Source organism: Streptomyces sp. NBC_00353 (assembly GCF_036108815.1).
In the GTDB taxonomy this organism is placed as follows: Bacteria; Actinomycetota; Actinomycetes; order Streptomycetales; family Streptomycetaceae; genus Streptomyces.
Map to the genome: position 1 here is coordinate 8377304 of NZ_CP107985.1, position 57671 is coordinate 8434974.

Genomic DNA, 57671 nt, shown 5'->3' on the forward strand with positions numbered 1-57671 from the left:
GGTCTGACACAGCTACCGGACCTGCTCGCGTCGTTCGAAGGTGCCGGACTGGCTGTCCGGCACAGCCAGCGCGGTGTCAGCGAGCCGCTGGCGCCGGCGGTGGACCTGGCCGCGTACCGCATCGTGCAGGAGGCCCTGACCAATGTGCACAAGCACGCGGGTGCGGACCATGCCCGATTGTTTCTGCATTACCGCCCCGAATGGCTGACCATCACCGTCGAGGACGACGGATGCGTCGGCCCGCACCACCATCGACCCCGCCAGGGGACCGGCCACGGGTTGATCGGGATGCGCGAGCGGGCTGCCATCGTCGGGGGCACGCTGAACGCGGGAGCCCGCCCGCAGGGCGGCTTCGCCGTGACTGCCGATCTGCCCCTGCGAGCCGCCACAGCAACGGGCGGACCGGCAGCGGACTGACCGCCGAGGAGAGATGGGTATGACGATCCGCGTACTGCTGGCCGATGACCAGGCCCTGCTTCGGGGCACCTTCCGGATGCTGTTCGATTCTGCGGACGACATGGAGACCGTGGGTGAGGCGTCCAACGGCTCCGAGGCAGTGGACCTGGCGCACGCGCAGCACCCCGATGTGCTCCTGATGGACATCCGCATGCCCGAGATGGACGGCCTCGCCGCGACGCGGCTGATCAGCGAGTCGGAGGACCTCGCGGGGGTCAAGGTCCTCATCCTGACCACCTTCGAGGACGACGAGTACGTCGCCGAGGCACTGCGTGCGGGTGCGAGCGGTTTTCTCGGCAAGGGCGCGCGGCCCGAGGAGCTTCTCGACGCCGTGCGCACGGTCGCCGGCGGGGAGGCACTGCTGTGCCCGTCGGCTGCCCGAGCGCTGATCACGCGATTTCTGATGCAGCCGGAAGCATGCCCGGCGGCCATGCACGAGCGGCTGGCCTGCCTGACGCCACGGGAACGCGATGTCCTGGCACTTGTCGCAATGGGGCTGTCGAACGACGAGATCGCCGATCGCCTGTTCATCAGCCCGCTGACCGCCAAGACCCACGTCAACCGGGCCATGACCAAGCTGGATGCCCGTGACCGTGCCCAGCTCGTGGTCATCGCCTACCAGTGCGGACTGGTGAGTCCGGCGATGGAGCCGAGCGGTCCGTCGACATCCGTGTAGTCGCCGGTACGGGTACGTGCGGCGTTCTGTCCCAGCCGTAGGCCGATGTACCCGGTACCGCGGACGTGGTACCCGGGAATCGCTGCACGGGGACGATGTGCGAGGGGCCGGTCACGGGCGAGAGTGAGGTGGTGAACGGAGGTTTCGCAATGATCGAAGCCCACTGCCTGACCAAGAGGTACGGCAGCAAGACGGCCGTCGAGGATTTGTCCTTCACGGTCCGCCCCGGCATCGTGACGGGGTTCCTGGGTCCCAACGGGGCCGGCAAATCCACCACCATGCGGCTGATCCTCGGCCTGGACGCCCCCACCGCCGGGCATGTCACCGTCAATGGCCGCCCGTATGCACTCCACGAAGCTCCCCTGCACGAGGTCGGGGCGATGCTGGAGGCCCGCGCCACCCACAGCGGCCGCACCGCTTACCACCACCTGCTGGCCCTGGCCGCCACGACGGGCATCCCCCGCCGGCGCGTGAACGAGGTCATCGACCTCGTCGGCCTGCGCGAGGTGGCCAACAAAAGGGCCGGCGGTTTCTCCCTGGGCATGGGCCAGCGCCTCGGCATCGCCAGCGCGCTTCTCGGCGACCCCGCCACTGTCATCCTCGACGAGCCGGTCAACGGCCTCGATCCGGAGGGCATCCGGTGGATCCGGAATCTTCTCAAGAGCCTGGCGGGGGAGGGGCGAACGGTGTTCGTCTCGTCGCATCTGATGAGTGAGATGGCGCTCACCGCCGAACACCTTGTCGTCATCGGCCGCGGCCGGCTCATCGCCGACACCTCGGTCGAGGAATTCACCCGCAGCGCGGCCCGCACCGTGGTGCGCGTGCGCTGCCCGGACATCGACCGCTTGAAAGGTCTGCTGGCGGGTCCGGACGTCACCATCACCACCTGCGCGCCTTACACCTTGGATGTTGTCGGCCTGACGAGTGACCAGATCGGCTGCACCGCTGCCGACCACGGGCTCACCCTTCTCGAACTCTCTCCCCAGCGGATCTCCCTGGAGGAGGCATTCATGGAACTGACCCGGGACGCGGTCGAGTACCGCTCCACCACCGCCGGCGAACCGGTCGCAGCGAGGAGCGCGTCATGACCACGATCCTCACGCGCCCGCTCGGCGCGACAGCGCGCCCCGGCAAGGTGACCCTGCTCCGGGTCCTCAGGTCCGAATGGATCAAGCTGCGCACCGTGCGCTCCACGTCGATCACCTTGCTGACCGCCGTGGCCGCGATGGTCGGGCTGGGCATGCTGGTCACTCACCTGCGGGCAGGCGACCTCAGCGCGCGGGAACTGGCGCACTTCAACGGAGCCGAGGTCAGCCTGAGCATGTACCGGCCCGCGCAGTTGGCCGTCGGTGTCCTCGGCGTCCTGATGTTCACGGGCGAGTACTCCACCGGAATGATCCGCGCCACCCTCACGGCCGTCCCCAGGCGGCTGCCCATGCTGGCGGCCAAGACAGCCGTCTTCACCGGCGCCGTCCTCATCCTGATGACCGCGGCCTCTTTCGCAGCGTTCTTCGGTGGCCAGGCCGTCCTGTCCTCCGCCCACGCTCACCTGTCCACGCAGCTCTCCGACCCCGGCGTCACCCGTGTGGTCTTCGGTACCGCCCTCTACCTCACCGTCGTCGGACTGTTCGGCGTCGCCCTGGGCGCCATCATCCGCAGCTCTGGGGGAGCCATTGCCGCACTGGTGGGCATCCTGCTCATCCTGCCCGGACTGGGAGCCCTGCTTCCGGCCGACTGGGCTCAGCACGTCAACCCCTACCTGCCCAGCAATGCCGGGCAAGCCATGCTCTCCGTCGTCCCCGATCCCGCGATGGCCCCCTGGACAGGTCTGTCGCTGTTCGCCGGATACGCAGCCGCCCTCCTGGGCATCGCCGCCTGGCTCCTCAAGCGACGAGACGCCTGACCGTCACCGCAGAAGTCGTTGCGGGACCCTGCGGCCTGACCGACCCGCTGCGGACGGAGTCCGCCCGCCGCATCCCCGGTCCATGGCCGAACCTCCGGGATCACCATGCCGCTGTTCCTCGCCGGGGCACGAGCCGGTAGCCGAACACCATCGGGCTCGTGCGCACATCGAAGGCGACCCTCGCCCCTCAGGAACAGCACCGAGAACAGACAACGTCCGCCGTGGACGTCACCGAGCGATACCAGGTTGACGCCCGCGCCTGAACCCCGTGGCCGCGCCGACCGCGCGGACCCTCCCAGCACGGAGAGGAACCATCATGTTCACCTCGCCCCAGGAATGCCGCACCATCCGTGAGCTGCTCGCCGGATACGCACTCAACGCCCTCGCGCCCGAGGAAGCCGCTCGGGTCAGCGCCCACCTGACCACCTGCCCCGCTTGCCGGGACGAGCACGACTGCCTCGCAGCGGTATCCGCACACCTGCCCCTGCTCCGCGACGCTCTGGCCCGGGACATCGGGCGACGGCAGCAGAGGTACGTGCCCGCCCCGGCCGAGAGCTGCGACACCTCACGCCAGCTGCTCCGCCGGCGTCGTCCGGCCCGCGCGATACTGGGCACGCCGCTCACGCTCACCCAGTTGCTGAGCAGGATGCGGGCGTCAGGCGAGCCGGTCGAGCGAGCAGGCAGAAACGCCCCCAGCCCCCGGGCAACGGCAGACGGGGCGGAAGGGCGGGCCACGCCCCAGTCTCTCCGCCCGGTGGTCACACCGTGGCCGGCCGCGTCCGGCTGAGGCAGAGGTGATCGACGCCCCCGCCCGGGCCGCGGGGAACAGCCGAGGCGGTGAGTGCCGCGGTGCCGGGTCCGAGCCGGGCCCAGGCGCCAGGCAGCACGAGCACGGCGACGAGCGAGGCCGGGGACGTTCCGTGGGGCCGCAGGGGTGGCCGTCGCCGTCTCCGGCCGGGGAAGTGTTCCGTACGGCCGACCCGCATACATGTTGCCCACCGCTCCTCTCTCGACGGGTACGGCGGACTGCCGTTCGGCTGCCTCCCGGTGGCGTGACCGCACAGCCGGCGGCTTGCTGGTCCCAGGGTCCCCCGGGAGAGGAAGCGAGCGCTCATGGCGACACAGAGGACGAAGGGGCAGGCGCTGCAGACTCCGCGGGCGGCAGGACTGGCCGGGGTCGTCTTCGCGGTGCTGCTCGCAGCCGCCATCATCCTGGTCCGGCTGGCGATCCCCGAAGGGGCCGACGCGGTCACGGTCCGAGGGTTCGACGACTCCTCACGCCGGAACGCGGTGAAGACGGCGCTCGCGCTCGTCCCCTTCGCCGGCATTTTCTTTCTGTGGTTCGTGGGCGTGCTGCGCGCGCACGTCGGGGAAGCGGAGGACAAGTTCGTCGCCACCGTCTTCCTGGGCAGCGGTCTGATCTTCGTGGCTTCGATGTTCGGGGCGGCCGCGGCCGCCGCGGGCGTGCTGTCCGTCGGGACCCCTTCCGGGAACGACCCGGGGCTGCCGTCCTGGGACTTCGGCCGCCACTTCGCGTACACGCTGCTGACGGACTACGCGATGCGGATGGCCGCGGTGTTCACGCTCACGACGTCGATCTTGGGGTACCGCCTCGGGATCTTCTCCCGGTGGCTCACCCTGCTGGGCCTCCTCGTCGCCCTGACGCTCCTTTTCGTGGCGGCCGCCATCGCCTGGTCCGAGCTGGTCTTCCCGCTCTGGTCACTGATCGTCAGCATCTACATTCTGGTGGTCGGCCGCGCCCCCGGGCCCGATGGAGCGAAGGCGGCCTGACCGCGGCTCCGGCCTCGCAGTTCCGGGCACGCTCACTCCTTCGGCTCGCCCGGACGAGCGCCGAACCCACCGGTCCTTCGATGCTGGCATGGGGGAGAAGACCCGCCGTCCGGGCGCCGCCGAGAAAGCGCGGACGGTGCCGGACCAGGCTGCCGGAAGGGGCGGAGCGTCCATGAGGCTTGTCGTCGATCTCAATAAATGTCAGGGATATGCGCAATGCGCGTTCCTCGCGCCCGATGTCTTCGCCATGCACGGCGAAGAGGCGCTCACCTACAACCCACGGGTCGACGAGGAGCAGCGCGAGAACGTGGCGCGCGCCGTCGCGGCGTGCCCCGTCCAGGCCATTCTGGCCGACGCGCTGGACGCACCGGGAGAGATGGCGGCCGCGCCGGGCGAGGAGGAGTCCCATGGCCGCTGACGCATTCTTGACGTGGCTCAGGCGCGAGGGCCGGATCGTGATCGTGGGCGCCTCGCTGGCCGGCCTGCGGGCGGCCGAGACGCTCCGCGACGAGGGCTTCGAGGGCTCCCTCACCATGATCGGTGACGAGCCGTACGAGCCGTACGACCGGCCGCCGCTCTCCAAGTCGGTGCTGCTGGGCAAGGCGTCGCCGGCCCATACCGAGCTGCCCCGGCGCCGACCGGTGGATGCGAAGTGGCGGCTCGGTGTGGCGGCGACCGGGCTGGACATGGCGGCCAAGCGGGTGCTGCTGGCCGACGGCGACGAGGTGGAGTACGACCGGCTGCTCATCGCGACCGGTGTACGGGCCAGGCCGTGGCCGCGCCAGGCGGAGGCCGAGCTGGACGGCGTCTTCGTCCTGCGGACGCGCGACGACGCGGCCGGGCTGCAGCGGCGGCTGATGGCCTCGCCCCGCAGGGTGTTCGTGATCGGCGCCGGCTTCACCGGCTCGGAGATCGCGTCCGCCTGCCGCGCGCGTGATCTCCCGGTCACCGTGGCGGAGCGCGCCGACGCGCCCCTGGTGGGTGCGCTGGGAGGGGTGGTCGGTGCGGTGGCCGCGGAGCTGCACCGCGAGAACGGGGTGGACCTGCGCACCGGCGTCATGGTCACCGGCCTCGAGGGCGACTCGGTGGGGCGGGTGCGCGCCGCTCATCTGTCCGACGGCAGCACCGTCGAGACGGACGTGGTGGTCGTCTCGCTCGGTGCGACCCGCAACACCGAATGGCTGGCCGGATCCGGGCTCGGCGCGGGACCCCGCGGGATCGCCTGCGACGCGGGATGCCGGGCCTTCGACTTCCGGGGCATCGTGACCGACGACGTCTTCGTCGCCGGTGATGTGGCGCGGTCCCCACATCCGCTCTTCGGCTACCAGTTCCTCTCCCTCGAACACTGGGGCAACGCCGTCACACAGGCCGAGGTGGCGGCGCACAACATGATCAGCTCCAGCACGGACCGCCGCCCGCACATGTGGGTACCGGCCTTCTGGTCGTCCCAGTTCGGGGTGAACATCAAGTCGGTCGGCGTCCCGTCCATGGGCGAGGAGATCCTCATTACGCAGGGGTCGCTCGCCGAGCGCCGCTTCACCGGTGCGTACGGCTATCAGGGCCGCGTCATCGGTGCGGTCACCTTCGACAATTCACGGTGGCTGCAGTTCTACCAGGGGCTGATCGAGACGGCCGCGCCGTTCCCGCCGGCGTTCCTGACCGTGGACCGCCGTCCCGAGGGCAGGCAGCCTGTCCCGGCCGACTTCCCGGACCCCTCGCTGCCCACCCACGGGCCGACCGTCACCCTCAGCGGATACTCGCCGGCCGACCGACGGCTGGTCTTCAAGCCGGCCCACCCCTGACCACCGGCGGGGCCCTACAGCCCGCTGCCCGAGGCCGGAACGGCCCCACCTGCTCCCACGCCCCAAGGACCCGCCATGACGCAAGCCCCGCTCCTGCGCCAGATCACCGATTACGCCAACCGTGCCGACCCGTATCCGCTGTACGCGGAACTCCGCAAGACCCCGGTGTTGCAGGAAGAGGACGGCGGCCCGTTCGTCATCAGCACGTACTGGGACATCCAGAGCCTGCTCCACGACCCGCGGATCAGTTCCGATGCCTCCAATCTCACCGCGCAACGCGACGAGTTGACCGAGCAGGAGGAGGAGACGGCTCTGCCGCCCAGCTTCCTGCGGCTCGACCCCCCGGAGCACGACCGGCTGCGTCGGATGACCAACCGCCCGTTCGGCCCGCCGCACAGCCCCCGACGTGTCCACGACATGCGTGGCGAGCTCGCCGGGATCGTCTCCGGCCTGATCGCCGGCTTCGGGGACACGGACCGGATCGATGTGGTCGACCAGTTCTCGTACCCCTTTCCCGTGACCGTGATCTGCCGGCTGCTGGGGGTGCCGCGGGAGGACGAGGCGCGCTTCCACTCGTGGGCGGACACGATCGCCGCCGGCCTGGACCCGGTGCCGGGCGACGACCCCACCGAGCGGAACCGCGTCACGCACGAGGCCAGGATGCAGCTGGGCATGTATCTGGCCGGGCTGGTCGAGGAGCGCCGCAAGACACCCGGTGACGACATGCTCTCCGAGCTGGCGACCAGTCATGGACCGGACGGCCCGATGACGACGATGGAGGTGCTCAGCACCGCTGCCCTGCTGCTGATCGCCGGCCACGAGACGACGGTCAACCTGATCACCAACGGGATGCTCACCCTGCTGCGCCACCCGGAGGTCCTGCAGCGGCTCCGGGACGACCCGCGCCTCGCCGTCAACATTGTCGAGGAACTGCTGCGTTACGAGCCGCCGGTGCAGTTGGTGCCGCAGCGCACGTGCATCGCGGACATCGAGGTCCGTGGGGTGACCATCCCCAAGGGCTCGTCGATCTGGCTCGTCCTGGCAGCCGGAAACCGGGACCCGGAGCGCTTCAAGGACCCCGAGCGGTTCGACCCGGACCGCCAGGACATCCAGCACCTCGGCTTCGGCAGTGGCATCCACAGTTGCTTCGGCGCACCGCTCGCCCGGCTGGAGGCGCAGCTCGCCCTGACCGAGCTGGCCCGCAGGCTCGACAACCCCCGTCTGGTGGAGGACCCGCCCCCCTACCGGCAGAACGCGGTCCTGCGCGGCCCCCGCCATCTGAACATCACGTTCGACGGCCTGCGCCCCCAGTAGGGCCGAATCGACGCGTCGACGGCGGTACACGGTGGGTCCTGGGAGTGAGCAGATCGCACCTACGTACGCTGCTTTTTGACGGTCCGTCATGAGACGGTACGGAGATGACGTCATCACCGGCACTCCACGGAAGGGCGGCCCTGGTCACCGGCGCCTCCCGGGGAATCGGCCTCGCCGCGGCGCAGGCCCTGGGCGAGGCGGGAGCGATGGTCTGCATCACCGCACGCGACCCCGCGGGAGTGGAGGTGGCCGTGGAACGGCTCGCGGCCACCGGCGTCACGGCGGTCGGCTGCGCCGGTTCGGTCGCGGATCCCGTGCACCTGGCGGCGTGTACGGATCTCGCTGTGCGGGAGTTCGGCCGGCTCGACATCCTCGTCAACAACGCAGGGACCAATACCCCGTTCGGCCCGTTGATGGAGGCCGAGCCCGAGGTCTGGCGCGATGCCTTTGCCGTGAACGTGGAGGCGCCGCTGCGCCTCATCCAGCTCGCCTGGCGGGCATGGATGCGCGAACACGGCGGCGCAGTCGTCAACATCTGCACCGAGGGCACACACGGCGTGGGGCCGCAGGTCGGCGCATACGGCACGAGCAAGGCGGCCCTGCTGCACCTGACCCGCCAGCTCGCCGGTGAGCTGGCGCCCGGCGTACGGGTGAACGCCGTCTCGCCGGGGCTGGTGCGCACCGAGATGGCGCGATTCGTGTGGGAGCGGGACGAGGAGAGGATCGCCCGGAGCCTGCCGCTGGCCCGGATCGGCGAGCCGGAGGACGTGGCGCGTGCGGTGCTGTGGCTGGTCTCCGACGAGGCGGACTGGGTCACCGGCACGGACCTGCTCGTCGACGGCGGAACGAGGGTGCGAGCGGCCGGCCGGGCCGGCTCCGGCGTGCCCACGGACGCCGTACGCGACGTTCTGGCGCGTACGAACCCGCGGAGCAGCACGTGGCCGCCGACACCGGCCGGCCCGGATGCGGAGTGGTGAAGCGCCGGCCCACGCTGCGCGGCGATGTGGTGGAGCCCGGCCGCAGGCGCGCGGACCGAAGGCGGACCTGTCGGGCGACATGCCGGTGGGGCACCCGAAGTCCGGCTACCCCAAAGGCTGTTGGAATCCCGGTCAGCCGGTGAAGCCGACGGTGATGGACGTGAACTGCCAGTCGCTCCGGGCGATGACCTCGTAGGTGTTCTCGATGTCGGTGTCGATCGCCTTGAGTCCGTACGCGTCGGGTGCGGGTGCGGCGGCGGGGGAGAGCGTGTCGTGAACACGGGTGACGAAAAGGGCTAGCCGCGTGGCTGTTCGTCCTTGTCGGCCGCGCTCTGACGGTGGGCCTGCCGGCCGTCCGTGATGCGGGCCTCGGCCCGCTCCCAGGTTCTGCGATCACCCGTGGGTGCATGGCGCCGCAGGTCCTGCGTTTCGCACAGCAGTTGGCGCAGGTCGGACAGGCCACCGGCCACCGCGCCCGCCGTACGGGCCTGCACCAGGACGTTGCCGAGCGCCGCGGCCTCGGCCGGGCCGGCCACCACGGGGAGCCCGCAGGCATCCGCCGTCAGCTGGCACAGCAGCTCGTTGTGGGCGCCGCCGCCGACGATGTGCACGGCCTCGACCGTACGGCCGGAAAGCCGCTGGGCGTCCATGAGCGCGCGGCGGTGGGCCAGGGCCAGGGAGTCCAGCACGCAGCGGGTGGTCTCGGCCGCGTCGCGCGGCGCAGGCTGGCCGGTGCGGCGGCAGGCCTCGGCGATCCGCTCCGGCATCCGGCCCGGCGCGATGAACTCCGGATCGCCCGCGTCCACGACGGAGCGAAGGGGAGCGGACTCGGCGGCGCGGCGCAGCAGTTCGCCCAGCTCGTACGTCCGGCCCTGCGACTCCCAGGCCCGCAGGCACTCCTGGAGCAGCCACAGGCCCATGATGTTGCGCAGGTAGCGGACGGTGCCGTCCACGCCCAGCTCGTTGGTGAAGTTGGCGCGGCGGCTGTCCTCGGTGAGGACGGGCGCATCCAGTTCGAGCCCGGCCAGCGACCACGTGCCGGTGGCGATGTACGCGAAGCGGTCGCCGCGCGCGGGCACCCCCGCCACGGCGGACGCGGTGTCGTGCGACCCGACGGCGGTCACGGGCACGGGCCCCTCGAGCCCCGTCTCGGCCAGCACCTCGGGCAGCAACTGCCCTGCCCGGTCGCCGGGCCGGCGCAGGGGCGCGAAGAGTGAGAGGTCGATCCCGAGGGTGTCGGCGACGGGCCGGGCCCAGTCGCGGGTGCGCGGGTCGATCAGCTGGGTGGTGGAGGCGTTGGTCAGCTCGGTGCCGACCTCTCCCGTCAGCCAGTACGAGACGAGGTCCGGGATCATCAGCAGCCTGCGGGCCGCGCCCAGCGCGGGTGTGCCCTGGGCGGCGACCAGTTGATAGACGGTGTTGAAGGGGAGGTACTGCAGCCCGGTGGCCGCGTACAGAGCGGTGGGCGGCAGCGCCCCGGCGACCTTCGCGGTGGCGCTCTCCGTACGGCCGTCCCGGTAGTGCACGGGGTTGCCGATGAGCGCGCCGTCCGCGTCGAGGAGGCCGTAGTCCACGGCCCAGGAATCGATACCCACGCTCGCCGGGGGGCCGCCCGCGAACCGGCCTGCGGCCCGCAGACCTTCGAGCACGCCGCGGTACAGGGCGAGGATGTCCCAGTGCAGGGTGGAGCCGACCCGTACGGGAGTGTTGGGGAAGCGGTGCACTTCCGTCAGGTCGAGCGTTCCGGCTCCCACCCGGCCCACCATGACGCGGCCGCTGGACGCGCCCAGGTCGACGGCGGCGAAGGGGCGGGGATCGGTCGGTGCCACGTCTTGTCAGTCCTTCGTGAGGGTTCGTACGAGCCGGGTTGTGGTGCGGGCGTCACGCCTGCCCGCACCACGGCGGAACGACTCTCCGCGGGCGGCGCGGGTGGTGACCCGTCGGCCTGCCGCGGTGCCGGGCGGCGGCGCGGCAGGGCGACCGCCCCGCAACACGCCGCACGCGCGAGCGCTACCGCAGGAACGCCGCCGCGACCCCCGCGTCGACCGGCACATGGAGCCCCGTCGTATGACTCAGGTCCCCGCCGGTCAGGGCGAACACGGCGTTGGCGACATGCTCAGGAAGCACCTCCCTCTTCAGCAGGGTCCGCTGGGCGTAGAACTCGCCCAGCTTCTCCTCCTCCACGCCGTACACGGCCGCCCGCTTCGCCCCCCAGCCGCCGGCGAAGATGCCGGAACCGCGCACCACCCCGTCGGGGTTGATGCCGTTGACCCGGATGCCGTGCTCGCCCAGCTCGGCGGCCAGCAGCCGGACCTGGTGGGCCTGGTCGGCCTTGGTCGCTCCGTACGCGATGTTGTTCGGGCCCGCGAACACGCCGTTCTTGGAGGCGATGTAGACGATGTCGCCGCCGATGCCCTGCGCGGTCATCACCCGCGCCGCCTCGCGGGAGACGAGGAAGGACCCGCGGGCCATGATGTCGTGCTGGAGGTCCCAGTCCTTCGCCGTGGTCTCCAGCAGCGGCTTGGAGATGGAGATCCCCGCGTTGTTGACCACCAGGTCGACGCCGCCGAAGGCGAGCGACGCGGCGGCGAAGGCGGCGGCGATCTGCTCCTCGGAAGTGACGTCCACGGTCACCGCGACCGCCTTGTCGGGCCCGCCCAGCTCCTCGGCCACCGCAGCAGCGCTGTCCGCGTCGAGGTCGGCGACCACGACGCACGCGCCCTCGGCGACCAGCCGGTGCGCGATGGCCTTGCCGATGCCGGACCCGGCCCCCGTCACCAGCGCGACCCGGGTCGCCAGCGGCTCGGGCGGCGGCATCCGGCGGAGCTTGGCCTCCTCCAGCTCCCAGTACTCGATGCGGAACTTCTCGGACTCCTCGATGGGCGCGTACGAGGAGACGGCCTCGGCCCCGCGCATCACGTTGATCGCATTGACGTAGAACTCGCCCGCCACACGCGCGGTCTGCTTGTCCTTGCCGAAACTGAACATGCCGACGCCCGGGACGAGGACGATGGCCGGGTCCGCGCCGCGCATGGCGGGGGAGTCGGCGTCGGCGTGCCGCTCGTAGTACGCGCGGTAGTCCTCGCGATAGGCGGCGTGCAGCTCCTTCAGCCGCGCGACCGCCTCATCCAGCGGGACGCCGGCCGGCAGGTCGAGGACCAGTGGACGGACCTTCGTCCGCAGGAAGTGGTCGGGGCAGGAGGTACCGAGCGCGGCGAGCCGCGGGTGCTCGGCGCGCGCCAGGAAGTCCAGTACGACATCGGAGTCGGTGAAGTGGCCCACCTGCGGGCGGTCGGTGGAGGCCAGACCACGGACGACGGGGGCGAGCGCGGCGGCGCGGGCCCGGCGCTCGGCTTCGGCCGGCGCCCCGTACCCGTCGAGTACCGACCCGAAGGGTTCTGCCCTGCCGCGCTCGGCGAGGTACGCCTCCGCGGTGCGGATGATGTGCAGGGAGTTGCTCTCGCACTCCTCGGAGGACGCGCCCCAGGCGGTGATGCCGTGGCCGCCGAGTACGCAGCCGATGGCCTCGGGGCGGGCGGCCATGACGGCCGCGATGTCCAGGCCGAGCTGGAAGCCGGGGCGGCGCCACGGCACCCACACGACCTGGTTGCCGAAGCACTCCTTGGTCAGCGCCTCGCCGTCCGCGGCGCAGGCGAGCGCGATACCGGAGTCGGGGTGGAGATGGTCGACGTGGGCGGCCTCGACGAGGCCGTGCATCGCGGTGTCGATGGACGGCGCGGCGCCCCCCTTGCCATGCAGGCAGTAGTCGAAGGCCGCGACCATCTCGTCCTCGCGGTCCACACCCGGGTACACCCCGGTCAGCGCGCGCAGCCGGTCCAGCCGCAGCGCGGCGAGCCCGTCGGCCCTGAGCGTGCCCAGGTCGCCGCCCGAACCTTTGACCCACATCAGCTCGATGTCGCCGCCGGTCACGGGATCGGTGGCGGTGCCCTTCGCGGAGGTGTTGCCGCCCGCGTAGTTGGTGTTGCGGGCATCCGCACCGAGTCGGTGGGATCGAGCGAGCAGCTCCGCCACGCGCTCGTGAGGTGCGTCTGTCATCACTTGCTTCCTTCGAGTTTCGTCATGGCTTCCTGCCGATGGGGGGCGGCGGGCTCGCATCGCCGGGCTGCGCCGCGCGCGGCGCTACGCCCCCCAGCCCGCCTGGGTGCCGCCGACCCGCTCGGCGACGATCTTCTCCGCCCAGCCGGAACGTCGGTACGCCGCGATCGGGTCCGGGTCGAGTTCCAGCTCCTCGCGCACCTCGGCCAGCAGTGGCCGGACATCCGTGTTGTACGCGTCCATCAGGACGGCGTTCGCCGCCAGCACGTCCCCGGAGCGCTGCGCAGCGCCGAGCGCCTCACCGTCCACGAGCAGCGCCTTCGCCGTCGCCTCCTGGACGTTCATCACGGAGCGGATGATGGCCGGGATCTTCGCCTCGATGTTGTGGCACTGGTCGAGCATGAAGGCCACGTCGGGTGTGAAGCCGCCGCCGCGGATCACCTCGTACATGATGCGGAACAGCTGGAAGGGGTCGGCCGCGCCGACCATCAGGTCGTCGTCCGCGTAGAAGCGGGAGTTGAAGTCGAACGCGCCGAGCCTCCCCTCGCGCAGCAGCAGCGCGACGATGAACTCGATGTTGGTGCCGGGCGCGTGGTGGCCGGTGTCCACCACGACCTGCGCCTTGGGGCCGAGCTTCAGGCAGTGCGCGTACGCGGTGCCCCAGTCGGGGACGTCGGTCGCGTAGAAGGCGGGCTCGAAGAGCTTGTACTCCAGCAGCATCCGCTGGTGCTCGCCCAGCCGCTCGTACACCGCGGCCAGGGCCTCGGCCAGCCGGTCCTGACGGGCCCGGATGTCGTCCTGGCCGGGGTAGTTGGTGCCGTCCGAGAACCACAGTTTGAGGTCGCGCGAGCCGGTCGCATCCATGATGTCGACGCACTCCAGCAGGTGCCCCAGGGCCTTGCGGCGGACGGCCGGGTCGGGGTTGGTGACCGAGCCCAGCTTGTAGTCGTCGTCCTGGAAGACGTTGGAGTTGATCGCGCCGAGCCGAAGTCCGAGCCCCTGCGCGTACTTGGCGAGGTCCGCGTAACCATCGGAGCCCTCGACCTTGTCCCAGGGGATGTGCAGGGCGACGGTCGGGGCGACGCCGGTGTGCTGGTGGACGCGCGCCGCGTCGTCCAGCTTCTCCCGCGGGGTGCGCGGCACCCCGGGCTGCGCGAACACCTTGAAGCGCGTGCCGGAATTGCCGTACGCCCATGACGGCGTCTCGATGGCCTGGGTCTTGAGGGCCGCCTTCACAGCGGATACGGCAGTCATGGATCAGCGCTCCCGGGGGCCGAGCAGATGGGTGAATCGTTTCATCGAGGTGAAGCTATGACCACCTAGCGGGCATGTCAAGGGATTGAGTCGGTTCAGAGGTTTCATGGGCTGACCCATTGACGGCGTGGGTGTTGCGCGTCTAGCTTCCGTGAAACTTAGTTGAAACCTTTCACGGCGCCTTCGAGGCGTACCTTCCACGGAGCATCCATGAACCAGCCCGACACGGGCCCGGCCCCCGTCCTGGCCCTGACGGACGTGTCCAAGTCCTTCGGTGCCGTACGGGCCCTGCAGGACGTCTCCCTGCAACTGCTCCCGGGCGAGGTCCACGCGCTCGCGGGGGAGAACGGTGCGGGCAAGTCTACGCTCATCAAGACGCTGGCCGGGGTGCACCGGCCGGACTCCGGCCAGGTGATGCTCGACGGGAAGCCGGTCGTCTTCAACGGCCCGGCCGACGCCCGCGACGCCGGCATCGCCGTCATCTACCAGGAGCCCACGCTCTTCCCCGACCTGTCGATCGCCGAGAACATCTTCATGGGCCGTCAGCCGCGCGCCTCACTCGGCCGGATCGACCGCAGGGCCGTGCGCGAGGCGACGGCCGCCCTGATGACCCGGCTCGGCGTCGACCTCGACCCGGAACGGCTCGCCCGTGGGCTGTCCATCGCCGACCAGCAGATCGTCGAGATCGCCAAGGCGCTCTCCTTCGACGCCCGCGTCCTGATCATGGACGAGCCCACCGCCGCCCTCACCGGCAGCGAGACCGCCCGTCTCTTCTCGGTCGTCAGGACGCTGCGCGCCTCCGGCGCCGCCGTTCTGTTCATCTCGCACCGCCTCGAGGAGATCTTCGGGCTCTGCCAGCGCGTGACGACGCTGCGGGACGGCCGCTGGGTCGCCTCCGAGCCCCTGGACGGTCTCACCGAGGACGACCTCGTACGCCGCATGGTCGGCCGCGACCTCGACGAGCTCTACCCCAAGCAGGCCACGACCGTCGGCGAGACCGCCCTGTCGGTGCGGCGGCTCACCCGTGAAGGTGTCTTCCGGGACGTCTCGTTCGAGGTGCGGCGCGGCGAGATCGTGGCGCTCGCCGGGCTGGTCGGCGCGGGCCGCTCCGAGGTCGTCCAGGCCGTCTTCGGCGTGGACAAGGCTGACGCGGGCGAGGTGTACGTGAACGGCACGCCGCTGCGGGCCGGTTCACCGACTGCCGCCATGGACGCCGGAGTTGCCCTCGTACCGGAGGACCGGCGCCAGCGCGGGCTCGTCATGGAGATGTCCATCGAGCGCAACATCGGCCTCACCGGGCTCGGCAGCCTGGGCAGCGGCGGCATGGTGCGCCGCACCCTGGAGCGCGGGCGGGCCGCCGACTGGGCGGTGAAGCTCCAGCTCAAGTACAACAAACTCTCCGACACGGTCGGGGTGCTGTCCGGCGGCAACCAGCAGAAGGTCGTCCTCGCCAAGTGGCTGGCCACCGACCCGGCCGTGCTCATCGTCGACGAGCCCACGCGCGGCATCGACGTCGGCACCAAGGCCGAGGTCCACCGGCTGCTGTCCTCGCTCGCCGCAGAAGGCCTCGCCGTGCTGATGGTCTCCTCCGACCTGCCCGAGGTGCTCGGCATGGCCGACCGCGTGCTGGTCATGCACGAGGGCCGACTGGTGGCGGAGATCCCCCGTGAGGAGGCCACCGAGGAGACGGTCATGGCCGCGGCCACGGGTCGCCCCACCGGCAAGGAGAAGGCGGCATGACAGTCGAGCCAGGCCTCAGCGGGCGCCCCCGACACGGCGGCTCGCACGACACACACGAAAGGACAGCGGCGTGACGGCCACCCTCGAATCTCCGCCGGCCGCGCCGGAGGCGGACCGCCGATCCGCGCGCTCGCTCATGGATCTGGTCCTCCGTGCCCGTGAGTTGAGCATCGGCGGCGCGCTCGTCGTGCTGATCCTCGGCACCTGGATATCCAACCCGTCCTTCCTGGACGACCAGGGCATCAAGGACCTGCTCCTCAACTCCTCGATCCTCGTCCTGCTCGCCGTCGGCCAGTCCGTCGTCGTCATCACCCGCAACATCGACCTGTCCGTCGGCTCCGTGGTCGGGCTCACCGCCTTCGCCTGCGGCAGCTTCGTCTCGGGCACGGACCACAGCGCGCTGACCGTCGTCCTGCTCGGCATCGGACTCGGCGTCCTGTGCGGCCTGGTCAGCGGGCTGCTGGTCAGCTTCGGCCGGGTCCCCGCGCTGGTCGTCACCCTCGGCATGCTCTACGTCATCCAGGGCATCGACCACGCCTGGGCGCACGGCGAACAGATCAACGCCGCCGACGTCCCCGACGACGTGCTCGGCCTCGGCAGCGGCAGTGTCCTCGGCATCCCGTATCTGCCGCTGATCTCCGCCGCCGTCCTGGTCGGCACCGCCTACTACCTGCGGACCTACCGCAGCGGCCGGGAGCTGTACGCGATCGGGTCCAACCCCGAGGCCGCCCGCCTGGCCGGTATCCCCATCCGCCGCCGCGTGCTCGCCGCGTACGCCTTCTCCGGCGCCGTCGCCGGTCTTGCCGGTGCGCTGTGGCTCGCCCGCTTCGGCACGGTCGTCGCCGACGCCGCGAACGGCTGGGAGCTGACCGTCGTCAGCTCGGTCGTCGTCGGCGGCATCGCCATCACCGGTGGCGTCGGCACGGTCTGGGGCGCGGCGCTCGGCGCGCTGCTGCTCACCACGATGGGCAGCGCCCTCGTCGTCCTGAAGGTTGACTCCTTCTGGCAGCAGGCCATCACCGGTGTGCTGCTGCTCGCGGCCATCACCACCGACCGCATCGTGAACCTGCGCACCACCAGCGCGCTGAGGAAGAGGAGCCGACGATGAACACCCTCGTCAAATACCTGCGCTGGGACACCGTCGTCGGCGTGCTCCTGATCGCCGTCTTCCTCGCCGGATCCGGTACGACGGAGGGCTTCGCGGACACCGCCAACCTCTCCGCCGCCCTCGACGACACCGCCGAAATCGCCCTGATCGCATTGCCGATGACCCTGCTCGTCGTCGCGGGACAGGTCGACCTCTCCGTGGCCTCCATGCTCGGACTCTCCAGTGCGCTCGCAGGCTCGCTGTGGGAGGCCGGCTGGACCTTCGAGACGATCGTGCCCCTGTGCCTGCTCGTCGGCGCGCTCGGCGGCCTCCTCAACGGGTGGCTCGTCACCCGTGTCGGGCTGCCCTCGCTCGCCGTCACCATCGGCACGCTCACTCTCTACCGGGGCCTGGCCTCCGTCGTCCTCGGGGACAAGGCGGTCGCCGACTTCCCCGAGACGTACTCCCGGTGGGCCACCTACACCCAGACCGTGCCCGGCACCTTCATCCCGTACCCCGTCGCCCTGTTCGGCGTCCTGGCCGTCATCACCGCCGTCGTCCTGCACTGCACGGCCTTCGGGAGGTCGCTGTACGCGATCGGCGCGCAGGAGGACGCGGCCTACTTCGCCGGCATCCGGGTCAAGCGCATCAAACTGGTGCTGTTCGTCCTCGCGGGCTTCGTGGCCTCCTTCGCCGGGATCGTCTTCACCCTGCGGTACGGCAGTGCCCGCGCCGACAACGGGGTCGGACTCGAACTGGTCGTCATCGCCTCGGTGCTGCTCGGCGGCGTCGACTTCGACGGCGGGCGGGGCACCCTCGGCGGCGCGGTCGCCGGTGTGCTGCTGATCGGCCTGCTGAACAACCTCCTCACCCTCAACGACGTGTCCAACGAGATCCAGGTCATCGTCACCGGCCTGCTGCTCGTGGCCTCCGTCCTCACCCCGCGGGTCGTCGCCGCCGTCTCCGAGCGCCGCCACCGGCGCGCCGCGACCGCCTCCGCCTAGCTCCCCTTCCCTCCCTCAACTCCTGCCCTCCGAAAGGGACACCACCATGTCTGCGCACTCCCGCACGCGCCGCCGTGCCATCCTCACCACCACCGCTGCGGCCTGTGTCCTCGCCGTCACGCTGGCCGGCTGCTCGGGCACCACCAAGAACGACACCAAGAACGAGGCGAAGGAGGCGGCGAGCAGCGCCGAGGCCGACCCGAACGCGCCGCTGAAGAAGGGCCTCAAGCTCGCCTTTCTGCCGAAGCAGATCAACAACCCGTACGAGAAGATCGTCGACGACGCGGGGATCGGCGCGGCCAAGGAGTTCGGCGGCTCGGGCAAGGAGGTCGGACCCTCCGACGCCAAGGCCTCCTCCCAGGTCTCGTACATCAACACCCTCATCCAGCAGCGCCAGGACGCGATCCTCATCGCCGCCAACGACCCCAACGCGGTGTGCGGCCCGCTCAAGCAGGCCATGAAGCAGGACATCAAGGTCGTCGCCTACGACTCCGACACCGCCAAGGACTGCCGTCAGCTGTTCATCAACCAGGCCAGCTCCGAGGAGATCGGCCGCAGCCAGGTCCAGCACCTCGCCAAGCAGCTCGACTACAAGGGCGAGATCGCGATCCTCTCGGCCACCCAGAACGCGACGAACCAGAACACCTGGATCGGGTTCATGAAGGACGAGCTGAAGAAGCCCGAGTACAAGGGCCTGAAGCTGGTCAAGGTCGCCTACGGGGACGACGACGACCAGAAGTCGTTCCAGGAGACCCAGGGTCTGCTCAAGGCCTACCCGAAGCTGAAGGGCATCATCTCGCCCACCACCGTCGGCATCGCCGCCGCCTCGCGCTACATCAGCGACTCCAGCTACAAGGGCAAGGTCGTCATCAACGGCCTGGGCACGCCGAACCAGATGCGCAAGTACGTCAAGGACGGCACGGTCGAGCAGTTCTCCCTGTGGGACCCCAAGAAGCTCGGCTACCTCGGCTCGTACGCGGCCGCCGCTCTCGCCTCGGGCCAGATCACCGGTGCGGAGGGCGAGAAGTTCAAGGCCGGTGACCTCGGCGAGTACACCATCGGCAAGGACGGCGAGGTCATCCTCGGCCCGCCGACCGTCTTCGACAAGAACAACATCGACGACTTCGACTTCTGAGGTCCGGGATCGCTCGATGCAGCGCGTCTGCTTTCTGCTGAAGGTCCGGCAGGAGCGGCTGGAGGAGTACCGCGAGCGTCACGCGGCCGTATGGCCCGAGATGCTCGCGGCGCTCTCCGCCGCCGGCTGGCACAACTACTCGCTCTTCCTCCGGGAGGACGGCCTGCTCGTCGGCTACCTGGAGACCGAGGACTTCGCGGCTGCGCAGGCCGCCATGGCTGGCACGGACGTCAACACCCGCTGGCAGGCGGACATGGCGGGCTTCTTCGAAGCCCTGGACGGCGCCAAGCCGGACGAGGCGATGAAGCCGCTCACCGAAGTCTTCCACCTCGATCGACCGCAATGACCCGGCACAGGAGGGTATCGACCGTGACCGCAAGGACTCCCGCCACCGCACGCAGGCCGAAGATCGGGCTCGTCGCGGGCGGACTCGGCGCCTACTGGCCCCAGTTCCCCGACCTCCTCCCGCAGCTGCGGCGCTCCGCCGACCGCGTCACCGAGCGGATGCGGGAGTTCGACGCGGACGTCGTGGACGTGGGCTTCATCTCCGACGCCCAGGAGGGGGCCGCCGCGGCCGAGAAGCTCAGGGCCGAGGGCTGCGACCTGATCGTCGGCTTCCTCACCACCTATATGACCGCCACCATGCTGGTGCCCATTGCCCAGCGCAGCGGCGCCCCCGTACTCCTCATCAACCTCCAGCCCACGGAGGCCATGGACCACGCGTCCTTCGACACGGGCGCCTGGCTCGCCTACTGCGGCGCCTGCCCGCTCCCCGAAATGGCCGGCGCCTTCGAGCGCGCGGGAGTTCCCTTCCGCTCCGTCTCGGGACACCTGGAGGACGAGCGCGCCTGGCAGCGCATCGGGCGGTGGATCCGGGCCGCGGGCGTACGGTCGGTGCTGCGCCATGGACGGCACGGGCTGATGGGTCACCTCTACCCGGGCATGTACGACGTGTCCACCGACCTGACCATGGTCGCCGGCAACCTGGGCGGCCACGTCGAGGTCCTGGAGTTCGACGACCTGCGGGTGCGTGTCGAGAAGGCCGGGGAAGAGGAGGTCGAGGCCAAACTCGCCGAGGTCGGCGCGGTGTTCGAGCTGGCCGAGTCCGTTGTCCAGGACGACCTGGTCTGGGCCGCGCGGGTGTCCGTCGGACTCGACCGGCTCGTCGAGGACTTCGACCTGGACTCCCTGGCGTACTACCACCGCGGCCTCGACGGCGAGATCCACGAGCGGCTGGGTGCGGGCATGATCCTCGGCTCCTCCCTGCTGACCGCGCGAGGCGTGCCCACCTGCGGCGAGTACGAACTGCGCACCTCGCTCGCCATGTTGGTCGCGGAGCGGCTGGGGGCGGGCGGTTCGTTCACCGAGCTGCAGGCGCTCAACTTCCGTGACGGCGTGGTGGAGATGGGCCACGACGGCCCGGGACACCTCGCCATCAGCGAGCGGAAGCCGCTGTTGCGGGGCCTGGGTGTCTACCACGGCAAGCGCGGCTGGGGCGTCTCGGTCGAGTTCGACGTCAAGCACGGCCCGGTCACCCTCGTCGGGCTGGGCCAGTCCCGTGACGGCCGCTACCGGCTGATCGCCTCCGAGGGCGAGGTCGTCGCAGGTCCGCTGCTCCAGATCGGCAACACCACGTCGAGGGTGGACTTCGGGGCCGATCCGGGGGAGTGGACCGACGCCTGGAGCGCGAGCGGAGTCGGCCACCACTGGGCGCTGGCCACCGGCCGGCTGCTGCCCGAACTCCGGGCGCTGGCGGACCTCGCCGGTCTGGAACTGGTGGAAGTCACCGGCCGATGACACCCACGCCAGGAAGGCGCGGAGCACTCCGCTCATAATGGACAAGTACGCGCCGCGGGCGGTGACCGTCACCCCAGGGGCACCCTGCCGCTCGCACGATGCCCTCCGAGGCACAGAGGCGGTGGCTGACACATGTGCGCACACGCCCGGCCCGGCGGACAGTCGCCGGGGCCGTCCACAGCGGGCCACTACGGCGAGGCGGTGTTCCGGCCCGAGCAGCCGGGGGAGGACGACCGTATCGACCTCGGCGCGCTCGCCTACGATGACACCACGATGGCCCGGCTGCGGAGCCTGGGGGTCGGGCCGGGCTGGAACTGCCTCGACGTAGGAGCCGGCACCGGCACCGTCGCCCGGCGGCTGTTGCACGAGGCGGGTGTCGCGACCGTGCTCGCGGTCGACCGCGACGTACGTTTCCTCACCGCCCACCCCTTCCCCGGGCTCGGTGTCCTGGAGGCGGACATCAGCGCCCCGGGTTTCGACCCCGGCCGATTCCAGCTGGTCCACGCCCGATTCGTCCTGATGCACCTGCCTTCACGGCACCGCCTGATCGCCGCACTGGGTGAACTCCTGGCTCCCGGCGGGGTGCTGGTCCTCAGCGACGCCGTCGACCTGACCACCGCGACTGCGCCCACGACGCCGTACACCCGGGTCGTGCAGGCCATGTGGCAAGGGCTGCGGGACACGATCGGCACCGACGTCTCCTGGGTCCCCGAGTATCCACATCTGCTCCGCGCCGCGGGGCTCGCCTCCGTCGCCGCCGAGATCCAGGTACCGCCCCTGGTCCCCGGGAGCCCCATCAGCCGCTTCTGGGCCCGCAGCTGGGACCGGGCGAGGGAGGCGATCCTGGCCACCGGACTGGTGGACGACGCGACGGTCGACGCGGCGATCCGGTATCTCGACTCGCCCGACTGCGCTGCGCTGTCGCCCGGAATGATCACGGCCTGGGGATGGAGACCCCAGGAAGCCGTGCCAGGAGCGCCTGACACCCGGCCGCAGAGCTGATCGGTCAGGCTTCCAGGTCGTCGGCGAAGTGCCGGAACCCGCGCCGGTCCTGGTGGATGCTCCACAGAGTCTGTGCGAGCGTGGCCGGGTCCTTCCTCGGATGTCCGGGGATGATCGCGCCGGGGATGATGAGCTGCGCGACGTGGATGCCGTCGTCGGCCAGGGCGTCGTGCAGCATCTGGCCGTAGGCTCTCTCGGCGGCGAAGGCGACCGAGGTGCCGGCACGGTCGGGGTGAGGGACCGCGGCGGTGCCGCCGTTGACGAAGAGGATGGTGCCGCGGCCGAGGGCGCGCATGTCGGGCAGCACCTGGTGCACGGCGGCGACGGGGCCGTAGACGGAGAACTCGATCGGGCCCACGAGGTCGGAGGGAGTGGTCTCCAGGACCGGCCGCATGAAGTCCTTGTGCGGGACCGGGCTGTACTGCAGGACCTCGATCGGGCCCAGGGTCGCGGTCGCGGCGTCCAGGGCTGCCGCGAGGGCACTCGGATCGCGTACGTCGGCGGCGAAACCTCGCGCCGTCACGCCCTCGCCGGCCAGTCCGGCGGCGAGGGCGTCGGCCCGGCCCTGGTCGCGGGAGATGAGTGCTGCCTCGAAGCCCTCACGGCCGAACCGCCGTGCGGCGGCCGCTCCGAGGCCGGGGCCTGCTCCGATGATGGCCATGGTGGTCATGACTTCCTCCTTGGCGTGCGCCGATCAGGAACAGCGGCGCCGGGATGATTCCGAGGCAGCCGTACGCAGGGGAGCACGCCGGCCGCTCGACGCACGTGTCCGACGCGGCGGCCGTACTCCTCTTCGATGACGCGGGCGCTCCGTGCGTATGTCTTGCCCACGCTGCTGCGTCAGGGGCGAAGCAGAGCCTTGACGGCGCGGCGCTCGTCCATCGCACGGTGGCCACCGGCCACCTGGTCGAGCGGGAGAGTGAGGTAGAAGACCTTCATGTCGGGCAGGAAGCGGCGCAGCGGCGTCGGCCCGCCACACAGAGCGACGTGCGAGCGGAACAACTGCTCGCCGTCGATCGGCACGCCGTCGGGACGTCGACGAAGCCGAGGTTGTCGGCCGGGCAGAAGGAGCGCAGCGCCCGCTGCATCGACTCGGGGGTGCCGACGCACTCCAGCGCGAGCGGTGTCCGGCAATCACAGGACCACCCTCAGAGGCTCAGCACGATCGCGGACGCTATGCCGCCGAGGAACAGAGCGAAGGCGCCTTCGCGCCAGCCGCCCTTCCCCCAGCGGAAGGGGCGGTCCAGGGCGAGCCTCCCGGGGCCGATGGCCGCGATGCCGAGCGCGACGACCGCGATGCACAGGTTGTACTCCATGCCGCCATCCTGAGCCCACAGACCGTGTGCCGCAGTAACGGTCGCCATGGCGTTGATCATCACACCGATCACGGCAGCCGCTGCCAGTGGCGTGAACAGTCCCAGAGCCAGTCCGAGGCCCCCCAGGAACTCGGATCCACCGCCGATGACGGCGTAGACCTTCCCCGGGCGGTAACCCGTCGCGGCGAGCCATGCACCCGTGGCGGTGAGGCCGTCGCCACCGAACAGGCCGAAGAGCTTCTGGGCGCCGTGCCCTGCCATGAGCAGGCCGAACGTCACCCTGATAAGAAGCAGACCGCAGTCGGCGGCGGACACTGCGGGCCGCGCCGAAGCGGAGGCGGGTTCGGGGGAGGCGCGAAGTTGTTCAGCGATGTACTTCACCGGGGGCTCTTCTCTGCTCCGAGGTCCCGCGGCGGTGCCGACCGACCACCGAGGAAACAGCAGGGCGGTTGTCTGGTCACCATGGCGCCTTCAAGGGCATGCCATGCGTGGCGGACCGTGACACAGCCGCAGGACCACCGCCGGCGTTCTCGCATCGGGCCGGTCAGGCCGCCGGTCGTTGTCGTTATGAACTGAGTGACATCGGCTTGTTGTCTTCCATCATTACGCCCTTTCGCCTCCCGTGCCGAGCCGGTTCGGATGCCTGGCCCGGGGGAGGGCGGCGACCAGCACGGGGTAGTCGGCCTGCCAGGTCTCCGCTCACAGGCAGCAGACCCTCGTTGCGCACCGGATCGAGTGGTGAGCCGACGCGCGGCCGTTCACCAGGCCGGGGTCGGGAGGTCGTCTCCCGCGGCCGGCGGCTGCTCGCCCGCGTGCCCTCCGCAGAGGGTGGGGCAGCCGCAGAACACCGAGACAGGACGCAACTGGTGCGTTCTTCATGCCGATACGGTGGAAGTTTTCCTCACCCCACCCGGCGCGAGGCTTCAGTTCGCGTATAACTCTGGTGATTCCGACGACATGACAGGTGGTTCCGGGCGGCGGTCAGGCGCGAGCCGGCCCCGTCGCGCCAGGCCGTCGCCGGTCCGGCTCCGACTCCGACTCCACGAGAGGACAGTTGATGGATGTGGAGAAGCGCCTGCGGGACGAGAACCCGGGCGATGGCTTCGGTCGTGGGACGGCCGGGGTGAGTAGACGGCGGTTCCTCGGATACGTCGTGGCGGGATCGACGCTCACCGTCGCCGCCCAGCTGGGCGAGGTGGTGCTGGCGCCGTCGCGGGCCGCCGCCGTGGTGCCCTCGGTGCCGGGGCCGTCCGAGGTCTACGACCTCAACGACATGCTGACCCACGCCGCACTGCCCACGTCGAATCTGATCACTATCCGGATCGGTTCCGACGGCACGGCCTCCTTCGCCCTGCCGCGGGCGGAGGTCGGGCAGGGCATCACCACGTCCTCCGCGATGCTGATCGCCGAGGAGCTGGACCTCCCGCTGGAGAAGATATCGGTGACGCTGGCCGACGCCCGGCCGGAGCTGCTGTTCAACCAGCTCACCGGCGGCTCGAACACCACCATCTCCACCTTCACCCCGATCCGGGTGGCCGCGGCCGTGGCACGGGGGCAGTTGCTGAAGGCCGCGGCTCTGGAGCTGGGTGAAGCGATCGGCTCCCTCACGGTGAAGGCCGGCGTCATCACCTCCCCGGCCGGGGCGAGCATCACGTACGGCGAGCTGGCGGTGAAGGCGGCCGTCCTCGCGGACGCCCAGGTCGAGGTCACGCTCAAGGAGCCCTCGCAGTTCAAGGTCATCGGAACGTCGCAGCGGCGCATCGACGCCCTGGCGGCGGTGACGGGCCGCAAGAAGTTCGCGATGGACGTGCAGGTGCCCGGCGCCCTGCCCACGATGGTGTGCAGGCCGCCGACGATCAACGGCACGGTCCGCTCGGTGGAGAACCTGGACGAGGTCCGGGCCATGCCGGGCATCACCGACGTCGCGCGGATCTCCACCGGCGTCGCCGTCCGCGGCCGCACGTTCGGGCAGTGCATCGACGCGGTCCGCGCCCTGAAGGTCACCTGGGCGCCCGGTACCGCCGAGGGAACCTCGGACACGACTGTCCTCAAGGAACTGCGGGCAGCCGAACTTCCCCTTGTCGTACCGCCGCTGCCCCTTCTCACCAAGGCGGTCGACGCACGGTTCACCTTCCACTTCGCCAGCAACGGCGCCCTGGAGACCAACTGCGCCGTCGCGGACGTACGAGCGGACTCCGCCGAGATCTGGGCGAGCCTGAAGTCACCGATCGCCGCACAGGAAGAGATCGCCCTCCAGCTCGGTCTGCCGCCCACCGCCGTCAAGGTCCATGTCACGGAGGGCGGTGGCTCGTTCGGTCGCAAGCTCTTCCACGACGCCGCCCGCGAGGCCGCCGAGATCTCCCGGGCCATGGGCAAGCCGGTGAGGCTGATGTGGCACCGGACCGACGACTTCCGCCAGGGTCGCACGCATCCGATGTCCACCTCGCGGGTGCGGGCCACGTACACGCTCGGGCAGGTCCTGACGTACGAGCAGCGGCACACGTCCGTGGCCACCGACTTCGGCCATGGCCTGGGCGAGATCATCACCTCGGAGGCGGCCCAACTGCCGGTCGGTGACCTGACGTTCTCCGAGACAATTTTCGCTCTGACGCAGCAGAGTCCGTACCACTTCGGGGTCACCACCCAGCTCCTCGCCGAGACCCGCAAGGGCTTCAACACCGGCTCCATGCGGAACATCTACTCGCCCAACGTCCGTTGCGCGCAGGAGCTCGTCGTGGATGAGCTGGCGAAACGGACGGGGAAGGACGCCCACGCGTTCCGGCGTCAGTTCCTCAAGGACGAGCGGGCCAGGGCAGTCCTCGACAAGGTCGCAGAGGTGGGCCGGTGGGGCCGGTCCATGCCTGCCGGCACCGGGCAGGGGATCGCGGTGCACCCCGAGTACCACGGCTTCGTCGCTGTCCTCGCGGAGATCGACTGCCGGCCGGAGACGACCGGGCGGAAGGTCCGTGACGCCTACACGGGCCCTCGTGTCACCAAGGTCGTCTGCGCCGTCGACGTCGGCCTCGCCGTCAACCCGCGCGGCCTGGAGGCGCAGATGATGGGCGGCATCATCGACGGCATCGCCATCACCCTCACCGCGGGCCTCCACCTCCAGAACGGGCATTTCCTGGAGGGGAGTTGGGACAACTACTTCTACACCCGGCAGTGGAACACCCCGCCCGAGCTGGAGATCGTCGTCATGCCACCGACCACCGGCAAGCCCGGTGGTGCGGGGGAGCTGGCGGTGGCCGGCGCGATGGCGGCCGTCGCCTGCGCCTACGGCCGGGCCACCGGCACCATGCCCACCACCTTCCCCATCAACCACGGCGAGCCCCTCGGCTTCGAGCCGCTGCCCACCACCCCGCCGATCCCTGCCTCGCCCACCGACGGCCTCGACCGCACCTTTTAGAAGACCAGGAGCTCCCGTGCCGCAACACACCTTCATCCTCAACGGCAAACCGGTGACCGTGGACATCGAGGACGACGTCCGGCTGCTCTGGGTGCTTCGCGACGTCCTGGGCGTCACCGGACCGAAGTACGGCTGCGGGCTCGGCGTCTGCCAGGCGTGCACCAGCCACATCAACGGCAAGGCGTTCAACCCCTGCAGCGTCCCGGTCAAGGATGTCGGTCCCGACGACGAGGTGACCACGATCGAGGGCCTGCCCGCCACCGTCGGCCGGGACCTGCACCCGATGCAGGAGGCATGGCTGGAGTACGACGTGGCGCAGTGCGGCTACTGCCAGCCCGGCCAGATCATGACCGCCGTCGCCAAGGTCCGGCGCGCCCGGGAGGAGGGACGCGAGATCGACGAAGCCGACCTCGACGAGATACGCAACATCTGCCGCTGCGGCACCTACAACCGCATCCGTGAGGCCATCACCGCAGGCGCGGAGAAGTTCTGAACCGATTGCGGTAGCAGGAAGAAGGGGCGGGCGCCCAGCTGGGTGGAGAACCGATGGCGGGTGGCCGTTGCCCGCTCGGTGGCTCCGGGGCTCGCGGGGACGAGCGCTGTCCCCCGGTGGCTACTCCCCGGTGCGCCCGTCCAACGACTCCCGGAGGAGGTCGGCGTGCCCGTTGTGGCGTGCGTATTCCTCGACCAGATGGACCAGGATCCATCGCAGGCTGGGTGCGCGACCGTCGGGCCAGGTGCGCCGGGCCAGTCGCTCCAGGCCGCCGTCGGCCAGCGCCTGCGTGACCAGGGTGCGGGAGCGGGCCACGGTGTCCTGCCAGAGCGTATGAAGCTGTTCGGGGGTGTCCTCGGCGGCTGAGTGCCAGTCCCAGTCGGGGTCGGCCTTCCAGTCCACCGTGTCCCACGGCGGCTCCGGGTCCCGCCCGTGCAGCCAACGGGAGCACCAGTAGTCCTCGACGAAGGCCAGGTGCTTGAGCATGCCGCCCAGCGTCATCGAAGAGGCACCGACGGTCGCCCCGAGGCCGGCCGTGTCCAGTCCGGCGCACTTCCACGTCAGGGTCGCGCGGTGGAACTCCAGGAAGCCCAGGAGGGTGCTGGTCTCGTCGGCCGCAAGGGGAGGTTCCGGGCGACCCTGTTCGTCCATGTCGGGCATGGGCGGTGAGCCTACCGGCGGGGCCTGCGCCGGGCCAGGGACTTGGGTGGAGCCGGCCGGATCTGCAGGGGCGACCCCGTCGACGCCTTCGATGCCATCGTTCCCTCCCTGCCCCGCTTCGGATTCTCCACGCTCCGACCGGCATCCCCTTCGTCGGCACGAGAACCCACCCGGCGTCACCACAGCGCAGCGCCCGAACGTGCGGACCGGTACAACCACGTCGAACTCACCGCGCACCCACGACGGCGGGCACTTCATCCCCTGGAAAATCCCCGACGGCCTGGGTCGCCGGCCTGCGTCGGACCTTCGGCCGCCGACGCTGAACCTTCCGGGTTCACCGACGGGTGGAGCCGCGTGCGCGAGATCCGGGATGCGGCAGCGCCCGGACGGCGGTGCCCGCACCCGGAACCGCGGAAACCGAGAGGGCGGCCGCAGACGGTCTGAGGTATCCCGGAACTATGAAATCGCAGCGGTTCCTGCGCTCGCTCCACGCGACCCGGCGGCACTCGAAGGCATTGGTGGCAATGCCTTTCGCCTTGATCGCCGCCGTCACCGTGGTGGACATCAGCGCACCGCCGGATGTCCACCTGGGGCCGTTTCTCGTGGCAGCGCCCGCTGTGACCTCGTCGTTCGCCGGCCCCCGTATGACTGCCTTCGTGGGCGCGGTTGCCGTGCTGGCTCAGTCCCTGGTCGCCATCGCACGCACCAGCCTCAACGACCTCAATCACACCTACCAGATCATTGCCCTCTGCCTGATCTCTGCCTTTGTCACCGTGTTTGCACATCTGAGGGAACGGCACGAGCAGGAGATGACGCAGCTGCGCTCGGTGGCGGAGACGGCACAGCACGTGTTGATGCAGCCCTTGCCCCGTCGCAGCGGTCCCCTGCGCATCGCCTCGGTCTACCTGGCCGCAGAGGCGGAGGCGCAGCTGGGCGGTGATCTTTACGCGCTCGCCCGCACCGCCGACGGCACCCGCGTGATCGTCGGCGATGCTCGCGGCAAGGGACTCGATGCGATCGGTGAAGCCGCCGGCGTGCTGGGTGCCTTCCGGGCTCTCGCACACAAGGAAGCGCGGCTGCCCGAACTGGTGGGGCACCTGGAGGACGGGGTCACAGTGGACCGCAACGGCGCCACGGACGGGGAAGCGGAGGACGACTACAGTGCGGAGGCCTTCGTCACTGCGGCCGTGCTCGACATCCCCGATGCCGGTTCCGAACTTCGCCTGGTCAGCTGCGGTCATCCACCGCCGTTGCTGCTCCATGCGGGTGAGGTGCTGTCCCTCGAAGTGGATGAACCCGCTCCGCCTCTCGGGCTCGCGCAGTTGCTCGCCCCCGCATTCACTGCGGAGACGTTCACGTTCGGCATCGGGGACGTCCTGCTCCTGTACACCGATGGCGTCATCGAGTCCCGTGACCGGTCAGGACGCTTCTACCCGCTGTTGGAGCGGGTTGCGTCCCGGTGCGGAGACGGTGCGGAATCCCTGCTGGAGTACGTGCGTGCCGACCTCCTTCGGCACGCGGGCGGGTGCCTCGGAGACGATGCGGCCATGGTCGCCATCGAACGACTTCCGGATGCCGCGTGGCATCCCGCCGGACGGTCACGTCGGCAGGGAGCGGCCGAAAAGCAGGTCGAAACCCACCGGTAGCTGTAGCAGGACGCGGCGGGTGAGCGCCTCGCCCGCAGCGTCGGCGGTCGCGCTGAGCACGGCGCCGACGTCCCACTTCGCGGTCTCCTCGGTCGCTCCGTCGATCCAGGCCGCGGTGGCGCGCACGAACCGTTCGGGGGAGAGGGGCTCGGCGGCCCGCAGCGGGCTGAGGAGGATGAGGGCATATGTCTCCGGGAGGCGAGCTCGGCCCGCTCCTCGCCCACCGGATGCGCGCCCAGGAGGGCCGGCACGACGCGGGCTGCCCGTTCCGCTTCCTGCCGGGTGTCGTAGTCCCCGCGTTCCTGGACGCGGTCCAGGAACGCTTCCGTTCGCAGGGTCACTGCAACCCTCCCCTTCTCGGAACGCGGAGGACGGGGCCGCGGGGGAGGGGAGATCCGCCCCGTCCTCCGCCGCACCGGCCCCGCAGACCGCACCGTCACGGCACGGGCTCAGCCCTGCAGCGTGACCGTGAAGCTGCGACCGTACGCGTGGCGGGTGTCGACGTCGACACGGGTTCCGCCGTGGACCGGGCTCACGCGTACCCCGTCGTCCGACGACACCTTCCGCAGTGACCTGCCCCGGATCAGGACACTGGCCCTGTCCCGGCCCATCGACGGGTCGGACACGGCGACGGCGGTCGGACCCCGGTGCCCGCGGCGCTGCATGATCACCGACGCCGGACCGTCCATCCGCAGGCCCGCGACCTCGTGCCATCCGGGCGTGAACGTATTGGCCGCCCTCAGACCGAGGCCGGTGTGGGACACGGCCTGCAGGTGCGGGGTGTTGGCCAGGACCTGCAGCGGACCGTTCGGGTACGACGCCAACTGCGTCCCGCCTGCATTCGGCACCAACGCGTAGGCCATGCAGAGGGGTTCGGCTCCGGGTGCCTGGTCGACCGTTACGCCGAGGACGGTACGGGTGACGGCGGTGTCCGGGTTCGAGGTGCGGACGACCCGGCGGCTGCGGGTGACCTCGTCCAGGGAGACCCGGACCTGCGGGGTGTCGAGGAAGACGTAGCCGACGGCGGTGCGTTGTGTGGTGTTGGCGTAGCGCAGCCAGTGCAGGTCACCGGTGCCCGCGCCGGTCCACGGACGGCCGCCGCGGAGCATCCCGGTGAGAGAGACCTGGTCGCCCGGCGAGGCGGTGCGGGCGTCGAGGGTCGTGGTCACGGCCCGCCCGGCGGGGTCACCGACCCCTGCGGCAAGCACCACGATCTCCTCGTCGAGCAGGAACCAAGATTTCGTCGCCGTGGCATTGCGGTAGACCACGAAATCGTCCGGCAGCAGGTGCCTGTCGCGGTCGGCGACGTCGCCGGACTGCACCATGCCGACCGCGGCGTACGCCCCGAGAACGGCGCCGCCGGAGCGCTGATCGGTGCCACGAGGGAAGTACACGTACGTGTTCTGCGACTCGGACGACGAGGTGAAGTTCAGCGGGTGGCCGGGGTTGTCGTAGTACGGCTTCCCGTACAGGTCGGGGACGGTCCGTCGCTCTTCGACCGGCGCGGTGACACCGGCGAGGCCGTACGGCGAGACCGTGGTGAAGTAGTCGACGCCGTACGCCTGCGACTGGTCCTGCCCGGAGAGATAGAGGTAGTACGCCCCGTCGCCCTGGAACCACGGCATGAGGTTCTCGCCGTTCATGTACTCGTACTTGCTGATCCGGTCCGAGCTGCGGGCGAGCGCGAAGGCGTAACCGGGCCTGCGATGCACATTCCTGTCCATCGCGTTGAAGGCGACGCTGCGCGAGGCGGCGTTGAGATCCTCGGCAGGTACGGACGGGTCGCCGATGATGTCGGCGTACCGCACGACACTGACCGGGGAGACGAAACGCCCCGGGTCAAGCGTGCCGCGCGAGGTCGACCGGATGTGCTTGACGTAGCTCTTGAGAGCGGCGGCGTCGGCGCCGCTCGCGAGCGAGGCGAGGTCGACCACGGCCTCGACGACCACGGCGACATCGGTGTAGCCGCTGTCCGTCCGTGACACCGCCCGCCCCTTGACGATCTCCATCATCCAGCCCTCGAAGATCAGCGGTGCGAAGCCGTTCTGCACCCAGCTCCGCACCGTCGGTACGAGCTCCTCGCCGTGCGCGAAACCCGTACCGTCGAGGATCTTGAGGGTCTGTACGACGCGGGTCAGGAGGCCCTTTCCGTACGAGCCGGTGTAGGCGACGGAGGCGTGCTGGATGAAGGATCCGTCGGCGTAATACCCGTCCGTGACGCCGTGGTCGAGGTGATAAGGGTCAATGGTGGCGAACACCGTCAGCTGGTCGGTGAGGGCCTTGCGGATGCGGGCCTCGTCGCCGAGGAGCGCGCCCTGGAGGATGCGGTCGGTGGTGATGTCGGCGAGGTTGGCACCGGTGTGGAAGCGTGAATCGAGATTCACGTCGCCGTCGATGCCGTTGCGGAGGTAGGCGTCCATCGAGGCGACGTAGGTCTGTGCGAGGTCGGGGCGGTAGGCCCGCACTTCGTCGGCGAGGAGCACAAGGGTCTTGCTGATGTACTGCGCGAAACCGATCTCCCAGTAGAACCAGTTGCCGTAGTACCCCTTGGACTGGTCGCCGTAGTACTGGTCGTGCAGCCGCGCGAGGCCGTCGAGCACGCGCCGCTGCACGACGGTGTTCCCGTACAGGTCCGAGGGGGTGCCGCCCGGGGGTGTGCAGGTGGCGAGAGCGATCTCGTACAGCCGCTGGAAGGCGCTGTTGAGGTTGGCCTCGTTGCTGCCGAGCACCAGCCCGGCGAACAGCTCGCCGGGGCCCGCGGAGTCCATCGCCCTGAGATTCGCCCGCGCCGCGTTCTCCGCAGCGGCCAGCTTGGCAGCCGTCTCGGGGCGGGAGTTGGACTCGGCGGTCCCGGCGAGGACGGCCACCGTGTTGGCCATCAGGCGTGTGCTGCCCGCGGTGACACCGGCGGCGGTTGCCGGTTGTGCGGGGATCACCGACAGGAGACCTGCGGCTGACAGAGCGGCCAGCAGACGTCTGCGGGTGATCTCCATGTGGCGTCCTCCGCCTCTGAGTTGGCGACCCGGCGGGCGGAGTCAACCAGAACGGCCGAGCGGCGACAAGGGGACGCGGCCGGCCGGGAACGTTGTCCCCGAGTGCCGAGCCCAAGTGAACGACCGGGCTGCGGCCATGCCCTTCGGCGGAGTGCTCCCCGCCTATACGCTGCACCCGGAGTTCAAGAACCGGAGGAGTGCCGTTGAGTACCGAGACCGACATCCTCGTCCTGGGGGGTGCCGGCGTGGACACCATTGTGTACGTCCCCCAGCTGCCTCTTCCGTACGCCGACAGCTACATGGTGCCTGCCATCGAAACACGGGCGGGCCAGACCGGCGACTTCGTGGCGCTCGGAGCGCACGCTCTGGGGCTGCGCACACATCACATCGACATGATCGGCGATGACGACGCAGGCAGCCTGGTCCGCGCGCTGCACCGCGACCGGGGCATCGCGCTCACCGAGGTCCCCCTGCCCGCAGGCACCAAGCGCGCGGTGAATCTCGTCGGCCCCGACGGGCGGCGGCTGTCGTTGTACGACAACAGCCGCTCGCAGGAGGCGGACCGCCTGCCCCCGGAAACGGTGGGTGCCCTCGCCGCGGTCAGCCGCCACGCCCACGTCTCCATCACCTATCCCTGCGCGTTCGCCCTTCCCACGCTGCGCGAGGCAGGGGTGACCATCTCGACCGACCTGCACAACTGGGACGGCGCGCAGGCGTACCACGAGGCATTCGCCTACGAGGCCGACCTGGTCTTCCTGTCGACCGCCGCCCTGGTGAACCCGGAGAAGACCATGCGGCAGATCGTGGAACGCGGCCGAGCCCGAGCGGTCGTCGCCACAGCGGGAGCCGAGGGGGCGTATCAACTGCTCGACGGGGAGCTGACCCATATTCCGGCGGTCACACCGCCCGCGCAGGTGGTGGACTCCAACGGCGCCGGCGACGCGTTCGTGGCGGGCTATCTGTTCGGCCGGCTCTCCGGCGAGTCACCACAGCGGTGCGGCCTCTACGGCGCGATCGCCGGAGCCTATGCCTGCACCGTCCCGGCGACAGGGACCGACCTCATCAGCCGGGCCGAACTCCTCTCCCTCGCCGCGGCGGAAGGGAGCACGGCCGGCTGATGACATGACGTGCCGGACGGCTATTGCAGTTGACGGCCCACACTGCGCGCGGTTTCCTGCTGCGATGACTGATCTCCGCATCGAGCAGGTGGACGGCGATGCCATGCTTCGTGACTGGCAGCATGTCCATAACGCCGTCATCCCCACGGCCGCCCTGTCTCTCGACGAAGTACGTGAGCGCGTCGAACGCAACCGGTTGGAGGTTGCGTATCTGGGCGACGTCCTTGTCGGCTGCTCGACCGTGCGCCCGCCCACGAGCGAAACATCGGTTGCCACGGTGATCGCCAGAGTGCTCCCGGCTCACCGGCGACAAGGGGTTGGCGGAGCACTCTACGCGCGAGGGCTGGCGCAGGCGCGAAAGCTCGGAGCCGACGTCATCGAGACGGTGGTCCTGGAGTCCAACCCGGACGGGCTGCGGTTCGCGCAGGCACAGGGATTTGTCGAAGTCGAGAGGTACCTGCTGCCGGGGGACAGTGTGCGCTTCATCGACTTGAGGCTGGCCTGACCCGGCGTCGACCGGCGGAGGGTGCTCAGGACTGCCTGCCTGACCGGAGCGGATTCCGCGCCGGCTCGCGAGGCTGCAAGACCATCGGCCGATGGCCGGCGTCCACCTCGACAGGTCGCCGGTGCTCGCTGCTCGGCAACTCGGCCACGTCGTCGTCCGGCTCGGCGCCGGTGAGCAGGCATGTGAGGGACGTCGCCGGAAGCTCGCCGAGCGGGCGCGCGGCGGATGCGGCGGCGGGTCGCCCACGATCCGTGCGATCCCCGCATCCCTGAGCGCGGCGGTCGGTGGTGCGGGGCGGGGTCTACGGACCTTCCGGGGCGGGGACCACGTGCATGGCCGCTTCCTCGGCCGAGGCCGCTGCGCCGTCGATGCCGACATCGAAGGCGATCATGTCTTTCTCGTCGTCCTCGTGGGCACCCTCGTCGGGTGCGACGAGCCGTCCGGCGCGCAGACCGCCGACCTCGTCGTCACGGACCTCACCGTCGGTGTCCAACACATCGCCGATCTCGTCTCCATCGGGTACAACGAGATCCGGCTCCTCCTCGCTGAGGCGCTGGTCGAGCGTTTCGCCTTCGTGCTGCTCAGCCGCCGTGACACCGTGGTGTTCCACGGCCCACGGCCGCTCGGGGGGCGAATAGCCTGCATCGAGCGGATCCGCACCGGCCCGGTCGTCGAGAGTGTCCTCCACGTCGAGCAGGCCGGCGTCGTCCTGCACCTCCGAGCCGTCCGGCTGGTAGACCTCGTCGCCCATCGTGGTGTCGATGTCCATGTCACCTCCAATGTCGGGAGTGAACCGTCGGGGCGACGTCCCGTTCGCGTCATGCCCTCGTTCTCATCATGTGCGGTGTCGGCCGTCGGGACGAGCGGAAGCGCACCGGCGCCGGTGGTGGATGCGGGGCCAGGACCTTCACCGGTGGCGCGGCGTGAGCAAAACAGCGCGGTGCGTATCGGTCTGCTGCCCGAAGTGCGCACCGCCTCCATGAAGATCTCGTCGAGCGGCCACCGGCTGCCCGTGATACGGAGGGCGTAGGAGGTGACACATGACCGGCCAACCGCTCCGGGACCGGCTCACACTCGTGGCTGCGCTGGTGGGGCCGCTGCTGGTCGCGCTGGCACTCGTGCCGTTCCGTACGGACCTGTCGAGGACCAATGCCGCCCTCGTACTCGTCGTGGTCGTCGTCGCGGTCGCCTCCTTCGGCAGCCGGGTCGCGGGCGCGGTGGCGGCGCTGTCCGCCGCCGTCTGGTTCGACTTCTTCCTCACCCGGCCGTATCAGCGGTTCACCATCAATGGCGGCGACGACATCGAAACGGCCGTGCTGCTCCTGATCGTCGGTCTGATCGTCTCGCAGCTGGCCGCCCGGGTGCGGCGGCTCGAGGTGATCGCCGTCACCGATGCGGGCCACCTCACCCGAATCCATGACACCGCGGAACTGGCGCAGGCAACCACCTCCGCCGACGCCGTCGTCGCCCATGTGCGGGATGAACTCGTCGAGCTGCTGCAGCTGCGGGGCTGCCGGTTCGAGTACGGAACGCTGCTGGGGCGGCCACCGCGGCTGGAGCAGGACGGCAGTGTGTGCGTCGGCCGAAGGCGCTGGGACGTCGCGCGTGGCGGCTGGCCGGAGGGCGAGATCGAGTTGCGGGCCAGCGGACAGGGCCACTACGTCGGCAGGTACATGCTCGATCCGACGCCGGGAACCGTACCGACGCTGCAGGCCCGCCTGGTCGCCGTGACACTGGCCGACCAGGCGGGCGCCGCGCTCGACACGGCAAGCCGGCCGGCGGGCGGCTGAGACGGGCCGGGACCGCCGCTGCCGAACGGGGCGGACGGCCGGCCCGGTCAGCCGACGTGGATGCGGGGCCGGCGTGCCGGGTCCGGCTCCGCCCGGCGCAGCACCTCGCGGGTGACCGGTGCGACCTCGCCCTCGCCGAACACGAGGAAGCGCAGCAGCTGGCTGACCGGATGGCCCTCGGTCCAGTTGAAGTAGGCGTGCGGGACCTCTCCGGTGCGGTTGCGCAGCTCCAACAGCACCGCGGCGATGGTGTTGGGCACCACCGCGCTCTCCATGCGCAGTCTGCGTACCCCGTGCTTCTCGTCGCCGTGCACGGCCACCGCGGCGGTGAAGTCCGAGGAGTCCTGGATGAAGACCTCCAGGAACAGCACGGGCCGGCCGTCGGGGATATGGGTCTGTTCGCGCTGGCTGTACTCCTTCGCGCGGTACGCGACCGTGCTGTGCTCCTGCGGCTCGTTGGCGATGATCCGCAGCGGTCCGGCCGCCGCCGCCTCGTCGATCAGCCGGACGGCGTCCTCGTCGAAGGTCACCGCCGCCGCGCGGAGCTCGAAGGCGCGGTGGATCCGGGAGGCCGACGACGTCAGCAGGATGGCGATGATGAACAGCGAGGCGATCTTGATGCCGTCGGGCCGTTCGACGACATTGGTGACCAGGGTGTACGCGAAGACTGCGGTGATCGCACCGAACCCGGCGGTGCCCCACCGATGGCCGCGGCGGTGCACGGCGACGGTCGACGCGAAGGACGCCGACAGCATCAGCACCAGTACGCCTGTTGCGTAGGCGCCGCTCTGGTCGTCCACATCGGCGTTGAACCAGACGGTGATGAACACCGCGATCGCCATGAACACCAGCACCAGCGGTCGCACTGCCCGCGTCCACTCGGGGGCCATGCCGTAACGCGGCAGGTAGCGCGGTACGAGGTTGAGCAGCCCGGCCAGCGCCGAGGCACCGGCGAACCACAGAATGGCGATGGTCGAGACGTCGTACACGGTGCCGAAGGCCTCGCCGAGATGCTCGTGCGCGAGGTACGCCAGCGCGCGGCCGTTGGCCGCGCCGCCGCTCCTGAACTCGTCCTGCGGGATCAGGATCGTGGTGGCGAGGCTGGACAGCAGCAGGAAGCAGCTCATGATCACGGCGGCGGTGGTGAGCAGCTTGCGGGTGCCGCGGATCCGGCCGGCGGGCTTCTCGTACGTGTCCGTCGCGTCCCCGCGCACCTGGGGCATCACGGCGACACCGGTCTCGAATCCGGACATGCCCAGCGCGAGTTTCGGGAAGACGAGCAGCGCGACCCCGACCATGGCCAGCGGCGAGGAGTGCTCGAGGGTCATGGCGTCCGTCCAGTCGCCCACCCTGACCGGGTGGGTGAGGATCTCCCAGGCGGAGGTGGCCAGGACGACGACGTTGAGGAACAGGTACGTCGCGACGAGCACCACCGCGATGCCGATCGCCTCACGGAACCCCTTGAGGAAGACCGCAGCGAGGGCGGTGACCAGGACGAGGGTGATCCACACGTTCTCGCCGTGCATCCAACTCGGGGCGAAAGGATTCTCCACGACGTGTGCCGAGGCGTCCGCCGCCGACAGCGTGATGGTGATCATGAAATCGGTGGCCGCGAATCCGAGCAGCACCAGCACGAAGAGCTTCCCCGCCCACCAGGGCAGCAGACGCTCCAGCATGGCGATCGAGCCCTCACCGTGCGGGCTCTCCTTGGCCACCCTGCGGTAGACGGGCAGCGCGCCGAGCAGCGTCAGGGCAATCAGTACCAGCGTCGCCAGCGGCGAGAGCAGCCCGGCCGCCAGTGCGGCGATGCCCGGCTGATAGCCCAGGGTGGAGAAATAGTCCACACCGGTGAGGCACATGACCCGCCACCAGGAGTGCCCCTGGTGCTCGGGACCCGGCGTGCCGTGCGGTCCCGGGTGCCGGGCCGTCTGCTCGCTCAGTCCCTCCAGCAGCCAGGCCCGCCCCCCGGGACGCCGTTGCAGCGTGGCCTGTCCCGGCACGGGCCCGACCGGATCGGGTTCGTGCATGCCAGTCATGTGTGCTCTTCCTGCTGATCGGCCGTACGACGAGGAGCGAGTATCCAGTACAGCGTCACCCGCCCGACGGCCGGGGCGTACGAGACCTGCGGTCCCGAAGGACCGCAGGCGCGTCAGTATCCCGTCAGCGGACCCCCGATGACCGTCAGTATCGCGTTAAGGGATGGCGGACCCTCTGGTCGCCGGGCATAGGTTCGCAGTCATGCCCCGGCCCGCTTCTCCGCACCGGGCCCCACTCGCCCCAGGCTCGTCGAGGAGGATTCCATGGCAGGGCATGCAGTCCGGCCTGCGTACGCGCCCGGGCGAGCGGGAGGCCGTCACGACCGCCGGCTTCACCGTCGACCCGGTCGCCGGGAAAGCCGTCCGCGACGGACGGCTGACCCCGAACGAATGGCATCTGCCGGAGTTCCTGATCGGCAACCCGGGGCGGCTCATCCCCCAACGGCAGCTGCTCCAGGAGATCCGGGGCCTGTCGTACAGCAACACGACCAACTGTCTGCGGGCCTGCGCGGCCCCGTTGAGGCGAAGACTCGACCCGGACCCCTCCCGTCCCCGGCGCCTGATCACGGAACCGGGCATGGGGTACCGCTTCGAGCCCCAGGAATCGGGCGGGACACATGGGACGCGGAAAGCTTCGGATCTACCTCGGCGCCGCTCCGGGCGTGGGCAAGACCTACGCGATGCTCTCGGAGGGCCATCGACGGGTCGAGCGCGGTACGGACTGCGTCGTCGCGTTCGTCGAGCACCACAGCAGGCCACGCACCGAAGTGATGCTGCACGGGCTGGAGCAGATGCCCCGCAAGGAGGTGGACTACCGCGGCACCGTCTTCACCGAGATGGACGTCGACGCCGTCCTCGCCCGCCGGCCCGCCGTGGCCCTCGTCGACGAGCTGGCCCACACCAACATCCCGGGCTCGCGCAACGCCAAGCGCTGGCAGGACATCGAGGAGCTCCTCCAGGCCGGTATCGACGTCGTCTCGAACGTCAACATCCAGCACCTTGAGTCGCTGGGCGACGTCGTCGAGTCGATAACGGGAGTCCGGCAGCGCGAGACCGTCCCCGACGAATTCGTCCGGCACGCCGACCAGATCGAACTTGTCGACATGTCGCCCCAGGCACTGCGTCGCCGCATGGCCCACGGCAACATCTACAAGGCCGACAAGGTCGACGCGGCACTCTCCAACTACTTCCGCCCCGGGAATCTCACCGCCCTGCGTGAGCTCGCGCTGCTGTGGACCGCGGACCGGGTCGACGAATACCTCCAGGAGTACCGGTCCGAACACCGGGTGTCGAAGATCTGGGGCTCGCGCGAGCGCATCGTCGTCGGCCTCACCGGCGGCCCGGAAGGCCGCACTCTGATCCGCCGTGCGGCCCGGCTGGCGGAGAAGGGCGCGGGCGGCGAACTGATGGCCGTGTACATCGCCCGCAGCGACGGCCTGACCTCCGCGTCGCCGAGGGAACTCGCCGTCCAGCGCACCCTCGTCGAGGACCTGGGCGGCACCTTCCACCACGTCATAGGGGAGAACGTCCCGTCCGCGCTGCTGGAGTTCGCGCGCGGCGTCAACGCGACCCAGATCGTTCTCGGTGTGTCCCGCCGCAAGCCCTGGCAGTACGTGTTCGGGCCCGGCGTCAGCGGTTCGGTCGCCCGGGACTCGGGCCCCGACCTCGATGTACACCTGGTCACCCACGACGCCATGGGCAAGGGCCGCGGACTGCCGATGACCAGGAGCAGCCGGCTCGGCCGCTCCCGGATCATCTGGGGCTGGCTGACCGGGGTGGCCGGACCGGCCCTGCTCACCGTCCTCCTCAGCAGCCTCGCTCCCGAGGTGGGCCTGGCCAACGACATGCTGCTGTTTCTGTCGCTGACGGTCAGCGCTGCGCTGCTCGGCGGGCTCCGGCCCGCGCTCGCCTCCGCGGTCTTCGGCTCCTTCCTGCTCAACTGGTACTTCACCCCACCCGTCCACACACTGACCGTCGCCGATCCGCAGAACATCGTGGCCATCGCGATCTTTGTGGGCGTGGCCGTCTCCGTCGCCTCCGTCGTGGACCTCGCGGCCCGCCGTACCCAGCAGGCGGCGAGGCTGCGCGCCGAGTCCGAGATCCTCTCCTTCCTGGCGGGCAGCATCCTGCGCGGCGAAACGACGCTGGACGCGCTGCTGGAGCGGGTCAGGGAGACGTTCTCGATGGAGTCCGTGGCACTGCTGGAGCGGGAGAACGAGGTCGCCCCGTGGACCTGTGCGGGCAGCGTCGGCCCGAGGCCGGTCGGCCGTCCTGAACAGGCCCATGTGGACATGCCCGTGGGCGACGACATGGCGCTCGCGCTCTACGGCCGGGTGCTGCCCGCCGAGGACCGGAGGGTGCTGGCGGCATTCGCCGCGCAGGCGGCCGTCGTCCTCGACCGCCAACGCCTCCAGGACGAAGCCCAGCGGGCCCGCGGACTGGCCGAGGGCAACCGCATCCGTACCGCCCTGCTCGCCGCTGTCAGCCACGACCTGCGGACACCCCTCGCGGGCATCAAGGCGTCCGTCACCTCGCTCCGCTCCGACGACGTCGAATGGTCGGAGCAGGACCGGTCCGAACTCCTCGAAGGCATCGAAGCGGGCGCCGACCGCCTGGATCACCTCGTCGGCAACCTCCTCGACATGTCGCGGCTGCAGACCGGCACCGTCACCCCGCTGATCCACGAGGTCGACCTCGACGAAGTGGTGCCGATGGCCCTGGTCGGCGTACCGGAGGGGAGCGCGGTGCTCGACATCCCGGAGGATCTGCCGATGGTCGCCGTCGACAAGGGGCTCCTGGAAGGGGCGGTCGCCAACGTCGTGGAGAACGCCGTCAAGTACAGCCCCGCGGGCAGGCCGGTGCTGGTGTCGGCCAGCGCCATGGCCGGCCGGGTGGAACTGCGGGTCGTGGATCTCGGCCCCGGGATACCGGACGAGGTGAAGGACCGCGTTTTCGAACCCTTCCAGCGCTACGGTGACGCACCGCGCGGCGCGGGCGTGGGCCTCGGCCTCGCGGTGGCCCGGGGCTTCACCGAGACGATGGGCGGCACGCTGACCGCCGAGGACACGCCGGGGGGTGGCCTCACCATGGTGCTGACGCTGCGCACGGCGTCGGACCGGGTGGGGGAGTGGCCGGACCTGCCGGCCACCGTGACCTCTTAGCCGCGGGGTTCACCCGCGCGAGTTGGCGGTCTGTGCCCTCCGCGCTCGCGGACGGGGGCGGTTCTGGTCCGGTGTCGGCCCAGGGGCGGCGAGGTCGAGCACCGTCCGCCCGGGACGAATCCCGCCCTGGAAGGCTGAGCCCGGACGGGAGGGGATGCGCATTCGACGAACGGCGGGTGCCGGGGGTCGCACCCCCGGCACCCGCCGCGTTGGTCCGGTCGGCGCCTCCGCGGGGGATCCCGCGGAGGCGCTCGCTCACTTGCCGAGCAGGTAGGCCCGTTCCACGGTCTGCCGGACCGTGTTGCCCGCCTTGTCGGAGGCCGTGACCCGCAGGGTCACGTAGGCGCCCTGCCGGTGCTCGCCCGGCCGCTCGACGGTGGCGGTGAACCGGTTGTGGCCGCGGTCCTTGACGCGGACCTGGCCCTTCCAGGTCTTGCCGTCGTCGAAGGAGGCCTCGACCTTGAGCCTGACCCCGGTGGGGGCGGTGAGCCCGTCCTGGTTTCTGACGGTCAGGTCGAGGTCGTGCCGCTTCCCGCCGCCGACGGTGTTCGACAGGTCGGCCCGGACCCCGTAGTCGACCTGGAGGAGGGGCAGCAGGGTTTCCTTCGCCGCGGTGTCGGAGCGGAAGCTCCAGGACGTGGCGGTCCTCGTCCCGGTCTGCCAGTACTCGGTCTTGCGCTCGGTCGTCAGGTCCAGACGGTAGCCGGCCTTCCCCGCGGGTACGGAGAAGATCCCCCAGGCGCCCGCGGCCTCGCTCACCTTCTTGCCGTCGCGGTACAGGACGGCCGCCACAGTGTCGCCCTGGGGGTAGGACGGATCGTCCGCCGTCCCGGGCGTTCCGGTCCTTCCGATGCCGCCACCGGTGGAGGGAACCTGCCTGCGGCCCCAGTGGCCCGCCACCGCGTCCGTGTACTCCGGGATCGCCAGGCTGAGGAGGTCACCGTTCCGTACGGAGGGACGGCTGAAACCGCGCGGGATGGACGGCCGCACCACGGCCTTGTACCACTCCTCCGTGGCCTTCTCGCCCGCCTTGAAGGTGCGGGGGGCGTCACGCAGACCCGACTGCAGCGCCCCGCCGTAGAACAGGTCGGGACCGGTGACGAAGTCGACGTCGTGCATCCACTGCGTGTCCCCGGAGGTGACGTACTCGGTGCGTGTCCTGCCCGTCGGAACCCAGCGCGAGGTCTCCCAGGCGACCTCGGCGTAGGGGCGCCAGCTGAAGCGCTGCTCGCTGGTCCACCCCAGTGCGCTGTTGTTCGCGTAGGACGCCTTCACCTGGGCGGTGTTGCGGTCCGAGACGGTGTACGTCACGTCCTGCGGGACCTGCTGCCACTGCGTGGCGATGTCGTACAGGTACGGGCTCGCGACCGTCCCGGAGATGTCGACGACGGCCTTGCGCTCGGCCATGTACCGCAGCAGCTCGGCGCCGTCGGCCGCGGTCATCCTCACCACCGGGATGGCGGAGCGGGTGTCCATCGGCTTCCAGCGGGTCCAGGCGATGAGGCCCTCGGGCAGGACGATCACGACGCCCTTGGCACCCGCCTTCGCGGCCGTCTCCGCCAGGTCGTACCCGTCCATCGCGTAGTCGTCGCGGATCACGGCGAGCTTGCCCCGCACGGTGCCGGGCCGCAGGTCCGGCTTGTCCCTGGTCCCCGCGTCCACGGCGACCAGTTGCTCGCCCCGGGGGTCGAACGGCGCGGACTGCTTGGCGTAGTACGGCTTCAGGTCGAAGCCGGCGCCGCGAACCTCGGTCCTGAGCTCGGGGGCGGTCATCTCGAAGCGGGCATTGAACTCGAAGGCGCCCTCGGTGACCTTGGACGTGGGGTTCACGTACAGGTCCACGGCCCCGCCGCCGTCCTCGTAGTAGATGCCCATGGTCTGCTCGACGCCGTCGATCTTCCGGTACATCTGGTAGGTCACGTTGTTGCGCCGCTCGGCCGGTTCGGGGGTGCGCACGCGCACCAGCTTGGCCTTGCGTGCGTCCAGGGTGACGGTCGTGTCCTTGGTGACCTTCACCTCGGGATTGACGACCTGGATCAGCCGGACTCCGTCGCCCCCGTCCTCCGCCAGCGTGCCGCCGACGAGGTAGGTGCCCTCCTCGACCTCGGCGACCAGGGGGTCCGAGCTGATGAACCGGGCTTCGGTGTCCCCGCCGAACAGGTCCACCAGCGCCCATCCCACGGGTTGCCCGTCCGGTCCCCGGGAGTCGATGGTGACCTGGTGCATCGGGGCGCGCACCCACAGGCTGACGGTGGTGTGGACCGACACGCCCTCGGCGGACGTGGCGGTGACGTAGCCGTAGTAGGTGCCGCGGCCCGCCTTCGCCGGGTCGATGCCGACCGGCACCTCCACGGTCGCGCCGGGGGCGACCCGGACGGTGTCCGCACCCAGCGTCAGCGCCTGCGCGGGCAGTTGCTTGCCGCCCTTGGACGTCAGCGCGGCACGCAGACTCAGGGACACCTCCTTCCCGGAGGAGTTGGCGTAGCGGACCACTCCGGCCCGCTCCACCGGGGATCCGGCCCTGTCGAACGGGCCCATGACGATCGTGCCGGTGGCGGTCACGGGGGAGGTGAACGCCGCCTTGACGTCGACGCGGCCGCCGCCCTGCTGGGTCGGCACCTGACCGGACACCGTGTGGGAGGTGCTGATCAGCGCGTCCTTGAGCTGCTCGGCTCCCCAGCCGGGGTGCTGACCGGCCAGCAGAGCCGCCGCACCGGCGACGTGAGGCGTGGCCATCGACGTGCCGTCGGCTGCGACGTAGTAGTCGTCGACCGGGACGCCCATGGTCGTGCCGGTGGCGCGCGCGGCGACGATTCCGACGCCCGGAGCGGTGATGTCCGGCTTGGCCGCCCTGTCGCCGAAGCGCGGGCCGCGGCTGGAGAAGGAGGCCAGCGAGTCGTCGCGGTCGACGGCGCCGACGGTGAGGGCGGCATCGGCCGCGCCGGGCGACCCGACCGTCATCTCGCCCCGCTCGCCGGCATTGCCCGCAGCGACGACGAAGAGCGCCCCGCTGCTGCGGGAGATCTCGTTGACCGCCAGGCTCATCGGGTCCGTGCCGTCGGTCTCCATGTCCGCGCCCAGGCTCATGTTGACGACCTTGGCGCCCTGGCCCGCAGCCCACTCCATGCCCGCGATGACCTGGGACTCGCTGCCGGAGCCGTTGTCCCCGAGCACCTTGCCGATCAGCAGGTCGGAGCTGGGCGCGACGCCCTTGCGGAGGCCGCCCGAGGCGGCGCCGCTACCGGCGGCGGTGGCGGCGACATGCGTACCGTGGCCGAAGTGGTCCTCGGTCGAGCCGCTGGCGGAGAAGTCCTTCGCCTCGCTCACGCGGCCCGCGAGGTCGGGATGCGTCTGATCGGCGCCGGTGTCGAGGACCGCGACCTTGACGCCCTCGCCGTGGTAGCCGGCCGCCCACGCGGCCGGCGCGTTGATCTGCGCGGTGCTGCGGTCCAGCGTGGGACGCACCTTGTGGTCCAGCCAGATCTTCGGAGTCGTGGCCGCCGCGCTCGCGACGGACGCGCCCGCCGGAGGTACGAGCTTCTTCCAGAAGGCGGGCAGGTCGTCGTCGGCGACGCGCAGCGCCTGGGCGTCGATGCTCGGCAGGCGCCGCGGCTCGGCGGAGCCCTCGTGGAACTCGGCGAGTGCGTCCACCCGCTTGGCCGCCGCACGCGCCGAACCCTTGGGCGCGGACACGATCAGGGGCAGGGCGTCGGCGTGCGTCTCGTCGTACCCCTGGGCGATGAGGCCCGCGACGTCGAAGAGCCCCGCGTCCAGCCGCTCCGTGCGGACCAGCGCCGCCGCGTCGGAGGGCAGCACCGTCAGGGCGCCGTCCTTCTCGGTGATCTGGAAGAAGACGTTCTCACGGCCCGGCGCGCGCTGCACCGACGCAGTCTTCTTGCCGTTCGGCGCGTCACTGACGGTGACCCGGTCGCCGGTGATCAACCGCAGGGTGCTCGTGCGGTCGTGCGGTGCCGGCGTGCGTGCCTCGGTCCCTCGCGGGGACTGGGCGGCGACGGGCGTGATCGCGCTCGTCGCCATCACTGCCGACATCGATATCACCGCCCAGAGGCGGATCCGTCTCATTGGTGTGTACAGCCTTTCTGTTGTCCCGACATCTGGGCACAGCATCTGTGAGCGGGCGTCATGACCACACGGATCCAGCGCGTCCCACCTGGGAAATATGAGTCGAACGACATCCGGCCCCGACATGTACCTCGACCGGATCGGCCGCCCTTCCGCGCATCACGTGTCCGCTCGTCGGAGTGTGTTGAGCCGGTGACCGCAGAGGTGTTGGCGAAGGACGGGTCGGGGACCCGGATCGTCGCCGCTTTCGGCCGCAGTCAGCGGCGTTGCGGGTTCGACCGAGACCCACAGGGACTGCCGACCTGCACGGCCGGCGTACATCCGGCAACCGGCATCAATCCTGTCGATGTCGCCGCCGGACGGTCCCCTGCCATGAGCAAAACCCCTCCGTACAAACTTGGTTCACAGGCCGTTCGGAATCATCTGCCGAGCAAACCGGCCGCGTCACCTCCCTCAGGTGGCACAAGTGCGCCATGTCCAAACTGCGACACGCGTGGCCCGCGCCGTCTGCAGGCTGTTCAGCGCGGTGGTGTGCGAGAGGTTGAAGCGTGCCCGCCATCTGTTCGGACGAGGACCGACGACGAGATCCTCGAACGCCTCGCGGGTCCCGTCGAGGAGCGGGCCCTCGCCTGAGGCGCATGTACTCGTCTTCGAGGGCGCAGCCGACGACGGGGTCCTGAAGACGGGCCGCAAGGGCTGTGGCACGTTCGAAGTCACTGTCACGGGGCGGGCGTCGCACGCGGGTCTTGAGCCCGGAGCCGGGGTCAACGCCCTGATTGAAGCCTCGTACCGGGTGCTGGACATCGCGGCACTCGGACGACCCGCGCTCTCGGGGTGCCGACACTCGACGGCTCGGGAGCGGTCGGCGGCGGTGCGCACGCCGGCCACGAGTACCTGGTGATCGACGCCATGGCCGAGCGGACGAACCTCGTCGCAGGCCTGCTGAACGCGATCCGGAACTCGTAGGGGAGGAGCCCACGGACGAACGGTTGTGGGCCCGGCAGTCACTGCCGGGCCCCATGTCATCCGTTCACCTCACGAGGTCCTGGCCGGACCCTCCTCAGGGGAAGGACACCACCGTCGAGGGCACGGTCGAGGTGCCGGACGTGGGCGAACCGGTGCTGTTGATCACGTGCTCGTACTGTCCCTGGCCACCCAGGGACACCACCAGCAGATCGTGGAACTTCACCCCGGGCTTCACCGGGGCCTCGAAGCCGTGGTCCTGACGGATCGTCGGATCCACATTGAAGTAGCAGTAGCTGCCCAGGCCCCAGCCCTCGTGGTTGTTGACCGAGTCCGCGACCTTGTAGGCGGCGTACCCCTTGATGGTGCCGTTCTGGACGGCGGCCTGGTTCGGTGCGTCGTACGCCTTCTCGTTCTGGAAGAAGATCGTCCTGCCGTTCTCGCCGTTCCACTGCACGTCGTACTTGTTGAAGTGCTCGACGAAGAGGCCGGTGACGAGGACGTCGTCACCGTCGACCCGGAGCCCGTAGTCGGCCCGGTTGGTCTCCCAGCCGACCCCTTCTCCGTGGTCGGCGCGCCAGATCCAGGTGTGGTCGACGATGGTGTCGTCGTTGTTGACGACCATGCTGGTGGTGGCCTTGCCGGCGCCCGCGCCGCCGATCCGGACGAACACGTCCTGCACCGTGGTCGGATTCGCCGAGTGGTCGGCAGAGGCGCCCTCGGGGCCCACCTGGAGCAGTACCGAGGAGTTCTGCGGACCGGCGTCGATCAGGAGAGCGGCGAGCTTCACGCCGTCCACGTCGCCGACCTTGATCGCTGTCACGCCGTTGTCCGGGATGATCGTCGCGAGCCCCAGACCGAGGACGACCGTGTTCGCCCGGTCGATGTTTATGGTCTGGTCCACGTGATAGACGCCGGGCGTGAACAGCAGGTGCAGGCCCTGCTGGACCGCGGCGTTGATGGTCTGTGCGGTGGCGCCGGGCTTGACCACGTAGAACTGGCTCAGCGGGATGGACTCGCCCTGCGGCGTACCGTTCCAGGAGACGCCGCGCGCGTTGGTGCGCTTGGCCGGGACGAAGACCTTGTACTCGGAGCCGTCCAGGTAGAGGAACGGCTTCTCACGGGAGACCGGGGTGGTGTCGAGCGTGGTGTACGGAGGGGCGGGGAAGCTCTGCGCGGGTGCGCCCTCGACTCCGGAGAACGTCATGTTCCAGACGCCGTTGGTCCAGCCTCCGACCGAGCTGTCACGGGTGTACCACTGCTGCTGGGAGTACGGGCCGACCTGGCCGTCGATCTTGCTGTCGGCGATGTAGCCGCCGCTGGCCCAGCCGTAGCCGTCGGGCGCCAGATTGAGCCCGCCCTTGACGTGCATCCGCCGGAACGGCGCGGCCTGCGACACGGCCCAACGGTCCGTGCCGTTCACCGGGTTGAGCGCCAGGTTCTCCGCCGAGCGCCAGAAGTTCTGCGTGGCGTTCCCGTTGAACCAGCCGGCGTCGACGGTCACGTCACCGTTGAAGGTCGTGTCGTCCGGCTTGAGGCCGAGCCCCGCGATGGAGGTGTAGAAGCCGAGCTGTGCGTTGATGTTGTTGTACGTGCCCGGCTTGAACAGCAGCGCATAGCGGCCGTTCCCGAACTGCGCGGACTCCTGCTGCTTGAAGATCTCGTCGACCTTGGCCTGGATGCCGGGCGTCGACGGGTCGAAGACCAGCACATTGGGTCCGAGGTCGCCGCCGCCGGGAATCTGCGGGCCGCCCTGGCCGCCGGTGGTACCGAACACCTGGAACTCCCAGAGCGAGTAGCCGTACGGGGTGGCCCGGGAGGTGCCGGTCAGCCGGACGTAGCGGGCGGTGCCGGAGACGTTCAGGGTCTCCGTGCCGCCGGGGCCGCTGGTGGTGGAGTAGGCGGTGGTCCACGTGCTGTTGTCGGTGGAGAACTCGATCCGGTAGCCGTTGGCGTAGGCCGCCTCCCACTTCAGCACGATCTGGGAGACCGAGGCGGAGGCGCCCAGATCGACCTTGATCCACTGCGGGTCGGAGAAGGCGCTCGACCACCGGGTGCCGTCGTTGCCGTCCACGGCGGAGGTGGCGGGGGTGCCGGCGTTCTCCTCGCTGGAGGACGTCACCGTTCTGCCCTGGGAGAGCAGTGAGGGCGCCGCGCTTGCCGGGGTCGCGGGGACGAACGCCAGCAGCGAGATGACGAGACCGACGACGACGGCGAGCACACCGGTACGTCGTCCGTCCGATGAACGGGCAGGTCTGCGGAGCACGGGGGGTGCGTACATGGGGGTTCGTCTCCTGAGTCGTGGTGCGGGTGCACGACGCGCAGCCTGAGAGCGCTCTCAGGCTACGAAGGATACTTCTCTCTTGACTGGGACACGTCAATAGGTGTGCAACGAGCGCTGGGTCAGGGCCTGTTGGGAACAAGAGTTGAACGAATGGCGTGCGCCGACCGCCTCATCGGTTCGCACTGTCGACGGCGGCGCCGGGAGGCTGACGGAGTGTCGGCTTCAAGGGGTGTCGCCGGACGGCCGTGGCGACAGCCGGACCGTCCGCAGCGGCTCGCGCGGCGGGCGGGCCCGCCACTCGCGCGGGTAGCCGATCGACACCTCCTCGAACCGCACCCCGTCGTGATGGGTCACCCGTGGGATGTGCAGATGCCCGTAGATCACGGCCGCGGCCCGGAACCGGCGATGCCAGTCCCGGGTGAGCTCCGTCCCGCACCACTGCGCGAACTCCGGGTGCCGCAGCACGTCCGTCGGTTCACGCACCAGCGGGTAGTGGTTCACCAGGACCGTGCGGTGGTCCTCGGGGATGCCGGCCAGCCGCAGCTCGGTCTCCCGTACCCGCGCCCGGCACCAGTCGTCGCGCGTCGGGTACGGATCGGGGTGGAGGAAGTGCTCGTCGGCGCAGACGATACCGGCCCTGTGGGCGATGGCCAGGGACTCGTCCCTGGTGGTCGCCCCGGGGGCGCGGAACGTGTAGTCGTACAGCAGGAAGAGGGGGGCGACGGTCACCGGCCCGTCCGCGTCCTCCCACACCGGATAGGGGTCCTCGGGGGTGAGGACGCCCAGGCTTCGGCAGAGGTCGACCAGGTGGAGGTAGCGTGCCTCGCCGCGCAGTCGCACGGGATCGCTCGGGTGGGTCCACAGCTCGTGGTTCCCGGGGACCCAGACGACTTTCGCGAAGCGCTCGCTGAGCAGCGCCAGTGCCCGCTCGATATCGGCGACCTTCTCGCCGACGTCACCTGCGACGATGAGCCAGTCGGCGTCGGTGCCCGGGTGCAGGGACGAGACGATGTCACGGTTGTCGGCGTACGCGACGTGCAGGTCGCTGACGGCCAGCAGCTGTCCGTTCAGGGCAAGAACTCCTCGCTCCGTGGGCATCGCCCGGCAGCCACTCTATCGGCATGCCGCGCGAGGCCGCCGATAGCCTTTCAGGGAAACGGTGTTCGACCGGGGTGGCGGTTCGGGACAGTCGTGTGCTCTGCCGCCCCCCGGCGGCCCATGCGTACCGGCGTAGCATGATCCCCATGGAACAGCGCACACTGGGCAGGACCGGACAGGACGTATCCGTCGTCGGACAGGGCACCTGGCAGCTCGGCGGTGACTGGGGCGAGGTGCGGGAGGCGGACGCCTTCGGCGTCCTGGACGCGGCCGTCGAGTCGGGTGTCACCTTCTTCGACACGGCGGACGTGTACGGCGACGGCCGCAGCGAACAGCTCATCGGCCGCTATCTGAAGGACCGCCCGGACGCCGGTGTGTTCGTTGCCACCAAGATGGGGCGGCGCGCCGACCAGGTCCCGGAGAACTACGTCCTCGACAACTTCCGGGCGTGGAACGACCGCTCGCGGGCCAACCTCGGCGTCGACACGCTCGACCTCGTGCAGCTGCACTGCCCGCCCACCGCCGTCTACTCCTCGGACGAGGTCTACGACGCGCTCGACACCCTCGTCGCCGAGCAGCGGATCGCCGCCTACGCGGTAAGTGTCGAAACGTGCGCCGAGGCGCTCACCGCCATCGCCCGCCCCGGCGTCGCGAGCGTCCAGATCATCCTCAACCCGTTCCGTCTCAAGCCGCTCGACGAAGTCCTCCCGGCTGCCCGTGCGGCGGGTGTGGGCATCATCGCGCGGGTCCCGCTCGCCTCCGGACTGCTCTCGGGGAAGTACACCAAGGACACCGTCTTCGCCCCCGAGGACCACCGCTCGTACAACCGTCATGGCGAGGCGTTCGACCAGGGCGAGACCTTCTCCGGCATCGAGTACGGGAACGGGGTGGCCGCGGCTGCCGAGTTCGCCGAACTCGCACCGCAGGGGGCGACACCGGCCCAGACCGCGCTGCGCTGGATCATCCAGCAGCCCGGAGTCACCGGCGTCATCCCCGGCGCGCGCTCCGTGGAGCAGGCCCGGGCCAACGCGGCGGCCGCGTCGCTTCCGCCGTTGCCCCAGAGCACACTCGACGCGGTGCGGGACCTCTACGACCGTAGGATCCGCGCGGAGGTCCACCACCGCTGGTAGGCGGAAGTCGCGGCTGACCGGGCCGGCCCGGTCAGCCGGTGAGATCGACCCGTACGGTCAGCAGGTTCGTGCCGACCGCCCGGACCGCGGCGCTGTTGAGGCGCGGCAACGTCCTGAGTCGTGCGCGGGCGTCGTCCTGCGGAACCAGGTGGGCGGTCCCGGCATGCCAGCGTCCCTTGATCCGGACCCTCACCCGCGGGTCGGCCTGGATGTTGCGCACGTACTGCGACTTCTCGCCGTACTCCGAGACCAGCCAGAACTCGTTCCCGACGCGGCGTCCGCCGACCGGCGTCCGGCGGGGGAGTCCGGAGGTGCGTCCCGTGGTTTCCAGAAGTGTCTGATACGGCAACTGTCGGACCATCGGATTGCCGATCCGCCGCTGGAACGACGTGACGGCCCGGAACTTCATCTCGTGATACCGCGACATGCGTGACTCTCCCCGTCGGTGCCGGTGACGCTCGCCGGAGGCCAACCTAGTCGAGGGGCCGGGCACGGCACAGGATCCGGCGGCGCCGTGGGATCAGCTCAGAGCCGTGCCGCGCGCGACCAGCAGCGCAACATCGGCCCCGGCCAGGCCGAGCGTGGCCAGGAACGGCAGACGGCTGTCGGGGGAGGTGCCCAGCGGGAGGCACAGGACGACGGCCGGCACCCCGGTCACCGCGAGGCCCGTCCAGCCCATGGCGTCCGGCGGTCCGGGCGGGCCGAGAACGAGGACGGCCGAGGCCGCCAGCAGCGTGAGCGCCGCGACGGTACGGGACCGGTGCCGGCCCAGGCGCTGGGGCAGGCCCCGGACGCCCGCGGCCAGGTCGGCATCGATGTCGGGGAGGACGTTGATGAAGTGCGCACCCACCCCGAGCAGGGCGCCCGCGGCCACCACCCAGGCGGCGGGCCAGGGGCGGCCCGGCAGCGCGAGGGTGAGGAAAGCGGGCAGAAGTCCGAACGCCAGCGCGTAGGGCAGCCACGACCACCGCGTCCGTTTGACGCCGAGGTTGTACGACCATCCGGCGGCCACCCCGATCAGATGCGCGCCGCCCGCCGCCGCGCCGTTCGCGAGGGACAGGGGAGCGCACAGTACGAGCGCAGCACACGCCGCGACCGACACGCTACGCACCTGCACCTCGCCCGCCACGAGCGGCTTGTCGCGCCGGTGTGCCGCGGTGTCCCGCGCGAGGTCGATGCGGTCATTGCTCCAGCCGACGGAGAGCTGTCCGGTGAGCACGGCCAGGGCGACCAGACAGCTGCCGAACACGTCGCGCCCCGCTGCGACGGCCAGGGCGGTGATCAGGGCGGTCACGGCCAGCGCGGGGGCCGGGTGGGCCGACAGGAGGAGCGCCAAGGCGCCGCGGCCCGGGCCACCCGCACGCGCTGCACCCTCCGCCGGTGCCGGTGCCGGTGCCGGTGCCGGCGCGGGCGAGGCGGCCGACAGGAAGAGCGCCTGAAAAGTCTGATTCATGATGTTCGATCAAAACATCTCTTTCGCGCCTATGGTGACGGAATGACGCGAATCATCGCGGTCCATGGTGTGCTCCCGCCGCACCGGTACGAGCAGTCCGGGATCACCGACGCCTTCGCCGACATGTGCCTGCCTCCGGGCGCCGACCGCGGCGTGCTGGAACGCCTGCACCGGTCCGCCGGTGTAGGCGGCCGCCATCTGGCCCTGCCCCTGGAACGGTACGCCGTGCTGAGTGGTTTCGGCGAGGCCAACGACGCGTTCATCGAAGTCGCCCTGGAGCTCGGGGAACAGGCCGTACGCGGCGCCCTGGACCGGTCGGGCCTGTACCCGGGCGACATCGACCTGGTCATCTCCACCTCCGTCACCGGCATCGCCGCCCCGTCCCTGGAGGCGCGGCTCGCCGGGCGGATCGGGCTGCGGTCCGATGTGAAACGCGTACCGATCTTCGGGCTCGGCTGCGTGGCCGGGGCCGCCGGCCTTGCCCGGCTCCACGACTACCTCGAGGGCCACCCGGACCAGGCCGCGCTGCTGCTCTCCGTCGAACTCTGTTCGCTGACCCTGCAACGTACCGACACATCCGTGCCGAACCTGGTGGCGGGCGCACTGTTCGGTGACGGCGCCGCTGCGGTCCTCGCGGTCGGCCGGGACCACCCGCAGCGTCAGGAACAGTCCGGGCCCGTGGTGGTCGCGACCCGCAGCAGCCTCTACCCCGGCACCGAACGCACACTGGGCTGGGACATCGGTGACCAGGGCTTCCGGATCGTCCTCGGCGCCGACCTCCCGAACCTGGTACGCGAGACCCTGGGCGACGAGGTGCACTCCTTCCTCTCCGACCACGACCTCAAGACGCAGGACGTGACGGCCTGGGTCTGCCACCCAGGAGGTCCTCAGGTACTCGAAGCCGTACGCGAGACGCTGGATCTGCCCGCCCGCGCACTGGAACTGGCCTGGCGTTCGCTGGCCGAGGTCGGCAATCTGTCCTCAGCCTCCGTCCTGCATGTCCTCAGGGACACCCTGGCGCTGCGCTCACCACCGCCCGGAACTCCGGGACTCCTCCTCGCGATGGGGCCCGGCTTCTGCACCGAACTCGTCCTGCTCCGCTGGTAGCCGCCCCGTGATTCCCTACACCGTCCTCGTTCTTCTGGTCGCCGTCGAGCGCCTCGCCGAACTCGTCACCGCCCGACGCAATGCCGCCTGGAGCCGGCGCCACGGCGCGGCGGAGTACGGGCAGGGTCACTACCCCGTCATGGTCGCCCTCCACACCGGCCTGCTGGCCGGCTGCCTGGCGGAGACCTGGCTCGGCGGCCGCCCCTTCCTGCCCGCACTCGGCTGGCCGATGCTCGTCCTGGCCCTGGGCGCCCAGGGCCTGCGCTGGTGGTGCATCACCACGCTGGGGCCGCGCTGGAACACCCGCGTCATCGTGGTGCCGGACCTGCCGCTCGTCACCGCCGGCCCGTACCGGTGGCTGAGCCACCCCAACTACGTCGCCGTGATCGTCGAGGGCCTCGCACTGCCACTCGTCCACACCAACTGGCTCACCGCGACCGCCTTCACCCTGCTCAACCTGCCGCTCCTCGCGACCCGCGTACGGTGCGAGAACACCGCCCTGGCCGGGGCCGCACCGGCAGCGCCGTGATCGACCTGCTGGTCGTCGGCGGCGGACCCGCCGGCCTCGCCACCGCGATCCACGCCGCCGAGGCCGGGCTCGAAGCGGTGGTCGCCGAACCGCGCCCCACCCCGATCGACAAGGCCTGCGGCGAGGGGCTCATGCCGGGCGCCGTGAACGCTCTGGCCGGACTCGGCGTCACCGTCGCCGGACACCCGCTGCGCGGGATCCGCTACCTCGACGACCGCCACCGGGCAGAAGCCCACTTCGCACCCGGCCCCGGTCGCGGTGTCCGCCGCACCGAACTGCAGACCGCCCTGGCCCGCCGCGCCGCGGAACTCGGCGTGCGGGTGATCCCCGTGCGGTCGGGCAGCGTCCGGCAGAGCGCCGACAGCGTGTACGCGGCGGGTGTCACCGCCCGCTACCTGGCCGCCGCCGACGGCCTGCACTCTCCGATCAGACGCCAACTCGGCCTGGATTTGCCGGACCCACGCCCCCCGAGGTTCGGGCTGCGCCGCCACTTCGCGATCGAGCCCTGGACGGACTGCGTCGAGGTGCACTGGTCACCATGGGCAGAGGCCTACGTCACGCCGCTGGGCCCACGCCTGGTCGGCGTCGCCGTCCTGACCACGGAACGCGGCCCGTTCGACGGCCACTTGGCCCGCTTCCCCGTCCTGGCACGGCAGCTGCCGGCGAGCGCCACCACGCCGGTGCGCGGCGCCGGACCGCTGCGCCAGCGGGTCGGCGCCCGTGTGGCAGGGCGGGTCCTGCTGGTGGGGGATGCCGCGGGATACATCGACGCCCTGACCGGTGAAGGAGTCTCGCTGGCCCTCGCCGGAGCCGCTCAACTGGTGCGCTGCGTCCGGGACGACCGGCCGCAGGCGTACGAGCGGGCGTGGCGCAGGGTCTCCCGTCGCCACCGCCTGCTCACCGAATCGCTGCTCCGGGCCCGGCAGCACCCACGACTGGCGCGCCGCATCGTCCCGGCCGCGAGCCGTCTCCCCACGGCCTTCACCAGCCTGGTCAACCAGCTGGCCTGAGCGCGGTCCGGCAGCGTCCACCCGTACCGGACGGCCTGTCGCGACGGGTTACGCCAGGGGCTGTGCGATCAGCGAGGGCGCAGCCGGCCGGCGCCGCCGCGTCAACCAGCCGACCAACGTACAGACGGCACCCGCGAGGGCAAGCACCACGCCGAGCAACACGCCCAGCCCCAGCAGCACCGGTGCGGTGGCGTCGTCGAGCACCCGTCCGCGCACGGCCGTCACGGGCACGGTCCCGGAGGCCTCGCTCGCGAAGTAGCGCGAGTCGTTGGAGTTCGCACGGTGGTCGCCGAGAAGGAACATCCGCCCGGCCGGTACCTTCACGTCGTACGGTCCGTGCCCGCCGTCGACCTCTCCGTCCTTCAGATAGGGCTCCTTGAGCGGGGCGTCGTTGACGGTCAGGCGTGTGCCGTCGAAGACCACATGGTCGCCCCCCAGACCGATCACGCGCTTCAGCACCGGCTTGCCCTCGAACCGGTCCGGCAACCCGAAGAGCACCACATCGCCCCGCCGCACCTCCGCGCCGGACGTCTTTGCGATGACAATCCGGTCGCCCGGAGCGTACGTGGGCTCCATCGACCCGCCGGCGGGGATGACCGTCGTGTAGTCGCTGCGGACGGTCCGGAGTGCGCCCGCTGCCAGCACGATCCCCAGCACGGCAAGCACCGCCCCCGTGATCGACAACCCACGCCCAGCGCGCCGCATCCGCCGATCTCCCCTCATGACCACTCACCCCACCCATGTGGCTGCAGCGACACCGTAGAGGGTCCCTCCCGGCGGGACCGCAGGGGGTCCGGGTCGAGTGGCGGCTGGGCCGGGGCGGCTATTCCAGGCCGGAGACCTGAAACACGGTTCGGGCCGTCCGGCGGTCGATACGGTCTCCGAGCTGCCGCAGCGCCGTCGACCCGCGGAGCAGTGTCCCGCGCTCCACGCAGGCGCGGGCGTCCTGGTCCAGCCGGTGCCACAGCGCCGGGTTGGCGACGAACACCCGTGGGTCGACCTCGACCCGGCAGCCGTCGGTGTCGCGCAGCAACAGACGCTGCAAGACGCCGTCGGACCAGCGGACGGAGACCAGCCGGTCCGTACGCACCGTACGGGCGCGCAGCAGGCTGCGTGAGGAGAACCACCCGACGCCCGCGCAGACCCGTGGCGGCGCCAGGACCACGCACAGCGTCGTGGCCAGGACCGTCCACAGCAGGAGGCGCAGCCAGGTGAGCCGGCCGACGGCCGCGTCGACGGCCAGCAGGCCCCCCAGGAGCGAGGCGGCACAGCCGACCGCGAAGCGCACGTCCCCGGCCCAGTCCTCGTCGTACGCCGTCGTGCCCGCAGGAGGCAGGGCGCGGCCGCGGTGGCCGGAGAGGGCGTCGGGGACTGCGCGGCTGATGTGTCGTTCCATGGCGCCGAGACTAAGGAGGGCGAGGCGGCCGGTCAGCGCGCCTTGACGAAGCACTGACGCCATGGCCGTATCTCCTGACGCATGTCTGACGGTCGCCCGGCAGCCCGGAATCAAGAACGCGTGAAGACGCAGCCGGCCGGCGCCAACAGCTCGCCGGGACCGGGCGCGGGCGGCCAGGGTCGGGCGCAGTCCGAGCGGACCTGGGCAGAGGGAGCCCGTCTCATGTCCGCTCCGACCACCGAGGCCGCGCCGGGCGATGCACGGCCCGGCGCCGAGTAACCTCCCTCGGCAGCTGACCGCGACCGCGCCCGACGGCCATTGATCCCCGGCGCGCCCGTTCAGCGCATCTGACGCCGGACCAGCTCGTGGAGCCGGCCGTTGGTGTCCGCGAGAAGTTCGGCGGGCGGACCCTGCTGGACGACACGGCCGTCCGACATGACGATCACCCGGTCGGCGTCCAGGACCGTGGAGAGCCGATGGGCGATCACGATGCGCGTGGCGTTCAGCGAGCGGGTGCTTTCGATCACGATGCGCTGTGTCTCGTTGTCGAGCGCACTGGTGGCCTCGTCGAAGAACAGGATGCGCGGACGCCGCACCAGTGCCTGGGCGATCATCAGGCGCTGGCGCTGGCCACCGGAGATGGAGCCGCCACCGGCGATCATGGTGTGCAGACCCATCGGCATGCGCCTGATGTCCTCGGCCAGACCCGCCATCGCGGCGGCTTCCCACGCCTCTTCCTGGGTGAAGACCTCGGCGCCGCAGATGCAGTCCAGGATCGATCCGGTGAAGGGCTGGGCGTTCTGCAGGACGACCCCGCAGCTGCGGCGCACGGCCGCCTGGTCGAGGGAGGCCAGGTCCTGGCCGTCGTAGAGCACACTGCCCGACACCGGCTTGTCGAAGCCGATGAGCAGCCTCAGCAGCGTCGACTTGCCGCAGCCGCTGGGGCCGACGATCGCCACGAACTCGCCGGGGCGCACCTGCAGCGACACGTCGTCGAGGACCAGCGGACCGTCATCGGTGTACCGGAAGGAGAGATTGCGCGCCTCGATCTCCCCGGACAGGGCGCCCGGCTGGGTGCTGGCGCCGCGCACCTCGGGGGCCTCGTCGAGCACCGGCTTGATCTGCTCGAACATGGGCAGCGCCGCCGCAGCGGAGACGAACGCACCCGTGAGCTGGGTGATGGACGTCAGCAGCATGGTCACGGACGTGTTGAAGGTCAAGAACGCGCCGGCCGACATCGACCCGCGAGCCGGACCCGCCAGCAGAACGAACATGACCAGCGAACACAGCGGCAGATACACCGCGTTGAGGACGGTCGTCAGATTCTTGATCCGGCCCGCGCGCTGCTGCAGTTCGCGGCTGCGGGCGAACTCCCGCGCCCACGCCGCGTACGCGAAGCTCTCCGCCGCGGCGACCCGCAGTTTGGGCAGCCCTCGCAGTGTCTGGAACGCCTGGTTGTTGAGCTTGTTGCTGAGCTCGACCAGCCGGCGCTGCCAC

45 protein-coding genes and 4 pseudogenes (2 of these 49 running past the window's edge) are annotated in these 57671 nt (G+C 70.5%); 30 read left to right on the top strand and 19 right to left on the bottom strand.

All coding sequences use genetic code 11. The features are described from left to right. The 10 genes from OHA88_RS37805 to OHA88_RS37850 form a co-directional block, all read left to right on the top strand. On the top strand, nucleotides 1-417 hold the end of the coding sequence (locus OHA88_RS37805; RefSeq protein ID WP_328628812.1) for a sensor histidine kinase. Its footprint begins 795 nt before the window's first position; the window shows 417 of its 1212 coding nt (coding positions 796-1212); its start codon lies off the left edge, out of view; the stop codon is at nucleotides 415-417. A gap of 19 nt (nucleotides 418-436) precedes the next feature. Beyond that, nucleotides 437-1132 (top strand): response regulator transcription factor, encoded by a 696-nt coding sequence (locus OHA88_RS37810; protein ID WP_328628813.1) that lies wholly within the window; start codon nucleotides 437-439, stop codon nucleotides 1130-1132. 149 nt (nucleotides 1133-1281) lie between these two features. After that, nucleotides 1282-2220, top strand: a complete 939-nt coding sequence (locus tag OHA88_RS37815) for an ATP-binding cassette domain-containing protein (RefSeq protein ID WP_328628814.1) — start codon at nucleotides 1282-1284, stop codon at nucleotides 2218-2220. Beyond that, nucleotides 2217-3035: an ABC transporter permease gene (locus OHA88_RS37820; protein WP_328628815.1), complete on the top strand. Its 819-nt coding sequence runs from the start codon at nucleotides 2217-2219 to the stop codon at nucleotides 3033-3035. Before OHA88_RS37815 ends, OHA88_RS37820 begins: the two co-directional genes overlap by 4 nt. Before the next feature lie 316 nt (nucleotides 3036-3351). Beyond that, nucleotides 3352-3822: a zf-HC2 domain-containing protein gene (locus tag OHA88_RS37825; RefSeq protein ID WP_328628816.1), complete on the top strand. Its 471-nt coding sequence runs from the start codon at nucleotides 3352-3354 to the stop codon at nucleotides 3820-3822. A gap of 326 nt (nucleotides 3823-4148) precedes the next feature. Next, complete coding sequence (locus tag OHA88_RS37830; RefSeq protein ID WP_328628817.1) at nucleotides 4149-4826, top strand: hypothetical protein; 678 nt, start codon at nucleotides 4149-4151, stop codon at nucleotides 4824-4826. Nucleotides 4827-4998: 172 nt separating this feature from the next. Further along, the gene (locus OHA88_RS37835) at nucleotides 4999-5244 is read left to right on the top strand and encodes a ferredoxin (protein WP_328629890.1); all 246 of its coding nucleotides are present in this window, start codon (nucleotides 4999-5001) and stop codon (nucleotides 5242-5244) included. Further along, nucleotides 5234-6628, top strand: a complete 1395-nt coding sequence (locus OHA88_RS37840; protein WP_328628818.1) for an NAD(P)/FAD-dependent oxidoreductase — start codon at nucleotides 5234-5236, stop codon at nucleotides 6626-6628. The genes OHA88_RS37835 and OHA88_RS37840 overlap by 11 nt, the downstream gene beginning before the upstream one ends. Before the next feature lie 75 nt (nucleotides 6629-6703). Further along, entirely contained in the window at nucleotides 6704-7942 is a 1239-nt protein-coding gene (locus OHA88_RS37845) for a cytochrome P450 (protein ID WP_328628819.1), read from the top strand. Between the two features lie 104 nt (nucleotides 7943-8046). Continuing rightward, a complete protein-coding gene (locus OHA88_RS37850) occupies nucleotides 8047-8919 on the top strand; it encodes an SDR family oxidoreductase (protein ID WP_328628820.1) in 873 nt (290 codons plus the stop codon). 296 nt (nucleotides 8920-9215) lie between these two features. On the opposite strand, the gene OHA88_RS37855 is transcribed toward OHA88_RS37850, so the two are convergent. From OHA88_RS37855 to rhaI, 3 genes are all read right to left on the bottom strand, one after another. Beyond that, a complete protein-coding gene (locus tag OHA88_RS37855) occupies nucleotides 9216-10748 on the bottom strand; it encodes a rhamnulokinase (protein WP_328628821.1) in 1533 nt (510 codons plus the stop codon). Between the two features lie 181 nt (nucleotides 10749-10929). Then, nucleotides 10930-12975, bottom strand: a complete 2046-nt coding sequence (locus OHA88_RS37860) for a bifunctional aldolase/short-chain dehydrogenase (RefSeq protein ID WP_328628822.1) — start codon at nucleotides 12973-12975, stop codon at nucleotides 10930-10932. An 84-nt stretch (nucleotides 12976-13059) separates the two neighbouring features. Beyond that, complete coding sequence (rhaI, locus tag OHA88_RS37865; RefSeq protein ID WP_328628823.1) at nucleotides 13060-14229, bottom strand: L-rhamnose isomerase; 1170 nt, start codon at nucleotides 14227-14229, stop codon at nucleotides 13060-13062. Between the two features lie 210 nt (nucleotides 14230-14439). Here rhaI and OHA88_RS37870 point away from each other — a divergent pair, with 210 nt between their 5' ends. The 7 genes from OHA88_RS37870 (at nucleotide 14440) to OHA88_RS37900 (ending at nucleotide 21994) form a co-directional block, all read left to right on the top strand. After that, complete coding sequence (locus OHA88_RS37870) at nucleotides 14440-15969, top strand: sugar ABC transporter ATP-binding protein (RefSeq protein ID WP_328628824.1); 1530 nt, start codon at nucleotides 14440-14442, stop codon at nucleotides 15967-15969. 70 nt (nucleotides 15970-16039) lie between these two features. Beyond that, the gene (locus tag OHA88_RS37875) at nucleotides 16040-17077 is read left to right on the top strand and encodes an ABC transporter permease (RefSeq protein ID WP_328628825.1); all 1038 of its coding nucleotides are present in this window, start codon (nucleotides 16040-16042) and stop codon (nucleotides 17075-17077) included. Further along, a complete protein-coding gene (locus tag OHA88_RS37880) occupies nucleotides 17074-18060 on the top strand; it encodes an ABC transporter permease (RefSeq protein ID WP_328628826.1) in 987 nt (328 codons plus the stop codon). The genes OHA88_RS37875 and OHA88_RS37880 overlap by 4 nt, the downstream gene beginning before the upstream one ends. A gap of 46 nt (nucleotides 18061-18106) precedes the next feature. Then, entirely contained in the window at nucleotides 18107-19195 is a 1089-nt protein-coding gene (gene rhaS, locus OHA88_RS37885; protein ID WP_328628827.1) for a rhamnose ABC transporter substrate-binding protein, read from the top strand. Nucleotides 19196-19211: 16 nt separating this feature from the next. Further along, nucleotides 19212-19541: an L-rhamnose mutarotase gene (locus OHA88_RS37890; protein WP_328628828.1), complete on the top strand. Its 330-nt coding sequence runs from the start codon at nucleotides 19212-19214 to the stop codon at nucleotides 19539-19541. Beyond that, entirely contained in the window at nucleotides 19538-20992 is a 1455-nt protein-coding gene (locus tag OHA88_RS37895; protein ID WP_328628829.1) for an L-fucose/L-arabinose isomerase family protein, read from the top strand. Before OHA88_RS37890 ends, OHA88_RS37895 begins: the two co-directional genes overlap by 4 nt. Nucleotides 20993-21124: 132 nt before the next feature. After that, entirely contained in the window at nucleotides 21125-21994 is an 870-nt protein-coding gene (locus tag OHA88_RS37900) for a methyltransferase domain-containing protein (RefSeq protein ID WP_328628830.1), read from the top strand. Between the two features lie 4 nt (nucleotides 21995-21998). Here the strand turns inward: OHA88_RS37900 and OHA88_RS37905 are convergent, their stop codons facing one another. The 3 genes and pseudogenes from OHA88_RS37905 to OHA88_RS37915 form a co-directional block, all read right to left on the bottom strand. Further along, on the bottom strand, nucleotides 21999-22664 hold the full coding sequence (locus tag OHA88_RS37905; protein WP_267006520.1) for an SDR family NAD(P)-dependent oxidoreductase: 666 nt from the start codon (nucleotides 22662-22664) through the stop codon (nucleotides 21999-22001). 170 nt (nucleotides 22665-22834) lie between these two features. Continuing rightward, a pseudogene (locus OHA88_RS37910) lies at nucleotides 22835-23109 on the bottom strand (IMP dehydrogenase); the annotation flags it as partial. 33 nt (nucleotides 23110-23142) lie between these two features. Next, the gene (locus tag OHA88_RS37915; protein ID WP_328629891.1) at nucleotides 23143-23682 is read right to left on the bottom strand and encodes a DoxX family protein; all 540 of its coding nucleotides are present in this window, start codon (nucleotides 23680-23682) and stop codon (nucleotides 23143-23145) included. A 685-nt stretch (nucleotides 23683-24367) separates the two neighbouring features. On the opposite strand from OHA88_RS37915, the gene OHA88_RS37920 reads away from it, so the two are divergent. Both OHA88_RS37920 and OHA88_RS37925 read left to right on the top strand, forming a co-directional pair. Then, entirely contained in the window at nucleotides 24368-26719 is a 2352-nt protein-coding gene (locus tag OHA88_RS37920) for a molybdopterin cofactor-binding domain-containing protein (protein ID WP_328628831.1), read from the top strand. 16 nt (nucleotides 26720-26735) lie between these two features. After that, entirely contained in the window at nucleotides 26736-27212 is a 477-nt protein-coding gene (locus OHA88_RS37925; RefSeq protein ID WP_267006522.1) for a (2Fe-2S)-binding protein, read from the top strand. A 120-nt stretch (nucleotides 27213-27332) separates the two neighbouring features. Here the strand turns inward: OHA88_RS37925 and OHA88_RS37930 are convergent, their stop codons facing one another. Then, nucleotides 27333-27872, bottom strand: a complete 540-nt coding sequence (locus OHA88_RS37930; RefSeq protein ID WP_328628832.1) for a DinB family protein — start codon at nucleotides 27870-27872, stop codon at nucleotides 27333-27335. A gap of 458 nt (nucleotides 27873-28330) precedes the next feature. Between OHA88_RS37930 and OHA88_RS37935 the strand changes: the two genes are divergently transcribed. Then, nucleotides 28331-29518: a PP2C family protein-serine/threonine phosphatase gene (locus OHA88_RS37935; RefSeq protein WP_328628833.1), complete on the top strand. Its 1188-nt coding sequence runs from the start codon at nucleotides 28331-28333 to the stop codon at nucleotides 29516-29518. Here OHA88_RS37935 and OHA88_RS37940 read toward each other — a convergent pair. Beyond that, nucleotides 29471-29859 (bottom strand): annotated as a pseudogene (locus OHA88_RS37940) (DUF2267 domain-containing protein). The gene OHA88_RS37935 and the pseudogene OHA88_RS37940 sit on opposite strands and share 48 nt — an antisense overlap. A 108-nt stretch (nucleotides 29860-29967) precedes the next feature. Beyond that, complete coding sequence (locus tag OHA88_RS37945) at nucleotides 29968-32511, bottom strand: polysaccharide lyase family 8 super-sandwich domain-containing protein (RefSeq protein WP_328628834.1); 2544 nt, start codon at nucleotides 32509-32511, stop codon at nucleotides 29968-29970. Nucleotides 32512-32714: 203 nt separating this feature from the next. Between OHA88_RS37945 and OHA88_RS37950 the strand changes: the two genes are divergently transcribed. Both OHA88_RS37950 and OHA88_RS37955 read left to right on the top strand, forming a co-directional pair. Beyond that, nucleotides 32715-33629, top strand: a complete 915-nt coding sequence (locus OHA88_RS37950) for an adenosine kinase (RefSeq protein WP_328628835.1) — start codon at nucleotides 32715-32717, stop codon at nucleotides 33627-33629. Between the two features lie 64 nt (nucleotides 33630-33693). After that, nucleotides 33694-34134, top strand: coding sequence for a GNAT family N-acetyltransferase (locus tag OHA88_RS37955; protein WP_328628836.1), 441 nt, complete (start codon nucleotides 33694-33696; stop codon nucleotides 34132-34134). Between the two features lie 301 nt (nucleotides 34135-34435). Here the strand turns inward: OHA88_RS37955 and OHA88_RS37960 are convergent, their stop codons facing one another. Next, nucleotides 34436-34903, bottom strand: a complete 468-nt coding sequence (locus tag OHA88_RS37960) for a DUF5709 domain-containing protein (RefSeq protein WP_328628837.1) — start codon at nucleotides 34901-34903, stop codon at nucleotides 34436-34438. 271 nt (nucleotides 34904-35174) lie between these two features. Between OHA88_RS37960 and OHA88_RS37965 the strand changes: the two genes are divergently transcribed. After that, nucleotides 35175-35924, top strand: a complete 750-nt coding sequence (locus OHA88_RS37965) for a DUF4118 domain-containing protein (RefSeq protein WP_328628838.1) — start codon at nucleotides 35175-35177, stop codon at nucleotides 35922-35924. Between the two features lie 47 nt (nucleotides 35925-35971). Here the strand turns inward: OHA88_RS37965 and OHA88_RS37970 are convergent, their stop codons facing one another. Continuing rightward, a complete protein-coding gene (locus OHA88_RS37970) occupies nucleotides 35972-37960 on the bottom strand; it encodes an amino acid transporter (RefSeq protein WP_328628839.1) in 1989 nt (662 codons plus the stop codon). A 316-nt stretch (nucleotides 37961-38276) separates the two neighbouring features. Between OHA88_RS37970 and OHA88_RS37975 the strand changes: the two are divergent. Both OHA88_RS37975 and OHA88_RS37980 read left to right on the top strand, forming a co-directional pair. Further along, nucleotides 38277-38555 (top strand): annotated as a pseudogene (locus OHA88_RS37975) (winged helix-turn-helix domain-containing protein); the annotation flags it as partial. A gap of 22 nt (nucleotides 38556-38577) precedes the next feature. Beyond that, entirely contained in the window at nucleotides 38578-41121 is a 2544-nt protein-coding gene (locus OHA88_RS37980) for a sensor histidine kinase KdpD (RefSeq protein WP_328628840.1), read from the top strand. Nucleotides 41122-41376: 255 nt separating this feature from the next. Here the strand turns inward: OHA88_RS37980 and OHA88_RS37985 are convergent, their stop codons facing one another. Then, on the bottom strand, nucleotides 41377-45204 hold the full coding sequence (locus OHA88_RS37985) for a S8 family serine peptidase (protein ID WP_328628841.1): 3828 nt from the start codon (nucleotides 45202-45204) through the stop codon (nucleotides 41377-41379). Nucleotides 45205-45813: 609 nt separating this feature from the next. Here OHA88_RS37985 and OHA88_RS37990 point away from each other — a divergent pair. Then, a pseudogene (locus OHA88_RS37990) lies at nucleotides 45814-46170 on the top strand (peptidase dimerization domain-containing protein); the annotation flags it as partial. 94 nt (nucleotides 46171-46264) lie between these two features. Here OHA88_RS37990 and OHA88_RS37995 read toward each other — a convergent pair. Both OHA88_RS37995 and OHA88_RS38000 read right to left on the bottom strand, forming a co-directional pair. Then, a complete protein-coding gene (locus OHA88_RS37995; RefSeq protein WP_328628842.1) occupies nucleotides 46265-48448 on the bottom strand; it encodes a discoidin domain-containing protein in 2184 nt (727 codons plus the stop codon). A gap of 225 nt (nucleotides 48449-48673) precedes the next feature. After that, a complete protein-coding gene (locus OHA88_RS38000) occupies nucleotides 48674-49549 on the bottom strand; it encodes a metallophosphoesterase family protein (protein WP_326602159.1) in 876 nt (291 codons plus the stop codon). Nucleotides 49550-49686: 137 nt separating this feature from the next. Between OHA88_RS38000 and OHA88_RS38005 the strand changes: the two genes are divergently transcribed. Continuing rightward, the gene (locus OHA88_RS38005; RefSeq protein WP_328628843.1) at nucleotides 49687-50679 is read left to right on the top strand and encodes an aldo/keto reductase; all 993 of its coding nucleotides are present in this window, start codon (nucleotides 49687-49689) and stop codon (nucleotides 50677-50679) included. 31 nt (nucleotides 50680-50710) lie between these two features. On the opposite strand, the gene OHA88_RS38010 is transcribed toward OHA88_RS38005, so the two are convergent. Both OHA88_RS38010 and OHA88_RS38015 read right to left on the bottom strand, forming a co-directional pair. Further along, nucleotides 50711-51106: a nitroreductase family deazaflavin-dependent oxidoreductase gene (locus tag OHA88_RS38010; RefSeq protein WP_326602156.1), complete on the bottom strand. Its 396-nt coding sequence runs from the start codon at nucleotides 51104-51106 to the stop codon at nucleotides 50711-50713. Nucleotides 51107-51199: 93 nt separating this feature from the next. Further along, a complete protein-coding gene (locus OHA88_RS38015; RefSeq protein WP_328628844.1) occupies nucleotides 51200-52132 on the bottom strand; it encodes a UbiA family prenyltransferase in 933 nt (310 codons plus the stop codon). Nucleotides 52133-52174: 42 nt separating this feature from the next. Here OHA88_RS38015 and OHA88_RS38020 point away from each other — a divergent pair, with 42 nt between their 5' ends. The 3 genes from OHA88_RS38020 to OHA88_RS38030 are packed head-to-tail and all read left to right on the top strand — an operon-like array spanning nucleotide 52175 to nucleotide 54778. Continuing rightward, nucleotides 52175-53239, top strand: a complete 1065-nt coding sequence (locus OHA88_RS38020; RefSeq protein WP_328628845.1) for a type III polyketide synthase — start codon at nucleotides 52175-52177, stop codon at nucleotides 53237-53239. A 7-nt stretch (nucleotides 53240-53246) separates the two neighbouring features. Then, on the top strand, nucleotides 53247-53768 hold the full coding sequence (locus OHA88_RS38025) for an isoprenylcysteine carboxyl methyltransferase family protein (RefSeq protein WP_326602151.1): 522 nt from the start codon (nucleotides 53247-53249) through the stop codon (nucleotides 53766-53768). Next, nucleotides 53765-54778, top strand: coding sequence for an NAD(P)/FAD-dependent oxidoreductase (locus tag OHA88_RS38030; protein ID WP_328628846.1), 1014 nt, complete (start codon nucleotides 53765-53767; stop codon nucleotides 54776-54778). The genes OHA88_RS38025 and OHA88_RS38030 overlap by 4 nt, the downstream gene beginning before the upstream one ends. Before the next feature lie 48 nt (nucleotides 54779-54826). Here OHA88_RS38030 and lepB read toward each other — a convergent pair whose 3' ends face one another. The 3 genes from lepB to OHA88_RS38045 form a co-directional block, all read right to left on the bottom strand. Continuing rightward, complete coding sequence (gene lepB / locus OHA88_RS38035; protein ID WP_328628847.1) at nucleotides 54827-55483, bottom strand: signal peptidase I; 657 nt, start codon at nucleotides 55481-55483, stop codon at nucleotides 54827-54829. Nucleotides 55484-55601: 118 nt separating this feature from the next. Continuing rightward, the gene (locus OHA88_RS38040; protein WP_328628848.1) at nucleotides 55602-56237 is read right to left on the bottom strand and encodes a hypothetical protein; all 636 of its coding nucleotides are present in this window, start codon (nucleotides 56235-56237) and stop codon (nucleotides 55602-55604) included. 275 nt (nucleotides 56238-56512) lie between these two features. Continuing rightward, nucleotides 56513-57671 carry the 3' portion of an NHLP bacteriocin export ABC transporter permease/ATPase subunit gene (locus OHA88_RS38045; RefSeq protein ID WP_328628849.1) on the bottom strand. It continues 1712 nt past the right edge of the window, so 1159 of the gene's 2871 nt are visible here — the last part of the coding sequence; the start codon falls outside the window, past its right edge — the gene reads right to left on this strand; the stop codon is at nucleotides 56513-56515.

Bases quoted from the DNA above. Each gene is read 5' to 3' on its own strand.
- OHA88_RS37935 (WP_328628833.1), top strand. From the start codon at position 28,331: ATGAAATCGCAGCGGTTCCTGCGCTCGCTCCACGCGACCCGGCGGCAC.
- OHA88_RS37825 (WP_328628816.1), top strand. From the start codon at position 3,352: ATGTTCACCTCGCCCCAGGAATGCCGCACCATCCGTGAGCTGCTCGCC.
- OHA88_RS37955 (WP_328628836.1), top strand. From the start codon at position 33,694: ATGACTGATCTCCGCATCGAGCAGGTGGACGGCGATGCCATGCTTCGT.
- OHA88_RS38040 (WP_328628848.1), bottom strand. From the start codon at position 56,237: ATGGCGTCAGTGCTTCGTCAAGGCGCGCTGACCGGCCGCCTCGCCCTC.
- OHA88_RS37860 (WP_328628822.1), bottom strand. From the start codon at position 12,975: ATGACAGACGCACCTCACGAGCGCGTGGCGGAGCTGCTCGCTCGATCC.
- OHA88_RS37835 (WP_328629890.1), top strand. From the start codon at position 4,999: ATGAGGCTTGTCGTCGATCTCAATAAATGTCAGGGATATGCGCAATGC.
- OHA88_RS37970 (WP_328628839.1), bottom strand. From the start codon at position 37,960: ATGACTGGCATGCACGAACCCGATCCGGTCGGGCCCGTGCCGGGACAG.
- lepB (WP_328628847.1), bottom strand. From the start codon at position 55,483: ATGCGGCGCGCTGGGCGTGGGTTGTCGATCACGGGGGCGGTGCTTGCC.
- OHA88_RS37945 (WP_328628834.1), bottom strand. From the start codon at position 32,511: ATGGAGATCACCCGCAGACGTCTGCTGGCCGCTCTGTCAGCCGCAGGT.
- OHA88_RS37840 (WP_328628818.1), top strand. From the start codon at position 5,234: ATGGCCGCTGACGCATTCTTGACGTGGCTCAGGCGCGAGGGCCGGATC.
- rhaS (WP_328628827.1), top strand. From the start codon at position 18,107: ATGTCTGCGCACTCCCGCACGCGCCGCCGTGCCATCCTCACCACCACC.
- OHA88_RS38015 (WP_328628844.1), bottom strand. From the start codon at position 52,132: ATGAATCAGACTTTTCAGGCGCTCTTCCTGTCGGCCGCCTCGCCCGCG.
- OHA88_RS37980 (WP_328628840.1), top strand. From the start codon at position 38,578: ATGGGACGCGGAAAGCTTCGGATCTACCTCGGCGCCGCTCCGGGCGTG.
- OHA88_RS38020 (WP_328628845.1), top strand. From the start codon at position 52,175: ATGACGCGAATCATCGCGGTCCATGGTGTGCTCCCGCCGCACCGGTAC.
- OHA88_RS37920 (WP_328628831.1), top strand. From the start codon at position 24,368: ATGGATGTGGAGAAGCGCCTGCGGGACGAGAACCCGGGCGATGGCTTC.
- OHA88_RS37845 (WP_328628819.1), top strand. From the start codon at position 6,704: ATGACGCAAGCCCCGCTCCTGCGCCAGATCACCGATTACGCCAACCGT.
- OHA88_RS37815 (WP_328628814.1), top strand. From the start codon at position 1,282: ATGATCGAAGCCCACTGCCTGACCAAGAGGTACGGCAGCAAGACGGCC.
- OHA88_RS37890 (WP_328628828.1), top strand. From the start codon at position 19,212: ATGCAGCGCGTCTGCTTTCTGCTGAAGGTCCGGCAGGAGCGGCTGGAG.
- OHA88_RS37870 (WP_328628824.1), top strand. From the start codon at position 14,440: ATGAACCAGCCCGACACGGGCCCGGCCCCCGTCCTGGCCCTGACGGAC.
- OHA88_RS37930 (WP_328628832.1), bottom strand. From the start codon at position 27,872: ATGCCCGACATGGACGAACAGGGTCGCCCGGAACCTCCCCTTGCGGCC.
- OHA88_RS38005 (WP_328628843.1), top strand. From the start codon at position 49,687: ATGATCCCCATGGAACAGCGCACACTGGGCAGGACCGGACAGGACGTA.
- OHA88_RS37960 (WP_328628837.1), bottom strand. From the start codon at position 34,903: ATGGACATCGACACCACGATGGGCGACGAGGTCTACCAGCCGGACGGC.
- OHA88_RS37810 (WP_328628813.1), top strand. From the start codon at position 437: ATGACGATCCGCGTACTGCTGGCCGATGACCAGGCCCTGCTTCGGGGC.
- OHA88_RS37820 (WP_328628815.1), top strand. From the start codon at position 2,217: ATGACCACGATCCTCACGCGCCCGCTCGGCGCGACAGCGCGCCCCGGC.
- OHA88_RS37830 (WP_328628817.1), top strand. From the start codon at position 4,149: ATGGCGACACAGAGGACGAAGGGGCAGGCGCTGCAGACTCCGCGGGCG.
- OHA88_RS38010 (WP_326602156.1), bottom strand. From the start codon at position 51,106: ATGTCGCGGTATCACGAGATGAAGTTCCGGGCCGTCACGTCGTTCCAG.
- OHA88_RS37995 (WP_328628842.1), bottom strand. From the start codon at position 48,448: ATGTACGCACCCCCCGTGCTCCGCAGACCTGCCCGTTCATCGGACGGA.
- OHA88_RS38000 (WP_326602159.1), bottom strand. From the start codon at position 49,549: ATGCCCACGGAGCGAGGAGTTCTTGCCCTGAACGGACAGCTGCTGGCC.
- OHA88_RS37985 (WP_328628841.1), bottom strand. From the start codon at position 45,204: ATGAGACGGATCCGCCTCTGGGCGGTGATATCGATGTCGGCAGTGATG.
- OHA88_RS37895 (WP_328628829.1), top strand. From the start codon at position 19,538: ATGACCCGGCACAGGAGGGTATCGACCGTGACCGCAAGGACTCCCGCC.
- OHA88_RS37905 (WP_267006520.1), bottom strand. From the start codon at position 22,664: ATGACCACCATGGCCATCATCGGAGCAGGCCCCGGCCTCGGAGCGGCC.
- rhaI (WP_328628823.1), bottom strand. From the start codon at position 14,229: ATGACTGCCGTATCCGCTGTGAAGGCGGCCCTCAAGACCCAGGCCATC.
- OHA88_RS37900 (WP_328628830.1), top strand. From the start codon at position 21,125: ATGTGCGCACACGCCCGGCCCGGCGGACAGTCGCCGGGGCCGTCCACA.
- OHA88_RS37850 (WP_328628820.1), top strand. From the start codon at position 8,047: ATGACGTCATCACCGGCACTCCACGGAAGGGCGGCCCTGGTCACCGGC.
- OHA88_RS37880 (WP_328628826.1), top strand. From the start codon at position 17,074: ATGAACACCCTCGTCAAATACCTGCGCTGGGACACCGTCGTCGGCGTG.
- OHA88_RS37965 (WP_328628838.1), top strand. From the start codon at position 35,175: ATGACCGGCCAACCGCTCCGGGACCGGCTCACACTCGTGGCTGCGCTG.